This window comes from Stenotrophomonas cyclobalanopsidis, assembly GCF_008710035.1.
Taxonomy (GTDB): domain Bacteria; phylum Pseudomonadota; class Gammaproteobacteria; order Xanthomonadales; family Xanthomonadaceae; genus Stenotrophomonas; species Stenotrophomonas cyclobalanopsidis.
Window position 1 is genome coordinate 1 of sequence record NZ_VYKI01000002.1, and the last position, 57,210, is coordinate 57,210.

At 67.2% G+C, this 57,210-nt stretch carries 44 protein-coding genes, 12 tRNA genes and 1 pseudogene; 19 read left to right on the plus strand and 38 right to left on the minus strand.

Going from position 1 to position 57,210, the window contains the following annotated elements; all coding sequences use genetic code 11:
• Window positions 1-163 precede the first annotated feature (163 nt).
• Complete coding sequence (locus FJU31_RS01805; RefSeq protein WP_150453267.1) at window positions 164-2,119, minus strand: peptidyl-prolyl cis-trans isomerase; 1,956 nt, start codon at window positions 2,117-2,119, stop codon at window positions 164-166.
• A gap of 226 nt (window positions 2,120-2,345) precedes the next feature.
• Here FJU31_RS01805 and FJU31_RS01810 point away from each other — a divergent pair, with 226 nt between their 5' ends.
• From FJU31_RS01810 to FJU31_RS01825, 4 genes are read left to right on the plus strand one after another with little or no spacing between them, the layout of a single operon-like run.
• Window positions 2,346-3,308 (plus strand): NAD-dependent epimerase/dehydratase family protein, encoded by a 963-nt coding sequence (locus FJU31_RS01810; protein ID WP_246161187.1) that lies wholly within the window; start codon window positions 2,346-2,348, stop codon window positions 3,306-3,308.
• On the plus strand, window positions 3,290-4,474 hold the full coding sequence (locus FJU31_RS01815; protein WP_150453269.1) for a glycosyltransferase: 1,185 nt from the start codon (window positions 3,290-3,292) through the stop codon (window positions 4,472-4,474). Before FJU31_RS01810 ends, FJU31_RS01815 begins: the two co-directional genes overlap by 19 nt.
• Window positions 4,475-4,478: 4 nt before the next feature.
• Window positions 4,479-5,057, plus strand: coding sequence for a hypothetical protein (locus tag FJU31_RS01820; RefSeq protein ID WP_150453270.1), 579 nt, complete (start codon window positions 4,479-4,481; stop codon window positions 5,055-5,057).
• Window positions 5,054-6,289, plus strand: coding sequence for a glycosyltransferase (locus FJU31_RS01825; protein ID WP_150453271.1), 1,236 nt, complete (start codon window positions 5,054-5,056; stop codon window positions 6,287-6,289). Before FJU31_RS01820 ends, FJU31_RS01825 begins: the two co-directional genes overlap by 4 nt.
• Window positions 6,290-6,384: 95 nt before the next feature.
• Here FJU31_RS01825 and FJU31_RS01830 read toward each other — a convergent pair.
• The 19 genes from FJU31_RS01830 to FJU31_RS01920 form a co-directional block, all read right to left on the minus strand.
• A tRNA-Asp gene (locus FJU31_RS01830) sits at window positions 6,385-6,461 on the minus strand.
• A gap of 29 nt (window positions 6,462-6,490) precedes the next feature.
• Window positions 6,491-6,567: transfer RNA gene (locus FJU31_RS01835), tRNA-Asp, on the minus strand.
• A 31-nt stretch (window positions 6,568-6,598) separates the two neighbouring features.
• Window positions 6,599-6,675 (minus strand) — tRNA-Asp (locus tag FJU31_RS01840).
• An 81-nt stretch (window positions 6,676-6,756) separates the two neighbouring features.
• A tRNA-Asp gene (locus FJU31_RS01845) sits at window positions 6,757-6,833 on the minus strand.
• 79 nt (window positions 6,834-6,912) lie between these two features.
• Window positions 6,913-6,989, minus strand: a tRNA-Asp gene (locus FJU31_RS01850).
• Window positions 6,990-7,015: 26 nt separating this feature from the next.
• Window positions 7,016-7,090 (minus strand) — tRNA-Val (locus FJU31_RS01855).
• 11 nt (window positions 7,091-7,101) lie between these two features.
• Window positions 7,102-7,374 (minus strand): HU family DNA-binding protein, encoded by a 273-nt coding sequence (locus FJU31_RS01860; protein WP_004146343.1) that lies wholly within the window; start codon window positions 7,372-7,374, stop codon window positions 7,102-7,104.
• Window positions 7,375-7,593: 219 nt separating this feature from the next.
• Window positions 7,594-10,044 (minus strand): endopeptidase La, encoded by a 2,451-nt coding sequence (gene lon, locus FJU31_RS01865; protein ID WP_150453272.1) that lies wholly within the window; start codon window positions 10,042-10,044, stop codon window positions 7,594-7,596.
• Window positions 10,045-10,186: 142 nt separating this feature from the next.
• Window positions 10,187-11,476: an ATP-dependent Clp protease ATP-binding subunit ClpX gene (gene clpX, locus FJU31_RS01870; RefSeq protein ID WP_108758290.1), complete on the minus strand. Its 1,290-nt coding sequence runs from the start codon at window positions 11,474-11,476 to the stop codon at window positions 10,187-10,189.
• Window positions 11,477-11,603: 127 nt separating this feature from the next.
• Complete coding sequence (clpP, locus tag FJU31_RS01875; RefSeq protein WP_079220811.1) at window positions 11,604-12,230, minus strand: ATP-dependent Clp endopeptidase proteolytic subunit ClpP; 627 nt, start codon at window positions 12,228-12,230, stop codon at window positions 11,604-11,606.
• 75 nt (window positions 12,231-12,305) lie between these two features.
• Window positions 12,306-13,601, minus strand: coding sequence for a trigger factor (tig, locus tag FJU31_RS01880; RefSeq protein WP_150453273.1), 1,296 nt, complete (start codon window positions 13,599-13,601; stop codon window positions 12,306-12,308).
• A 189-nt stretch (window positions 13,602-13,790) separates the two neighbouring features.
• Window positions 13,791-13,875, minus strand: a tRNA-Leu gene (locus FJU31_RS01885).
• A gap of 404 nt (window positions 13,876-14,279) precedes the next feature.
• On the minus strand, window positions 14,280-14,582 hold the full coding sequence (locus tag FJU31_RS01890; RefSeq protein ID WP_150453274.1) for a hypothetical protein: 303 nt from the start codon (window positions 14,580-14,582) through the stop codon (window positions 14,280-14,282).
• A gap of 273 nt (window positions 14,583-14,855) precedes the next feature.
• Window positions 14,856-14,931 (minus strand) — tRNA-Lys (locus tag FJU31_RS01895).
• A 139-nt stretch (window positions 14,932-15,070) separates the two neighbouring features.
• Window positions 15,071-15,146, minus strand: a tRNA-Lys gene (locus tag FJU31_RS01900).
• 79 nt (window positions 15,147-15,225) lie between these two features.
• Window positions 15,226-15,302: transfer RNA gene (locus FJU31_RS01905), tRNA-His, on the minus strand.
• A gap of 186 nt (window positions 15,303-15,488) precedes the next feature.
• Complete coding sequence (locus FJU31_RS01910) at window positions 15,489-16,217, minus strand: hypothetical protein (protein ID WP_223176396.1); 729 nt, start codon at window positions 16,215-16,217, stop codon at window positions 15,489-15,491.
• Window positions 16,218-16,348: 131 nt separating this feature from the next.
• Window positions 16,349-16,425, minus strand: a tRNA-Arg gene (locus FJU31_RS01915).
• A gap of 37 nt (window positions 16,426-16,462) precedes the next feature.
• A tRNA-Pro gene (locus tag FJU31_RS01920) sits at window positions 16,463-16,539 on the minus strand.
• A gap of 179 nt (window positions 16,540-16,718) precedes the next feature.
• On the opposite strand from FJU31_RS01920, the gene FJU31_RS01925 reads away from it, so the two are divergent.
• Window positions 16,719-17,477, plus strand: coding sequence for a Bax inhibitor-1/YccA family protein (locus FJU31_RS01925; RefSeq protein ID WP_188115430.1), 759 nt, complete (start codon window positions 16,719-16,721; stop codon window positions 17,475-17,477).
• Window positions 17,478-17,612: 135 nt separating this feature from the next.
• On the plus strand, window positions 17,613-18,233 hold the full coding sequence (locus FJU31_RS01930) for a flavin reductase family protein (RefSeq protein ID WP_150453276.1): 621 nt from the start codon (window positions 17,613-17,615) through the stop codon (window positions 18,231-18,233).
• 3 nt (window positions 18,234-18,236) lie between these two features.
• Here the strand turns inward: FJU31_RS01930 and FJU31_RS01935 are convergent, their stop codons facing one another.
• The 6 genes from FJU31_RS01935 to grxC form a co-directional block, all read right to left on the minus strand.
• The gene (locus FJU31_RS01935; protein ID WP_150453277.1) at window positions 18,237-18,986 is read right to left on the minus strand and encodes a sulfite exporter TauE/SafE family protein; all 750 of its coding nucleotides are present in this window, start codon (window positions 18,984-18,986) and stop codon (window positions 18,237-18,239) included.
• A gap of 25 nt (window positions 18,987-19,011) precedes the next feature.
• Window positions 19,012-19,920: a LysR family transcriptional regulator gene (locus FJU31_RS01940; protein ID WP_150453278.1), complete on the minus strand. Its 909-nt coding sequence runs from the start codon at window positions 19,918-19,920 to the stop codon at window positions 19,012-19,014.
• A 52-nt stretch (window positions 19,921-19,972) separates the two neighbouring features.
• Window positions 19,973-20,716: a cysteine hydrolase family protein gene (locus FJU31_RS01945; RefSeq protein WP_150453279.1), complete on the minus strand. Its 744-nt coding sequence runs from the start codon at window positions 20,714-20,716 to the stop codon at window positions 19,973-19,975.
• Window positions 20,717-20,940: 224 nt separating this feature from the next.
• Window positions 20,941-21,945 (minus strand): isocitrate dehydrogenase, encoded by a 1,005-nt coding sequence (locus tag FJU31_RS01950; protein ID WP_150453280.1) that lies wholly within the window; start codon window positions 21,943-21,945, stop codon window positions 20,941-20,943.
• A gap of 315 nt (window positions 21,946-22,260) precedes the next feature.
• Window positions 22,261-22,653, minus strand: a complete 393-nt coding sequence (locus tag FJU31_RS01955; protein WP_150453281.1) for a carboxymuconolactone decarboxylase family protein — start codon at window positions 22,651-22,653, stop codon at window positions 22,261-22,263.
• Window positions 22,650-22,970 carry a glutaredoxin 3 gene (grxC, locus tag FJU31_RS01960; RefSeq protein WP_425473606.1) on the minus strand — a complete coding sequence of 107 codons (321 nt, stop codon included), beginning with the start codon at window positions 22,968-22,970 and terminating at the stop codon, window positions 22,650-22,652. Before grxC ends, FJU31_RS01955 begins: the two co-directional genes overlap by 4 nt.
• A 112-nt stretch (window positions 22,971-23,082) precedes the next feature.
• Here grxC and FJU31_RS01965 point away from each other — a divergent pair, with 112 nt between their 5' ends.
• From FJU31_RS01965 to lpxH, 10 genes are all read left to right on the plus strand, one after another.
• Window positions 23,083-24,729: a M48 family metalloprotease gene (locus FJU31_RS01965; protein ID WP_150453283.1), complete on the plus strand. Its 1,647-nt coding sequence runs from the start codon at window positions 23,083-23,085 to the stop codon at window positions 24,727-24,729.
• A gap of 116 nt (window positions 24,730-24,845) precedes the next feature.
• Window positions 24,846-25,535 carry a phosphate regulon transcriptional regulator PhoB gene (gene phoB / locus FJU31_RS01970; protein ID WP_108767888.1) on the plus strand — a complete coding sequence of 230 codons (690 nt, stop codon included), beginning with the start codon at window positions 24,846-24,848 and terminating at the stop codon, window positions 25,533-25,535.
• Window positions 25,536-25,640: 105 nt separating this feature from the next.
• A complete protein-coding gene (gene phoR, locus FJU31_RS01975) occupies window positions 25,641-26,972 on the plus strand; it encodes a phosphate regulon sensor histidine kinase PhoR (protein ID WP_150453284.1) in 1,332 nt (443 codons plus the stop codon).
• A 4-nt stretch (window positions 26,973-26,976) separates the two neighbouring features.
• Window positions 26,977-29,064, plus strand: coding sequence for a polyphosphate kinase 1 (gene ppk1 / locus FJU31_RS01980; RefSeq protein WP_150453285.1), 2,088 nt, complete (start codon window positions 26,977-26,979; stop codon window positions 29,062-29,064).
• Window positions 29,065-29,383: 319 nt separating this feature from the next.
• Window positions 29,384-30,910, plus strand: coding sequence for an exopolyphosphatase (ppx, locus tag FJU31_RS01985; RefSeq protein WP_150453286.1), 1,527 nt, complete (start codon window positions 29,384-29,386; stop codon window positions 30,908-30,910).
• Between the two features lie 353 nt (window positions 30,911-31,263).
• Window positions 31,264-34,170, plus strand: a complete 2,907-nt coding sequence (locus FJU31_RS01990) for a TonB-dependent receptor domain-containing protein (protein ID WP_150453287.1) — start codon at window positions 31,264-31,266, stop codon at window positions 34,168-34,170.
• A gap of 324 nt (window positions 34,171-34,494) precedes the next feature.
• Complete coding sequence (locus FJU31_RS01995; RefSeq protein WP_150453288.1) at window positions 34,495-37,416, plus strand: TonB-dependent receptor domain-containing protein; 2,922 nt, start codon at window positions 34,495-34,497, stop codon at window positions 37,414-37,416.
• A 123-nt stretch (window positions 37,417-37,539) separates the two neighbouring features.
• Window positions 37,540-38,685, plus strand: a complete 1,146-nt coding sequence (locus FJU31_RS02000) for a glycosyltransferase family 4 protein (protein WP_150453289.1) — start codon at window positions 37,540-37,542, stop codon at window positions 38,683-38,685.
• Window positions 38,666-39,205 carry a phosphatase PAP2 family protein gene (locus tag FJU31_RS02005; protein ID WP_150453290.1) on the plus strand — a complete coding sequence of 180 codons (540 nt, stop codon included), beginning with the start codon at window positions 38,666-38,668 and terminating at the stop codon, window positions 39,203-39,205. The genes FJU31_RS02000 and FJU31_RS02005 overlap by 20 nt, the downstream gene beginning before the upstream one ends.
• An 83-nt stretch (window positions 39,206-39,288) precedes the next feature.
• Window positions 39,289-40,035, plus strand: coding sequence for a UDP-2,3-diacylglucosamine diphosphatase (gene lpxH / locus FJU31_RS02010; protein WP_150453291.1), 747 nt, complete (start codon window positions 39,289-39,291; stop codon window positions 40,033-40,035).
• 94 nt (window positions 40,036-40,129) lie between these two features.
• Here the strand turns inward: lpxH and FJU31_RS02015 are convergent, their stop codons facing one another.
• On the minus strand, window positions 40,130-41,383 hold the full coding sequence (locus FJU31_RS02015; RefSeq protein ID WP_150453292.1) for a zinc-dependent metalloprotease: 1,254 nt from the start codon (window positions 41,381-41,383) through the stop codon (window positions 40,130-40,132).
• 220 nt (window positions 41,384-41,603) lie between these two features.
• Here FJU31_RS02015 and FJU31_RS02020 point away from each other — a divergent pair, with 220 nt between their 5' ends.
• Window positions 41,604-43,091 carry a DUF2235 domain-containing protein gene (locus FJU31_RS02020; protein WP_150453293.1) on the plus strand — a complete coding sequence of 496 codons (1,488 nt, stop codon included), beginning with the start codon at window positions 41,604-41,606 and terminating at the stop codon, window positions 43,089-43,091.
• A 43-nt stretch (window positions 43,092-43,134) separates the two neighbouring features.
• Here FJU31_RS02020 and FJU31_RS02025 read toward each other — a convergent pair whose 3' ends face one another.
• The 7 genes and pseudogenes from FJU31_RS02025 to FJU31_RS02055 form a co-directional block, all read right to left on the minus strand.
• Complete coding sequence (locus tag FJU31_RS02025) at window positions 43,135-43,959, minus strand: ferritin-like domain-containing protein (RefSeq protein ID WP_150453294.1); 825 nt, start codon at window positions 43,957-43,959, stop codon at window positions 43,135-43,137.
• A 10-nt stretch (window positions 43,960-43,969) separates the two neighbouring features.
• On the minus strand, window positions 43,970-45,436 hold the full coding sequence (gene purF, locus FJU31_RS02030; RefSeq protein ID WP_108767876.1) for an amidophosphoribosyltransferase: 1,467 nt from the start codon (window positions 45,434-45,436) through the stop codon (window positions 43,970-43,972).
• Between the two features lie 31 nt (window positions 45,437-45,467).
• Window positions 45,468-46,248 (minus strand): annotated as a pseudogene (locus FJU31_RS02035) (CvpA family protein).
• A gap of 46 nt (window positions 46,249-46,294) precedes the next feature.
• Window positions 46,295-47,326 carry an SPOR domain-containing protein gene (locus tag FJU31_RS02040; protein ID WP_150453295.1) on the minus strand — a complete coding sequence of 344 codons (1,032 nt, stop codon included), beginning with the start codon at window positions 47,324-47,326 and terminating at the stop codon, window positions 46,295-46,297.
• An 80-nt stretch (window positions 47,327-47,406) separates the two neighbouring features.
• Window positions 47,407-48,678, minus strand: coding sequence for a bifunctional tetrahydrofolate synthase/dihydrofolate synthase (gene folC / locus FJU31_RS02045; RefSeq protein WP_150453296.1), 1,272 nt, complete (start codon window positions 48,676-48,678; stop codon window positions 47,407-47,409).
• A gap of 35 nt (window positions 48,679-48,713) precedes the next feature.
• Window positions 48,714-49,358, minus strand: a complete 645-nt coding sequence (locus tag FJU31_RS02050; protein WP_150453297.1) for a histidine phosphatase family protein — start codon at window positions 49,356-49,358, stop codon at window positions 48,714-48,716.
• Window positions 49,359-49,557: 199 nt separating this feature from the next.
• Window positions 49,558-51,720, minus strand: coding sequence for a S46 family peptidase (locus FJU31_RS02055; protein WP_150453298.1), 2,163 nt, complete (start codon window positions 51,718-51,720; stop codon window positions 49,558-49,560).
• Between the two features lie 216 nt (window positions 51,721-51,936).
• Here FJU31_RS02055 and tdh point away from each other — a divergent pair, with 216 nt between their 5' ends.
• The gene (gene tdh, locus FJU31_RS02060; RefSeq protein WP_150453460.1) at window positions 51,937-52,959 is read left to right on the plus strand and encodes an L-threonine 3-dehydrogenase; all 1,023 of its coding nucleotides are present in this window, start codon (window positions 51,937-51,939) and stop codon (window positions 52,957-52,959) included.
• Between the two features lie 93 nt (window positions 52,960-53,052).
• Here the strand turns inward: tdh and FJU31_RS02065 are convergent, their stop codons facing one another.
• Window positions 53,053-53,748, minus strand: coding sequence for a TorF family putative porin (locus tag FJU31_RS02065; protein ID WP_150453299.1), 696 nt, complete (start codon window positions 53,746-53,748; stop codon window positions 53,053-53,055).
• Between the two features lie 195 nt (window positions 53,749-53,943).
• Between FJU31_RS02065 and kbl the strand changes: the two genes are divergently transcribed.
• Window positions 53,944-55,152, plus strand: a complete 1,209-nt coding sequence (gene kbl / locus FJU31_RS02070; RefSeq protein ID WP_150453300.1) for a glycine C-acetyltransferase — start codon at window positions 53,944-53,946, stop codon at window positions 55,150-55,152.
• A 106-nt stretch (window positions 55,153-55,258) separates the two neighbouring features.
• Here kbl and FJU31_RS02075 read toward each other — a convergent pair whose 3' ends face one another.
• The 3 genes from FJU31_RS02075 to FJU31_RS02085 all read right to left on the minus strand — a co-directional run bounded on the left by FJU31_RS02075 (window position 55,259) and on the right by FJU31_RS02085 (window position 57,023).
• Window positions 55,259-55,594 (minus strand): hypothetical protein, encoded by a 336-nt coding sequence (locus FJU31_RS02075; protein WP_150453301.1) that lies wholly within the window; start codon window positions 55,592-55,594, stop codon window positions 55,259-55,261.
• Window positions 55,595-55,680: 86 nt separating this feature from the next.
• Window positions 55,681-56,490 (minus strand): pseudouridine synthase, encoded by an 810-nt coding sequence (locus FJU31_RS02080; RefSeq protein ID WP_188115432.1) that lies wholly within the window; start codon window positions 56,488-56,490, stop codon window positions 55,681-55,683.
• 20 nt (window positions 56,491-56,510) lie between these two features.
• Window positions 56,511-57,023 (minus strand): hypothetical protein, encoded by a 513-nt coding sequence (locus FJU31_RS02085; RefSeq protein WP_108767867.1) that lies wholly within the window; start codon window positions 57,021-57,023, stop codon window positions 56,511-56,513.
• Window positions 57,024-57,210 lie beyond the last annotated feature (187 nt).

A 57,210-nucleotide genomic window follows, 5' to 3' on the forward strand; every position in this document is an offset into this window, starting at 1 on the left:
GGTCGGAGAAGTTGAACAGGTCACCAAGGTCGAGCAATTGCTGTTGGATGGGCACAAAAAATCCGATGCCAGAAGACTGGCATCGGATTCTGATTGGCCCGGCTGCTTAAGTGAACAGCATTACGGCATCGCCGGGCCTTCTGCGTCCTGCTCGCCTTCCAGCTTACAGATTGGCTTCGGTGGTCTGCACCACGAACTTCTTGCGCATCGCGTCGATGTAGGCCTTGGCTGCTGCCATGCCGTCGATCTGGCTCAACTGGTCCTTCAGCTGCTTCTGCTGTTCCGGCGTCACTTCCTTGATGTTGCCCGGGGTGACCTTGTTCACCACGAACACCAGTGCGTGGCCGTTGACGTCGACCTTGCCGTAGCTCGGCTTGCCTTCGGCCGGCACCGGGGCACTGAAGATGGCGCGGTTGATTTCCGGGGTCGGCACCGGCTGGCTGCGCGGCAGGCCCGGCATCGGGCTGACCTGCAGCTTGTCGCTGGCCACCAGCGACTGCAGGCTGGCACCGCCCTTCAGCTTGGCCAGCACGGCGTCAGCTGCCTTGTCGCTGGCCTGGCGCTGGCGGTCGGCACGGATCGCGGCGATGACCTGCTCACGGGCCTTGTCCAGCGGCAGCGCCTGTTCCGGGGTGTGCGCGGCCACACGGATCACGACACTGTGGTTGGTGCTGCCGCCCAGGGCGATTGGATCGCTGGCGGTACCGTCCTGCACCATCACGTCGGAGAACGCCGAGCGCAGCACGGCCGGATCAGCGGCGATACCGCTGGCGGTGGCGCGGGTGATCGGGCCCAGGGTCTGCACCGGCAGGTCGACCGACTTGGCTGCAGCAACGAGGTCGCTCGGGCTCTTGTTGATGGCATCGACCAGACGGCCGGCCAGATCGTTGAAGCCACGCTCGCCGTCGGCCTTCAGCTGTTCGGCGGCCAGCACGTCACGCACTTCCTCGAACGACTTGCCTTCGCCACCGCGCACGGCCGCGACCTTGATGATGTGGTAACCGAAGTCGGTCTTGACCGGACCGATCACGTCACCAGCCTTGGCAGCAAACAGTGCGTCCTCGAACGGCTTCACCATCGCGCCACGCTCGACCCAGCCCAGGTCACCGCCCTGGTCCTTGGAACCCGGGTCTTCCGAGTTGGCCTTGGCCAGCGCGGCGAAGTCGGCACCGGCGGCCTTGGCTTCGGTCGCCAGCTTGGCGGCCTTGGCTTCGGCACCGTCGCCGGTGATCAGGATGTGCGAGGCCTGGCGCTGTTCCGGTGTCGCGAACTTGGCCTTCTCTTCTTCATAGCGCTTGCGCAGGGTGGCCTCGTCGGCCGGCACTGGCGCCGGCAGGTTGGCACCGTTGAGTTCGACGTATTCCAGCGAGACCGATTCGGCCTGGCGGAAGTCCTTGCCGTGGCTGTCGTACCACTGCTTGATCTGCGCGTCGGTGACCGGCGCGGTATCGGCCGGCACTTCCGGCAGCGCGACCAGCTCTACGTCACGGGTCTCGCCCAGCAGCTTCAGCAGGCGCTCGGTCTCGGCCTGGGTGACGAAGCCCGAGTTCTGCAGGCCGGCCGGGATCACCGACTGCTGCAGGCTGGCACGCACTTCTTCCTGGAACTGCGACGGGGTACGCGGCGGATTGCCACCGCCCAGCGCCAACCGGTAGTTGTTCTCGTTGAATTTGCCATCGCTGCCGAGGAAGGCCGGGATGGTCATGATGTAGTCGCGCACGGCGCCGTCACCGACGACCACGCCGGCCTGTTCGCCCACCAGGCGCACGACCTGCTCGTCGATCAGCTGGTCAAGCACGGCCAGCTTGTTCTCCGTGCTCTCGAACGCGCGCGGGTCGAAGTTCTCGCCCTGCTGCTGGCGCTCACGCATGCGCTCCTGCTCGAAGCGGGTGCGGAAATCCTGCGCGCTGATCTCATGGTGCTGCCACAGCATGCGCACCGGCCACCACGACGGCGCCGAGCGCCACCAGGTCGGCGGTGCCGAAACCTTGGCCACGTTCTGTGCGCCGACACCACCGAGGTAGCTGTTGTCGATCACGAACAGGAACGGAATCATCAGCAGCCCCAGGATCACGGTGACGATCCAGCCTGAGGTCTTGTCGCGGAGTTTCTGCAGCATGGTGAGGAATCACATGGCCTGATTGGCGAGCCCGGCAGTGTAACCCGCTTCGCGGCCCGCACCAAAAACGGCCCGGAGGCAGGCGGGACAAGGATCTGCGCCGCATGCGCGGCATCCACGCCATGCCTGCGCTGGGCGCAGACGCGGCAGCCGGCGCATACTGGCCGGTCAGATGGGCGGCAGGCCTCGGCTGCAGCGCGTCACAGGCACAAGGAGGACCCCGTCCATGCGCATCCTGGTCACCGGCGCCTCCGGCTTCGTGGGGGGCGCCCTGCTGCGCCGCCTTGCCGACGTGCCAGGCGTGCAGGCCTTCGGTGTCGCCCGCCGCCCGCTCGCCCTGCCCAATTACGCCGCGCGCGACCTGTCGCAGCCGTTCGAACTGCCGTTCCGGCCCGATGTGGTGGTGCATGCCGCCGCCCGCGTAGCCCCATGGGGCAGCCCGGCGCAGTTCCGCCAGCAGAACGTGGACACCACCGCACAGGTGATCGAGTTCTGCCGCCGCGCCGGCCATCCGCGCCTGCTGCTGGTCTCCAGCACCGCGGTGTTCTACCAAGAGACGCACCAGCATGACCTGGACGAGGACAGCCCGATCGGTCCGGTCTTCCTGAATGAATACGCGCGCAGCAAGGCCGAGGCCGAGCGCCTGCTGGCCCGCTACGACGGCCCGTCCTGCATCCTGCGCCCACGCGCGGTGTTCGGCCCCGGTGACACCGTACTGCTGCCGCGCCTGCTGGCGGCCGCGCGCCGCGGCGGCGTGCCGCTGCTGGTCAGCCCCGGTGGTCCGCCACGGATGGACCTGATCCACATCGACACGTTGGTGGAGTACCTGCTGCGCGCCGCGCAGGCCCCGCGGCTCGGCCCGGCCTACAACCTGACCAATGCCGCCCCGGTGGACCTGCACGCCCTGCTGCAGCGTTTGCTGGCCGCCCTGCAGCTGCCAGCCCCACGCCGCCGCGTGCCGACCGGGCTGGCCCTGCGCGCAGCCAGCGTGATCGAAGCCGGCTGGCGTGTCCTGCGCCTGCGCAGCGAACCACCAGTCACCCGCTTCGGCGTGGCCGCCTTCGCCTATTCAAAAACCTTCAATCCGCAGCGCATGCTGGCCGACCTGGGACCACCACGGGTTTCGCTGGAGGACGCTATCGAGCGCTTCATCAGCGAACAGCGTGCGCAATGGGAGGCCTTAGCCTGAACGGGATAATCCTGACCAGCCTGCTGCTGGCGGCCCTGTACCTGCTGCTGATGGGCCTGAAGTCCGCCGGCGCCCTGCGCATCCTCGGCCAGCGTCCGCCCCGGCAGCAGGCGCCCGCCGGCTACGACGGCCGCGGCGTGGCCATCCTGCAGCCCATCCTCGGCGGCGACCCGCTGCTGGCGCAGGTGCTGCAGCACAATCTGCAGACGCTGCCCGGCGCGCATTTCCACTGGTTGCTGGATGAGGCCGACGCCATCGGACGGGCGACTGCGGACGCGCTGTACGCGGCACACCCCGGCCACCAGATCACTCGCCTGATTTATCCGGCTGCACCGGAAGGGACCAACCCGAAGACCTTCAAGCTGGACGCGGTGCTGCCCCAGGTGCGCGAACCGATGCTGCTGGTGCTGGACGACGATGCACGCCTGTCGGCGGCAGCGCTGGCGCAGCTGGTCGATGAACTGGGCGCGGCCGACGCCGATCTGGTCACCGCCCTGCCCTGCTCCCGCGACGACGGCGCGCGCGGCGCACGGCTGATGGCGCAGTTCGTCAACAACAATGCGGTGCTGACCTACCTCGGCCTGCTGCCGTGGCTGCCGCCGCTGTCGATCAACGGCATGTGCTACGCGCTGCGCAGCGAACGCCTGCGTGAGCTGGGCGGATTCACCCCGCTGCTGCGGATGCTGGCCGACGACTTGGCGCTGGCCCGCGCGCTGCGCCGACAGGGGGCGCGCCTGTTCCAGTCCACCGCGCCCGTGGAAGTGCAGACGCATGTGCCGACGCTGCAGCGCTACCGCCAGCAGATGCACCGCTGGATGTTGTTTGCGGTGCTGCTGCTGCGCGATGAATCACCGCGTCTGCGCCTGTTGATCGGCGTGCTGCATGGTCTGCCGCCGCTGCTGCTGTGGGCGTTGCTGGTGCTGGCCGTGCTACCGCCGATCGGGCCTCCGGCGCTCGTTGCCGCGCTGGTGCTGGTGCTGCGCGCAGGCCTGCTGCTGCACCTGCAACGCCGCGCCGGCGTCCGCGCCCGACATCGTCCGCTGGCCTCGCTGCTGGCCGAACTGCTGCAGCCCCTGCATCTACTGCATGCGGCCTGCGTGCGGCGCATCCGCTGGCGCACCCGGCTTTACCTGGTGCGGGCCAATGATGATTTCCAGGGCGGCTGAGCCGATGCCCACGCCCGCACCGCAACTGCAATTGGCCTTCCTCACCGGGCAGAGCGATCCGGCGCGCTGTGCGCTGAGCCCGCTGCAACGCGCGTTCGGCGATGCCCTGCTGGCACCGGGCCGGGTGCTGTATCCCTGCAATTTCCCTTACGACGCCGCCACGCCCGAGCACAGGCCCGCCGCGCGGCTGGCGGCCAGCTGGCACAACAGCCGCCACTACCTGCGCTCGCGCCAGCAGGGTTTTGCCGCAACGCACGCGCCGGCACTGGCCCAGCTGCTGGACGCCGCACCGCACACCCTGCTGCTGGTGGGCAGCTGCGGCCTGGAACTGCTGGCCAACCTGGCCCTGCCGCCGGCCCTGGCGCAGCGCTGCAGCGTGCTGGCCTACGGGCCGGTCGCACGCCGCGCACCCGCGGTCGCCCACCTGCAGATCCTGGTGGGCCGCCAGGACTGGATCTCGCGGCTGGGCTGGCGCGGTGCACGGCAGTGGGTCGACAGCGGCCACCTGGACTATCTGCAGCAGCCGGACGTGCTGGCCATCGCCCGCGACCTGGCCGCGCGCCTGCAGCAGGAACACGCATGAAGATCGAACTGCTCGCCCCGCCCTACAGCGGCCACCTGCACCCGATCCTCGCCATCGCCCGCCAGCTGCAGCCGCAGCATGACGTGACCGTACTGAGCACGCCCGGCGCACAGGCGGCGATCTCGGCCAGCGGGCTCAACGGTGGCGTGCTGCTGTCGGCGGACCAGGAAGCAGCGCTGTGGCAGATCGCCAACCCGCCGAAGCCGGTCAAGGCCAACCCGCTGCGACTGCACGCGCAATTGACCCAGGCGCTGCGGCTGATGGAGCAGATGCGGCAGGCGCTGCAGCAGCGCTGGCAGCACGCGCGCCCGGATCTGGCCATCGTCGATTTCACCCTGCCGCCGGCGGGCCTGCTGGCGGCCGAGCTCGGCATCCGCTGGTGGACCAGCCTGCCCTCGCCCTGCGTGCTGGACTGCGTGGATGGCCCGCCGCCGTATCTGGGCGGCCAGGGCCCGGCGCGCACGGGCTGGCAGGCGCTGCAGCACGCAGGCGGCCGACAGTTGACCCGGCTGTTCAAACGCGGGGTGCACGCCTGGCAGCGCTCGGCGATGCAGCGGCTGGGCGTGCCGTCGATCTATCGCAGCGATGGCAGCGAACGCGTGTATTCCGATGAATGCATTCTCGCCCTGGGCGTGCCGGAGTTGGAATTCCCGCGCACCTGGCCACGCGCGCTGCAGTTCATCGGGCCGATGCTGCACACCCCGGCCAGCACGCACGCGGCGCCGCCGTTCGTGGATGGCGCGCGGCACCTGCTGGTCACCGCCGGCACCCACCAGGACTGGATCAAGCCGCGCCTGGCCGAGGCGGCAGCGACGCTGGCGGCGCTGCACCCGCAGTGGCAGATCCACGTCAGCGACGGCCACCAGCATGAAACAAGCGATGCATTGCAGCCGCTGCCGAACCTGCACCGGCTGCCATTCGTCGATTACGCACGCCACCTGCACCGCTATGACTGCGTGCTGCACCACGGTGGCGCCGGCGTGATGTACCACGCACTGCGCGCCGGCGTGCCATCCCTGGTCCATCCGCTGGATTACGACCAGTTCGACCACGCTGCGCGATTGCAGGACGCAGGCGCAGGGCTGTGGCTGCGCGATCTGGACCAGCTGCCGGCGCTGTTCGCACGCGCGCTGCAGCCAGATGCGTTCCCGGGCCTGGCCGCGCTGCAGGCGGCCGTGCAGCGGCATCTCGCGGTGGAAGCGGTGCTCGACCGCGTCGAGTCGCTGCGGTAGCGCCGGGCCATGCCCGGCGTAGATCGACCCCGAAAAAGCAAAATGCCCGCAGGTCCAGGACCGACGGGCATCTTCGTTGACACTTCAAACTCTGCTGGCGGAGCGGACGGGACTCGAACCCGCGACCTCCGGCGTGACAGGCCAGCATTCTAACCAGCTGAACTACCGCTCCACATGGGCAGAACTTGTCGGGATCCGGGATGGCGGAGCGGACGGGACTCGAACCCGCGACCTCCGGCGTGACAGGCCAGCATTCTAACCAGCTGAACTACCGCTCCACAGCACTTCCAGATACCCCTGCTTGCAACTTGGCGGAGCGGACGGGACTCGAACCCGCGACCTCCGGCGTGACAGGCCAGCATTCTAACCAGCTGAACTACCGCTCCACGTTTGCTGCAAACCTTTCTGTCTCCCCCGGCAGAGGCCGGTTGAAACAAGGCGCCCGGTTGCCCGGAAGCCCTTGAAACTGGCGGAGCGGACGGGACTCGAACCCGCGACCTCCGGCGTGACAGGCCAGCATTCTAACCAGCTGAACTACCGCTCCAGTTGTGTTGCTGTTTTCCCGCAGGGCGAACCCTTGAAGAAAACAAAGCCCCCAGTCGCCCAGGGGCCTCGCATCAAAGTGGCGGAGCGGACGGGACTCGAACCCGCGACCTCCGGCGTGACAGGCCAGCATTCTAACCAGCTGAACTACCGCTCCACACTTGAACTTTTACTGCGGTGCTGTGGTGGGTGCTGAGGGTTTCGAACCCCCGACCCTCTCCGTGTAAAGGAGACGCTCTACCGCTGAGCTAAGCACCCCAGCTAGCCGCTTAGTTTACAGCATCCTTCAGGGCCTTACCAGCCTTGAACGACGGATTCTTCGAAGCAGCGATCTTGATGGTGTCGCCGGTCTTCGGGTTGCGGCCGGTGCGGGCAGCACGGTCGCGGACCTGGAAGGTACCGAAGCCAACCAGGGTGACCGCATCGCCGTCCTTCAGCGCCTTGGTGACGGCAGCAACGACGGCATCGACAGCGCGGCTGGACTCGGCCTTGGTCAGGTCGGCGGCTTCAGCAACGGCATCGATCAATTCGGTCTTGTTCATTCTGTACAACTCCTTTGGCGGTGGGTTCCGCTTATTCGACAGGGAAGCAACCGCACGCGATGCGCACACGGCCGCCATGTGGAAACTGTTCGCCGAATTCAGTGATCGCCACACTGCGATCACTCATTCGCGGGTGCTGCTTTTATACCAGCGCCCCTACCCCCACGCAAGGTGGAAAGCCAGCAACGACGCGGGTTTCGGGCATTTCGACCGCGCGCGTCAATGCTTGACGCGCGCGTTTCCACTCGGTTTGGCCTTGCTGCGCACCGTGACGCGCTGCGCACTCTTGCGCGCCTTCTTCGGTGCCAGCGGACGCTCCAACGCCAGGTCCAGCACCTCCTCGATGTACTTTACCGGCACGATCTGCAGATCGCGGGTGACATTGACCGGGATGTCGGCCAGGTCCTTGCGGTTCTCCTCGGGGATGATGACCGTGCGGATACCGCCACGCAGTGCCGCCAGCAGCTTTTCCTTCAGGCCACCGATGGCGGTGACGCGACCGCGCAGCGTGATCTCACCGGTCATCGCCACGTCCGCACGCACCGGCACCTTGCTCAGCATCGAAACCAGCGAGGTGACCATCGCCGCGCCGGCGCTGGGGCCGTCCTTCGGCGTGGCGCCATCGGGCACGTGCACGTGCACGTCGTGCTTCTGCAGGAAGTCCGCATCGATGCCGAAACCGACGGCGCGCGAACGCACCACCGACAGCGCTGCCGATGCCGATTCCTTCATCACGTTGCCGAGCTGGCCGGTCAGGATCAGCTGGCCCTTGCCCGGCACCAGAGTCGATTCGATCTGCAGCAGATCGCCGCCCACTTCGGTCCAGGCCAGGCCGGTGACCAGGCCGATTTCGTTGGCTTCCTCGGCGCGGCCGAAATCGAAGCGACGCACGCCCAGGTACTTGTCCAGGTTCTTGCTGGTGACGCTGACCAGGGCCTTGGACTTCTTCGCGCCCTTCTTCGCCTTCACCGGCTGCGGGCCGGCCAGCGCGATTTCCTTCACCACCTTGCGGCAGATCTTGGCGATCTCGCGTTCCAGGTTGCGCACGCCGGATTCGCGCGTGTAGTAGCGCACGATGTCCTGGATGGCATCGCTGCCGATTTCCAGTTCTTCCGGCTTCAGGCCATTGGCCTTGATCTGCTTCGGCGACAGGTAACGGGTGGCGATGTTGAGCTTCTCATCCTCGGTGTAGCCGGGGATGCGGATCACTTCCATGCGGTCCAGCAGCGGGCCCGGGATGTTGAGCGAGTTGGAGGTCGCCACGAACATCACTTCGGACAGGTCCAGGTCCACTTCCAGGTAGTGGTCGTTGAACGCGTTGTTCTGCTCCGGGTCGAGCACTTCCAGCAGCGCCGAGGACGGATCGCCACGGAAGTCCATCGACATCTTGTCGATCTCATCGAGCACGAACAGCGCGTTCCTGCTGCCGACCTTGTTGAGGTTCTGCACGATGCGGCCCGGCATCGAACCGACGTAGGTACGGCGGTGGCCACGGATCTCGGCCTCGTCGCGCACGCCGCCCAGCGACATGCGCACGAACTTGCGGTTGGTGGCCTTGGCGATGGACTGACCCAGCGAAGTCTTGCCCACGCCCGGCGGACCGACCAGGCACAGGATCGGGCCCTTCATCTGCTTCACGCGCGACTGCACCGCCAGGTATTCCAGGATGCGGTCCTTGACCTTGTCCAGGCCGTAGTGGTCGGCGTCCAGGGTGTCCTGCGCGGCCTTCAGGTCCTTGCGCACCTTGGTGCGCTTCTTCCACGGCACGCCCAGCAGCCACTCCAGGTAGTTGCGCACGACGGCCGCTTCGGCGGACATCGGCGACATCTGCTTGAGCTTGTTCAGCTCGTTGCGCGCCTTGGTTTCCACCGGCTTGGGCATGCCGGCTTCGGCGATCTTGCGGGCCAGCTCTTCCAGCTCGCCCGGCGCGTCGTCGAGGTCACCCAGTTCTTTCTGGATGGCCTTCATCTGTTCGTTGAGGTAGTACTCGCGCTGGCTCTTTTCCATCTGCGACTTCACGCGGCCGCGGATGCGCTTTTCCATCTGCTGCACGTCGATCTCGCCGTCGACCAGGCCGACCAGCATCTCCAGGCGTTCGCCCACGGCCAGCGTTTCCAGCAGGCGCTGCTTGTCGGCCAGGCGCACGCTGATGTGCGCGGCGATGGTGTCGGCCAGGCGTGCCGGCTCGTCGATGCCGGCCAGGGTCTGCAGCAGCTCCGGCGGCAGCTTGCGGTTGGTCTTGACGTACTGCTCGAACAGCGACATCAGCGAGCGGGCGATGGCCTCGATCTCGCGCGGTTCACGCGGATCGGCCGCGTCGATCTCCACGGCCTGGCCGTGCAGCGAGCCATCACGCTCGTCGACGTGGGTGATCTGCACGCGCGACAGGCCTTCGACCAGCACCTTGATGGTGCCGTCGGGCAGCTTCAGCAGCTGCAGCACCTGCGCCAGCGTACCGACCTGATAGAGGTCGGCCGCCTGCGGGTCGTCGGTCTCGGCCGACTTCTGCGCAAGCAGCAGGATGCGCTTGTCTGCCTCCATTGCCTGTTCGAGCGCGTGCATGGACTTGTCACGGCCGACGAACAGCGGGATGACCATGTGCGGGAACACCACTACGTCGCGCAGCGGCAGGACCGGCAGGTCGAGGGTTTCACTTGGGGAACGGGCCATGGGGGCTCCAGGGAAGGGGAAAACCGTCTCCGGGAGGGCATCTTCCGGAGACAAAAAAAGCCGATGGCCCCGTTATGGGGCCATCGGCTTTCAGATGCAAGGCGTTCGTTGAAAATCCTTTCAAATCAAAAAGTTGAAAGGATCACTCGGCGCCTGCGGCCTTCTGTTCAGGGGCCGCCGGGGTCTGGTAGATCAGATACGGCTCGGACTTGTGCTCGATCACCGATTCATCCACGACCACCTTGCTGACGTTTTCCTGCGAGGGAAGGTCGTACATGGTGTCCAGCAGGACCGATTCGACGATGGTGCGCAGGCCACGGGCGCCGGTCTTGCGCTTGAGCGCCTTCCTGGCAATGGCCGACAGCGCGTCCGGACGGAACTCAAGCTCGACGTTCTCCATCTCGAACAGCTTCTTGAACTGCTTGGTGATGGCGTTCTTCGGCTCGGTCAGGATCTTGATCAGTGCAGGCTCGTCCAGCTCCTCCAGGGTCGCCACCACCGGCAGGCGGCCAACGAACTCGGGGATCAGGCCGAACTTGATCAGGTCTTCCGGCTCGACTTCAGCCAGCACCTTGCCCACTTCCACCTTGCGCTCGGCACTCTTCACCTTGGCGCCGAAGCCGATGCCGCCGGCGTCGTTGGAACGCTGCTGGATCACCTTGTCCAGGCCGGCAAACGCACCGCCACAGATGAACAGGATGTTCTTGGTGTCCACCTGCAGGAATTCCTGCTGCGGATGCTTGCGCCCGCCCTGCGGCGGCACGCTCGCCACGGTGCCTTCGATCAGCTTCAGCAGGGCCTGCTGGACGCCTTCGCCGGACACGTCACGGGTGATCGACGGGTTCTCGCTCTTGCGCGAGATCTTGTCGATTTCATCGATGTAGACGATGCCCTGCTGTGCCTTCTCAACGTCGTAGTCGCACTTCTGCAGCAGCTTCTGGATGATGTTTTCCACGTCCTCGCCCACGTAACCGGCTTCGGTCAGCGTGGTGGCGTCGGCCATGGTGAACGGCACGTTGAGCAGGCGGGCCAGGGTTTCGGCCAGCAGCGTCTTGCCCGAACCGGTCGGGCCGACCAGCAGGATGTTCGACTTGGCCAGTTCGACCTCGTCGTTTTTCTGCCGGCTCTCGATGCGCTTGTAGTGGTTGTAGACGGCCACGGCCAGGGTGCGCTTGGCCCGGTTCTGGCCAATCACGTACTGGTCGAGCACCTCGAGGATCTCGCGCGGCTTGGGCAGCGAACTGCGCGCCGACTGCGCCTTTTCCTCGAGTTCTTCACGGATGATGTCGTTGCACAGCTCCACGCATTCATCGCAGATGAACACGCTCGGACCCGCAATGAGCTTGCGCACTTCATGCTGGCTCTTTCCGCAGAAAGAGCAGTAGAGGATCTTGCCGGTGTCCGTGGAACGACCTTGGCGGTCTTCGCTCATGCTTCGCTTACCCAGTTACCCCACCCGCTGAACGGGGGTTCGATTCGAGAATAGCACAGGGCCGGAGGGACGACAGTCCCGACCCGACCCTGCAGGAACGGGGCCTCCCTGGCCCCGTGCAGGCCGATCAACCGGCCTGGATCGACTCTTCCGGACGACGCTCCAGCACCTGGTCGACCAGGCCATAGGCCACCGAGTCGACCGCGCTCTTGAAGTTGTCGCGCTCGGTGTCGCGGGCGATCGTTTCCAGCGACTGGCCGGTGTGCTTGGCCAGCACTTCGTTCAGGCGCGAACGCAGGGTCAGGATTTCACGGGCATGGATGTCGATGTCCGTGGCCTGGCCCTGGAAGCCGCCCAGCGGCTGGTGGATCATCACGCGCGAGTTCGGCAGCGCATAACGCTTGCCGGCAGCGCCGGAGGCCAGCAGCAGGGCGCCCATCGAGGCGGCCTGGCCGACGCAGATGGTGCTCACGTCCGGCTTGATGTACTGCATGGTGTCGTAGATCGCCATGCCGGCGGTGACCACGCCACCCGGCGAGTTGATGTAGATGCTGATGTCCTTTTCCGGGTTTTCCGCTTCCAGGAACAGCAGCTGCGCCACCACCACGTTGGCCATGTGATCATCGATCGGGCCCACGAGGAAGATCAGGCGCTCCTTCAACAGGCGCGAATAGATATCGTAGGCACGCTCGCCGCGGCTGGTCTGCTCGACCACCATGGGAACCATGTTCAGGGCTTTGGTCCGGTTGTCCATTTCGTGAGGTACCTGTCTTGGGGGAAACACCCCCGCGCCGGTGCAGGCGCGGGGTATGGGGAGATCCGCCCCTTGTTACTGGCGGATCGCGTCCTGGAACGACAGCTTTTCTTCGGTGTGCTGGGCACGCTCGGCGATCCAGTCGATCACCTGCTCTTCCATCACACGGTTCTGCAGACCAGACATCAGCTGGGGGTCGTTGCGGTACATCTCAATGACCTGCTCCGGCTCTTCGTAGGTCGAAGCGATCAGACGCATCGTTTCATTCAGGCGCTTGGCTTCCAGGCGCAGGTCGTTGGTGCGGGCGACTTCGCCCACCACCAGGCCGACCAGCACGCGCTTGGCGGCCGCTTCCTTGAAGCCTTCGTGGGCATCGGCCGGGATCTCACCGACGTTCTGGCCGTTGCGGCGGGCCTGCTCGACCTGCTGGCCCAGCATGGCGCGGGCTTCGTTCTCGACCAGGCGCGGCGGCATTTCCACCGACGAATAGGCGGCGATCAGCTGCTCGCCCACTTCGCGGCGCAGGCGGTTCATCAGGGCGCCCTTCAGCTCGCGCTCCAGGTTGGCGCGGATGTCGCTGCGGAACTGCTCGACGTCGCCGCCCTTCACGCCGAAGCTCTTGATGAAGGCTTCATCAACGGCCGGCACGACCGGCTCGGACACCTCGACGACCTTGACGGTGACCTGCACGGTCTTGCCGGCCAGCACCGGCACGCGCCAGTCAGCCGGGAACTCGACGTCCAGGGTCTTTTCTTCACCCTTGGCCAGGCCGACCAGGCCCTTTTCAATGGTTTCGAACATCATGCCCTGGCCGAGCACGATCGAACCCTTCTCGGCGCCTTCGGCCGGCAGGCGCTCGTCGCCGGCCTGCGACCAGGTTTCCAGCGCGACCAGGTCGCCGTCCTGCGCGCCACGGGTGACCGGGGCCCAGGTACGACGCTGGTTCTGCAGGTTCTCGATCATCTGGTCGATGTCGGCGTCGGTGATTTCAGCGGTGTGGCGCACCACGGTCAGCTTGCTGACGTCGATGTCGCCGAAGTCCGGCACCACCTCCACGGTGGCGACAAAAGAGAATTCACCCTCTTCGCCCTTGTCGATGCGCGGGCTGCCGACGATGCGCAGGTCGTGCTCACGCACGGCGGCATCGAAGGTTTCGCGCAGCAGGCCGTCCAGCGCCTCGCCACGGACCTGCGCACCGAAGCGCTGCTCGATCACCTTGGCCGGCACCTTGCCCGGGCGGAAGCCCTTGATGCGGGTGGTACGGGCGATTTCGCCCAGGCGGCCGTTGATGTGGCTCTGCAGACGGTCTTCCGGCAGCGAGAAGCTCAGGCGGCGTTCCAGGGTGCCGATGGTTTCGATCGAAGCTTGCATGTTGACTCCTGCCACCGGTGGCCCACGCCCCCGGCTCGATGATTGGGATGAAACGGTTGTAAGGACGCGACGTCTGGGACGCGCCTGCTTGCCGCAGCCCTTTAGTTTCGCCCAATTCGGCCTGCACTGCCAGCGCGTGGCGGTCAAGGGTCCGTCGGCGGCCCGATCAGGGCGGAGACAGGCCGGCACTGGTGCGAAAGGGGGGACTCGAACCCCCACGCCTTGCGACACTGGAACCTAAATCCAGGGCGTCTACCAATTCCGCCACTTTCGCGTGGCCGGCACAGGGGTTCATTGTCGCAGGCGGGGCTGGAAAGCGAAAGGCATGACAACCCTGAATGCGAAGTCCACGGGCTTCGCGCAGACTCGCCGGATCGCGCTGGCCGAATGTCCCGGTGGAGCACATCAGAACTGCCCCGACCTCCCCGCGCACCTGGAACGTCTGCTGGAAGGCCGCCGCCTGGCTGGTGGGCCTGGGCGCAACCGGTCACTTCCTGTGGGTTACCGCGCAGCGCTACGCGCGGGTGACGCCGGAGGCCTACGGCATGTTCTGGACCAGCCTGCTGCTGAGCTGGGCGCTGCCACTGCTGGCCGACGAAAGCGGACGATGCCTGCGCCCCCTTTTGCACGTCGCCCACAAGGGCCCGGATGGCGTGAACCACGCCGGGCCCGGCAGGCTCAGTGCGCGGGTTCGGCCGGCTGCGCGGGCTCGGCCGCCGATGGCGGATCGGATGCATCGACCTTGCGCAGCTGCACCGAAGACCCATCGTCCGCGCGGGTGATCTCGACCGCCTCGGTCGTTCCACCGCTCTCCGAGGGCATGGCCGGTTGCGCTGCCACACTGGGCGTATCGGCATCACGCGGCACGGTCTGCGCGTGGTCGTCGCTGGTTGCAGGCGGCTCAGCAGGCTTGCAACCCACCAATGCGAGCAGCAGCACGCCGGACACGATCAGCCCTGCATTCCTGTTCGTTGCAATCATCAAGATTCACTCCACATGCAAGCGCCTCTGGCGCGGAGCATCCATTGGGAGTGATGCGAAGCGCGAACGGTGAGATGCAGCGCACAGCATTGAAAACACTGATGACGCATGTAACCCAGTTTTAAGCATCGCTTCAGTAGATCCGCGCCATGCGTGGATATGACGCGCCGATTGATCGGTAGATCCACGCCATGCGTGGATGCGTCCCGATCACGCGAACCGCCCGATCGCAGGCAAGAAAAAAGCCACTTGGCGGACCAAGTGGCTTTCGTCTGGTGGGCTGTCAAGGATTCGAACCTTGGACCTATTGATTAAGAGTCAACTGCTCTACCAACTGAGCTAACAGCCCGAAATCGGGGCGCGAATTATGACCCCATCCGCCTGGGGGATGCAAGCACTTCGTTCGACTATCGTCGACGTCGGCGCTGCTCCGGGTACCGCACTAGCTGAAGAAAAAAGCCACCTGGCATACCAGGTGGCTTCCGTCTTGGTGGGCTGTCAAGGATTCGAACCTTGGACCTATTGATTAAGAGTCAACTGCTCTACCAACTGAGCTAACAGCCCGTGAAACTCAGACGCACATTGTAGCGTGCATTCTGTTTATTGCAATACCGTGTCGGCGTTGCCGATGCGGTTGAAACAGTGGGGTGGCTGAGGGGATTCGAACCCCCGACCACCGGAATCACAATCCGGTACTCTAACCAACTGAGCTACAGCCACCACTGAACCGTTTGCTTCATCGCCGATCTTCTGGCGCTGGAGCCTTGATGCGTTGCCTAGAGTGGCGGAAGCAGAAGTTCCGTCCCCCGAAGCGAGTCCGGCATTTTCCGGGAGTCGCGCGGGAATTGCAAGCCCTTCTTCACAATGATGTGCAGGGGCCTACCAAGGGCCGACAGCGCCCTCTACTCAGGGATCGCTGGCCGAGATGACCCGGGTCGTTTCGCCTGCTTCATCCAGGAACGCCAGCGTCGCCTCGCCCTTCGGCGTCACCTGCAACTGCAGCCGCGGATTGCCCCTGGCGTCCAGCAACTGCAGCATCGCATTGCGCGCATCAGACCTGCCGAGGAACACGCGACGGGTGATCGCCTCTTCGCCGGCCTTGGCCAACCGCTCATCGTCGGCCGAGAAGATCGGCCGCTTCAGGCCATCGGCCACGTCATTGAACATCAAGCCTGCGATATTTCCATCGGGGCCATCCAGACCCAGCAACTGCAGCTGCTGGTCCTGCTGGTACCGATCAAAGGTGAGGCTCATCCCGCTGTCCGGGCGCCCATCTTTGCCCAGCGCGCCATTGAAGATCAGGCCACCATTCTCGGTGCCCTCGTCATTCAGGAACAGCATGCCGGCCATGGGCCGCTTGTGTGCGGTGATCTCCTCGCCCTTCATGAAGCCACCCGGGAAACGCGTGCGGTTGGACACAACCAGGCGCAGGGTGCCGTCGGGCTCCCGGATGTTGATGCGCTGCGCGTCGATGACATCGAACGATGCATCGCGATGGGCACTGGCGCCCATCAGCAGACCGGCCAGCGCCAGCAGGGTGACACCGCCGCAGTACAGCGAAAGCCGCCGCTGGCTGGCGCGCAGGCGCTGCACTTCCGCAACGAGGTCCTTGTCCTGGACTGCCTGCTCCGTCATGCGTCTCACTCCTTTGATGGGGCAGGAAAAGCGGACAACGCGCTGCCCCGGACGACCTTGTCCGAGCAATGACTGTAAAGGGTGGGCGTGAAGGGCCGCATGCGCCGGAAGTCAGGGAAGCTTTCCAGCAATGGCGCGCCCGACAGGAATCGAACCTGTAACCGCCGGCTTAGAAGGCCGGTGCTCTATCCAGTTGAGCTACGGGCGCCCGAACCGGAACGGCGTCCAATCCGACGTAGTGGGATTGGTCGGGGTAGAGGGATTCGAACCCCCGACATCCTGCTCCCAAAGCAGGCGCGCTACCAGACTGCGCTATACCCCGGTGTTGCAATCCCCTCGGGCAAGGCCCGGGGAGCTGGTCATTGTGAACAAGCGCAGCGCAGCCTGTCAACGCGGCCGCCCGGCGGCGCCGCGCTGCCACACTACCGTGCGCCGCCATCGGCTATGCTCGCTGTAATCGGCCGGATGGCCGTAACCACCTCATTCGCACGGAGATTTCGCATGCGCAGCGGCAACCCGGCTCTTTCCGAGTCGACTTTCCTCGACCTGGCCAGCGGATCGGTGGTGACCCACCCCGACCAGGCGATGACCCTCAACGGCACCGTCAACAAGACCGGCATCCTGTTGCTGCTGACCGTGCTGACCGCCGCCTTCGCCTGGAACCAGTCGATCAACGACTACGGCCAGGTGATGGCCAGCGCCAAGCTCTATGCCATGGGCGGCGCGATCGGCGGCCTGGTGCTGGCGCTGATCACCATCTTCAGGAAGGAATGGTCGCCGGTCACCGCGCCGATGTACGCGCTGGTGGAAGGTCTGTTCCTGGGCGCCATCTCGGCCGTGTTCAACATGAAGTTCCCGGGCATCGTATTCCAGGCAGTGCTGCTGACCTTCGGCACCCTGTTCGCCCTGCTGTTCGCCTACCGCAGCGGCCTGATCAAGGCCACCGAGAACTTCAAGCTGGGCGTGGTCGCCGCCACCGGCGGCATCGCCCTGCTCTACCTGGCCTCGTTCGTGCTGGGCTTCTTCAACATCAACGTGCCGGTGATCCATGACGCCAGCTGGCTGGGCATCGCCTTCAGCCTGTTCGTGGTGGTGGTGGCCGCGCTGAACCTGGTGCTGGATTTCGACTTCATCGAAACCGGCGTCGCCCAGCGCGCGCCGAAGTACATGGAGTGGTATGGCGCATTCGGCCTGATGGTGACCCTGGTCTGGCTGTACGTGGAATTCCTGCGACTGCTGTCGAAGATCCAGCAGCGCTGAGCCCGATCAAGCTGCAAACGACAAGCCGCGATCCGCGAGGGTCGCGGCTTTTTCGTGGGTCTCACCTGTCCGACTGGCGGATAATCGGGAGCAACATCCAGTCGAGCAAGCTCGACTCTACGGAACCCTTACGCCATGTCCGACACCTTCCACAGCTACCGCCCCGCCGACGGCCACCGCCTGCCACACGACCCGTTCAACGCCATCATCGGCCCGCGCCCGATCGGCTGGATCTCCAGCTGCGCCGCCGGCGGCACCCTGAACCTGGCCCCGTACAGCTTCTTCAACGCCTTCAACTACACCCCGCCGATCATCGGCTTCTCCAGCCAGGGGCGGAAAGACTCGCTGCACAACATCGAGGCTACCGGCGAATTCGTCTGGAACCTGGCCACCTTCGACCTGGCCGAGGCGATGAACGAAAGCTGCCGCGCGGTCGCGCCGGAGGTCGATGAGTTCAGCCTTGCCGGACTGACGCCGCTGGCGTCCACCCAAGTGCGCCCGCCGCGCGTTGCACAGAGCCCGGTCAGCATGGAATGCCGCTGCACCCAGATCGTGCGCCTGCGCGATGCCGCCGGCCAGGACACCAACGGCTGGCTGGTGCTGGGCGAGGTGGTGGCGGTGCATATCGATGCGCGGCTGCTGGTCAATGGCATTTACGGCACCGTCGCCGCCGATCCGATCCTGCGCGGTGGCGGCCCGGCCGACTATTTCCGGGTCAGCGCCGAACAGCGCTTCAGCATGTTCCGCCCGGCCTGAGCCTCAACGCGACAGCAGCACCGGCAGCGCCGAGCACAGCAGGGCGATGCCGGACGCGGTCAGCAGGCCCAGCACGATCTGCCGGAAGCGCGCCTCGCTGATGCCGATGTACAGGCGCGCACCCAGCAGCGTCGGCACCAGCATGGCTGGGGCCACGATGACGAAGTACGGCAGCATCTGCCGGGTGATCATGCCGTTGCCGACATAGGTGGCCATGGTCACCGCCAGCATGGCCAGGTTGAAGTTCTGGATGACCGCGCGCTGCTCGTCCTTGGCGAAACCGCGCAACGTGCTCCACAGCGTCGGCACCGGCCCGGCGAAGCCACCGATGCCACTGAGCACGCCGCCGGCCATGCCGGCCACGGCGTCGCCGATGCGGCCACCCACCGTGATCGGCGGCAGCCTGCGCACCATCAGCATCACCGGGCACCACACCGCCAGAAACCCACCCAGCAAGGCCTTGAACCAGGCCATGTCCAGCTGCGGCAGCACCATCACGCCCAGCGGAATGCCGGCCAGCCCACCCAGCACGAACGGCAGCAGCAGGCGCAGGTTGAAGCCGCGGCGCACGGTGAACACCGCCAGCAGCTGGCCGGTCAGCGCACCGAACACCGACAGCGCAGCGGCCAGCCGCGGGTCCAGCCCCCAGGCCCAGAAGGACATCGCCACCATGCCGAACGCGAACCCGGAAAGGCCCTGCACGAAGCCAGCGACGATCGCACCGACCGCCACCAGCAGATAGACCGGATCCATCACGCTCCTCGTTGCCGTGGCGTGGCTAGCCTGCCCCGCCCGTCCAGCCAGCGTAGTGCGTGGCCAGGTAATCGACCAGCGCGCGCACCTTCGGCGCCAGGGCACGCGCGTGCGGGTACAGCGCGAAGTAACGGCGCTGGCCGGCATTCCAGGCCGGCAGCACGTGGATCAGGCGACCGCTGCGCAGGTCTTCCTGCACGGTCAACGCAGTAAACAGACTGATGCCCATGCCCGCCATCACCGCCGCATGCAGCGCGGGCGTGGCATCCACGCGCAGGCGCTGGCCGGCGTCAACGCTGGCAGTTGCGCCACGCGGGCCATGCAGCTGCCACGGCGCAGTGGCTGCGGTGGGACTGAAGCCCAGCAAGGTGTGCTGCTGCAGGTCGGTCACCTGCCGCGGCAGGCCGTGCCGGGCCAGATAGGCAGGGGCGGCGACCAGGATGCGCGGGCAGCTGGCCAGCTCGCGCGCCACCAGCTGGCTGTCCGGTAGCGACGGCGCAATGCGCAGGGCCAGATCGAAGCCACCGCCAACGACATCAACCAGCTGGTCGTCGGCCGACAGGTCCAGCGCCACCTGCGGGTAGCGGGCGAGGAAACCGGGCAGCCAGTGCGGCAGCTCCTGGCTGGCCACCACCTGCGGCACGCTGATGCGCAGGCGCCCGCTGGGCTGGGCCTGGCCGGCGCGTGCGCGGTTATCGGCGGCCTCCAGGCGATCCAGCAGAGCCACGGCCTCGCGGTAGTAATCGCGCCCGGCCTCGGTCAGCGACAGGCGCCGGCTGTTGCGGTCGAGCAGGCGCACCTGCAGGTGTTCTTCCAGTTGCCGCAGCTGCCGCGACATCGCCGAATGGGTGGTGCCCAAGCGCTCGGCGGCGGCGGTGAAACTGCCCGCTTCGACGATGGCGCGCAGCGCGCGCAGGGCGGCGAAGTGATCCATCGAAGGCAGCTCCCGGAAGCGGAGCCCGCGATCTGCGGGCCCCGCCAGCTTATCAAGCGCCGTCGCCGGCCTTGCGCACCGGCAGCGCCAGCAGCGCCTCGGTGCTGACCACTTCACCGAAGGCGTCCTCGATCTGTGCCAGCGAGGCTTCGTGCAGCGCGCGGTGACCGATGCGCTGGCCGCCGGCCAGGTCCAGGTCGCGGCTGGCGGTGGCATCGCCGGCCACGATCACCCGGTAACCGCGCGGCGCCGCAGCGGCATCGCGCGCAGCCCCCACCACGCAGGCATGGGTCTGCAGGCCGGTGACGATCAAGGTATCGATGCCGGCGTCTTTCAGCACCGTGTCGAGCACGGCGGCCGAAGCACCGGCAAACACGCTGACGTTGTCCTTCTGCACCACCGTCTCGCCCTGGCGCGGCTGCAGGTCGCGATGGAAGGCGGCATTGACGCTGCCCTGCGCGAACAGCGGCGCGCCTGCCGGCAGCACGTGCTGCACGTGGATCACCCGGATGCCATGGGCATCGGCGAACTGCACCACGCGCTTGGCCTGGCGCAGCGAAGCCACGCCATCGGGAATGACCATGCGGCCACCGGCGAAGCCCGGCGCGGCACTGGCGTCGAAGTACTCGTTCTGGAAATCGATGACCAGCACGGCGGTCTTCGCGGCATCCAGTGCGGTGACCGACGGCGCACCGGCCATGTGGCGGATGGTGGGATGGGCCGGCTCGGCAGCGGCGACCGGCGCGGCGGCGGCCATGCCGATCAGGCTGGCCAGGCCGAAGGCGGAAAGGTTCATGGGGCGACTCCTGTGCGGTGGGAAGTGGGCACAGGATGCGGAGCGGATGGCGCAAGAACCAGCGGATACGGGCCACTTTATGTGTGCTTTTGGCCAACTTTAGTGTCGAGCCATGCTCGACTGCTCCTGCGTAGTCGAGCATGGCTCGACTCTACAAAGGGCCGTAAACGCAACGGGGCGCCCGAAGGCACCCCGCTGTGGATCAACCGAGGTTGGCCAGCCGCTTACAGGCGGCTGGCGATGGCCTGGGCGAAGCTCATGGTGGTACCGGTGCCGCCGAGGTCGCCGGTCAGCGAATCCTTGGCTTCCATGGTGGCCACGATGGCCTTGCGCAGGCGCTCGGCGTTTTCCGGCTGGCCGACATGGTCCAGCATCTGTGCAGCTGCCAGCAGCAGCGCGCACGGGTTGGCCTTGCCCTGGCCGGCGATGTCCGGCGCGGTGCCGTGCACGGCTTCGAAGATCGCCGCGTCCTTGCCGATGTTGGCACCCGGGGCCAGGCCCAGGCCGCCGACGAGGCCGGCGCACAGGTCGGAGATGATGTCGCCGAACAGGTTGGTGGTGACGATCACGTCGAACTGTTCCGGACGCATCACCAGCTGCATGCAGCAGTTGTCGACGATCATTTCCTGGAACTCGATGTCCGGGTACTGCGCCGCCACTTCACGGGCGACGTTCAGGAACAGGCCCGAGGTCGACTTGATGATGTTGGCCTTGTGCACGGCGGTGACCTTCTTGCGGCCGACGCTGCGGGCCAGCTCGAAGGCGTAGCGCACGATGCGCTCGGAGCCCTTGCGGGTGATGCGGGTGCCGGAGAAGGCGGTCTCGCCGTCAGCCGAGACTTCCTGGCCTTCGGCCAGGTACGCACCTTCGGTGTTCTCACGAACGGTGATCAGGTCGACCTTGTCGAAGCGCGACTTGGTGTTCGGGAAGGTGTGGGCCGGACGCACGTTGGCGTACAGGTCGAAGTGGCGGCGCAGGCTGACGTTGATCGAGGTGAAGCCACCACCGACCGGGGTGGTCAGCGGGCTCTTCAGCGCGACCTTGTTGCGCGCGATCGATTCCAGGGTCACCGCCGGCATCAGGTCGCCGTGCTTTTCCAGGGCCGCCAGGCCGGCGTCCGCATCTTCGTACTCCAGGCCAGCGTTGAGCTGGTCGAGGACGAACAGGGTGGCGTCCATGATTTCCGGGCCGATGCCGTCGCCGCGGATGACCGTAATTTTCTGCGTCATTGATCGATGTTCCGAACAGGGGGGAATACGCCGTCCGGACGTGCCCGGAAACGCCGGCGCTAAGGAAGTTTCACCCGCAATTATGCCTGAGCCGGGGCCGAGGTCCCAAATAGACCATGGTCCCACTCCCCGGCTCAGGCAGAATTGCCCGCGCATTTCTCCTTATCCCCGCGCCTGTCGGCGCGCCCCCTTGAACAACAAGGGGGCTCCTGGGCGGTTGGATCGCGGGAAAGACCCCGGCGCGCGTCCGGTAGCGCCGGGCCATGCCCGGCGGGAGGGACTGCCGCTATTCGCCGGGCATGGCTCGGCGCTACCTCAGTGCTCGTGCGCTTCCGGGGCGGCGGCGCCGCCTTCGAGCTGGTCGAGGAAGTCGACCGCGCGGCGCAGGTGCGGGATCACGATGGAACCGCCGACCACCAGGCCGACCGAGAAGGTCTCGAAGAACTCCTCGCGGGTCACGCCGGCTTCCTTGCACTGGGCCACGTGGTAGCTGATGCAGTCGTCGCAGCGCAGCACCATCGAGGCCACCAGGCCCAGCAGTTCCTTGGTCTTCACGTCCAGCGCGCCGGCCTGGTAGGTCTGCGTGTCCAGCGCGAAGAAGCGCCGCACCACCTGGTTCGGCTCGCCCAGGATGCGTTCGTTCATGCGCCTGCGGAACGCAGTGAATTCGGCAATGCGGTCCCTGCTGCCGTCGTCGGCCGCGCTCATGCCTGGCCCTGCCCGGCCAGCAGCGGCTCGAGCTTGCCTTCGCGATGCAGGGCCATCATGTCGTCGTAGCCGCCGACATGGACGTCACCAACGAAGATCTGCGGCACGCTGGTGCGGCGGGTCAGGGACATCATCTTCTCGCGCTCGACCGGGTCAAGGTCGATGCGGACCTCGGTCCACTGCTGGCCCTTGCTCTTGAGGAAGTTCTTGGCCGCCACGCAGTACGGGCAGACGGCGGTGGAATAGATGGTGATGGCGGGCGAGGCGCCAGCGGACTGGTCTGTCACGGGAAACTCCACGATGGATCGACGGTCCATATATGGTACCGGTGTGCTGGAATTTCCACGCCACGACCGCAACACTGTGGATTAACGAATGGTTGCCCCCTGCCCTGCCACGCTTGGCGCGCCCCGCCCGAGGACCTCCCGCTTGCGAGCCCTGCTGCTGACTACCGCCGTCACCCTGGCCCTGGCCATGCCGCTGGCCCAGGCCCAGGAGAAGCTGCCGGACATCGGGTCGTCGGCCGGCGAACTGCTGACCCCGGCCCGGCAGGCCGAGTACGGCGCGATGATGCTGCGCGAGCTGCGCAACTACGGGTACCTGCTGGACGATCCGCTGGTCAACGACTGGCTGCAGACCATGGGCACCCGCCTGGGTTCCAACAGCGACCAGCCCCGCCAGCCCTATACGTTCTTCATCATGAAGGACCGCCAGATCAACGCCTTCGCGACCCTGGGCGGCTATATCGGGGTCAACGCCGGCCTGGTGCTGACCGCCGAGCGCGAGGACGAGGTGGCAGCGGTGCTGTCCCATGAAATCGCCCACGTCACCCAGCAGCACGTGCTGCGCGGGGTCGAGCGCGCCCAGCGCGACCAGATCCCGATCCTGCTGGGCATGCTGGCGGCAGTGGTCGCCGCCCAGGCCAGCAACAGCTCGTCCTCCGGCAACGCGACCATGGCCGCGATCAGCTCGGGCATGGGCCTGATGCAGCAGCGGCAGATCAATTACACCCGCTCCAACGAATCGGAGGCCGACCGGCTGGGCATCCGCACCCTGTCCCGCAGCGGCTACGACGTGGACGCCATGGCCGGCTTCTTCGAGCGGATGTCGGCCGCCATGCGTGGCAACGACGGCGGCTACCAGGCCCCCGACTTCCTGCAGACCCACCCGGTCAACACCACCCGCATCAGCGAGGCCAAGGCCCGCGCCCAGCAGATGAAGAAGGACACGGTGCTGCTGACCACCAGCACCCCCAGCGGCGAGCGCAAGGAGCGGGTCAACCCGGCCGACCCCAGCCTGGGCGAGCCGCTGCTGCGCGGCAGCAACCCACTGCTGCCCAGCAGCGTGCTGCGCCTGCCGATCGGCCAGCTCAGCCGCGGTGCCAGCGGCGACTTCGACTGGGCCCGCGAGCGCCTGCGGGTGCTCAGCGCCGACACCACGCCGGACCTGGAACGCGAGTACGCCGACCTGGCCCGGCGCCAGAAGGACGGCCTGACCGACGCCCAGCGCTATGGCCAGGCCCTGGCTGCCATGCGCGGCGGCCGCGCCGGCGCCAACCAGGCCCGGCAGGCCCTGGCCAGCCTGCTGCAGACCCATCCGGACAGCCTGTTCGTGGCCCTGGCCCTGGGCGAGGCGGAATCCCGTGCCGGCCAGCCGGTCCAGGCCAGCGCACGCTTCGAACAGCTGCTGCGCGAACACCCCAACAGCCGCCCGGTGGCGCTGACCTACGCCGAAATCCTGAATGAGCAGGGCGGACGCGAGGCCGGCCAGCGCGCCCAGGCGATGCTGCGGCCCTTGCTGTCGCAAAGCGGTAACGATCCGGTTTTCCAGCAGCGCTACGCCCGTGCCAGCGAACTGGCCGGGGACAGCGTGCGGGCCAGCGAGGCCTATGCCGAGGCAGCCTTCCTCGGCGGCCGCCCGGAGCAGGCGCTGATGCAGCTGCAGGCGCTCAAGCGCAACCCCGAGCTGGACTATGTCGGCCGTGCGCGGGTGGATGCGCGCATCGAGACCATCACCCCCACCGTGCTGGAGCTGCGCCGCCAGGGCGTGCAGGACCCGGAGCTGGACCGGCGCTGAGCGCCGCATGACCGGGGGATGGCAATCCTCGCCGATCCCGGCCGGGCAGTCACAAACATGTCATCAAACCGTAGTCTACTGGCACCACTCCAGTAACCGAGCCCTACGGTGTCCTCGTGCAGAAACGCATCCTGATCGTCGATGACGAGCCCGCGATCCGCGAAATGGTCGCCTTCGCCCTCCGCAAGGGCGATTACGAACCCGTCCACGCCGGCGATGCCCGCGAGGCCCAGACCGCGATCGCCGACCGCGTCCCCGACCTGATCCTGCTGGACTGGATGCTGCCCGGCACCAGTGGCCTGGACCTGGCCCGTCGCTGGCGCAAGGAAACCCTGACCCGCGAAGTGCCGATCATCATGCTGACCGCGCGCGGCGAAGAGAACGATCGCGTCGGCGGCCTCGAAGCCGGTGTCGACGACTACGTAGTCAAGCCGTTCTCGGCCCGCGAACTGCTGGCCCGCATCCGCGCGGTCATGCGCCGCGCCCGTGACGACGACGAAGACGGCAGCGTGGCCGTCGGCCCGATCCGCATCGACGGCGCCGCCCACCGCGTGTTCGCCAACGAACAGCCGGTGCCGATCGGCCCGACCGAATACCGCCTGCTGCACTTCTTCATGACCCACCCCGAGCGCGTCTACACCCGCGCCCAGCTGCTGGACCATGTGTGGGGCGGCAGCGTGTACGTGGAAGAACGCACCATCGACGTGCACATCCGCCGCCTGCGCAAGACGCTGGAACCGTTCAATGCCGAGAACATGGTGCAGACCGTGCGCGGCGCCGGTTACCGCTTCTCCAACGCGACCTGAGCCTCGTCGTGCCGGCACCGCGCACCCGCGGGGTGCCGGTGTCGGCAACTCTGCTATAACCCTCGATTCACCGCGTGAACCGCCGCCTCCAACGACGAGACCGCAATGCCCCGCCACATCCGCTCCGCCTGGTTTAAGACGCTGGCCTCCGTGGCAGCGGTATTGGTGCTGGCCGGCGTGGTCGGGTGGTTCAGTGGGCATCTGTGGCTGTGCATCGCGCTGGCCGCACTGGCCACGCTGACCTGGCATTACTGGCGCCTGCGCCGCGTGCTGCGCCGGCTGACCGCGCGCCAGCGCTGGGACACCGCCGAGGAAGGCACAGGCGTGTGGAACGAGCTGGACCGCCTGCTGTACCGCAACCAGGTGGAAATGCGCGTGCGCAAGCGCCGCCTGCTGGACATGCTGCGCAGCTATCGCGCCGCCGCTGCCGCCCTGCCCGATGCGGTGGTGGTGCTGGACCGCAACAGCCAGCGCGTGCAGTGGTTCAACGAAGCGGCCACCGCCCTGCTCGGCCTGCACCACCCCGGTGACCTCGGCGAAGCCCTGGTCGAACGCCTGCAGCCGATGCCGCTGGCGCACTGGCTGGCCGGCGGCCGCAATGCCGAACCGATCCTCGACGCGCCCTCGCCGGTGGACCCCGCGATCCGCCTCAACCTGCGCCTGATTCCCTATTCCTCGGACTACTGGCTGCTGATCGCCCGCGACGTCACCAAGCTGCTGCGCCTGGAACAGGTGCGCCGCGATTTCGTCGCCAACGTGTCGCACGAACTGCGCACGCCGCTGACCGTGGTGCACGGCTACCTGGACATGATGGATCCGGAAGACTTCCCCGGCACCGGTCCGATGCTGGAAGAAATGCGCAAGCAGAGCCAGCGCATGGCCCAGCTGGTGGAAGACCTGCTGACCCTGTCGCGGCTGGAATCGCAGGAACACAGCGAAGCGGAGACCGTGGCCATGCAGCCGATGCTGGCCACCCTGCGCCGCGAAGCGGAGGCGCACAGCCAGGGCCGCCACCAGATCAGCATCGACGACCTGGCCGGCGTGGACCTGCTGGGCTCGACCAAGGAACTGCACAGCGCGTTCTCCAACCTGGTCACCAACGCCGTGCGCTACACCCCGGCCGATGGCCGCATCGCGGTGGAGTTCCGCCGCGAGGGCGATGGCGCCGTGCTGGCCGTGCGTGACAGCGGCTACGGCATCCCCGCCACCCACCTGCCGCGCCTGACCGAACGTTTCTACCGGGTGTCCAGCAGCCGCTCGCGCGAGAGCGGTGGCACCGGCCTGGGCCTGTCCATCGTCAAGCACATCCTCGGCCTGCACCACGCACGGCTGGAGATCGAAAGCGAAGTGGGCAAGGGCTCGGTGTTCTCCTGTCATTTCGATGCCGACCACGTGCGCCCGCGCGAGTCCGCCCCCCTGACCTCCATCGAAGAATGAAGCCATGAGCAGCCTCGGATCCCTCCCCCTCCCCGTGAGCCCGGACAACGATCCACTGCGTGACCCGGCGCTCTACATCAACCGCGAACTGTCCCAGCTGGATTTCAACTTCCGGGTGCTGGCACAGGCGATGGACCCGCAGGTACCGCTACTGGAGCGCCTGCGCTTCATGTGCATCTCCTGCACCAACCTGGACGAATTCTTCGAAATCCGCGCCGCGGCCGTGCGCCACGCGCAGGAATTCGGCCTGCCGCCGGCCCCGGACGGCATGAGCCCGCAGGCCATCCTCAACGCCATCCATGACCGCGCCGCCGAGCTGGTGGACCAGCAGTACCGCTGCTGGAACGAGACGCTGCGCCCGGCGCTGGCCGAGGCCGGCATCGGCGTGCTCGGCCGTCACTCGTGGAACCACCGGCAGAAGCGCTGGCTGCGTGCATATTTCCGCAACGAGATCATGCCGGTGCTGTCGCCGCTGGGCCTGGACCCGGTGCATCCGTTCCCGAAGATCCTCAACAAGTCGCTGAACATCGTCGTCGTGCTGAAAGGCACCGATGCGTTCGGCCGCGCCGGCCACCTGGCCATCGTGCGCGCACCGCGTTCGCTGCCGCGCATCATCCAGCTGCCGGAAAGCCTGGGCGGCGGGCAGAACTTCGTGTTCCTGTCCTCGGTGCTGTCGGCCTTCGTCGACGAGCTGTTCCCGGGCCTGGAAGTCCAGGGTGCCTACCAGTTCCGCGTCACCCGCAATTCCGAGCTGGTGGTGGACGAGGAAGAAGTGGAGAACCTGGCGCTGGCCCTGCGCGATGAACTGGTCGACCGCGGCTACCGCCCGGCGGTGCGCCTGGAGATCGCCGAGGACACGCCGAAGGACATCGTGCGCACCCTGCTGCAGAACTTCGGCCTGACCGAAAACGCGGTGTACCGCATCGATGGCCCGGTCAATCTCAACCGCATCATCCAGCTGTACGACCTGGTGCCGCAGCCGGACCTGAAGTACCCGCCGATGAATCCGCGCACCCTGCGCGACAGCGACGGCATCTTCGAGATCGCCCGGCGCCAGGACCTGCTGCTGCACCATCCGTTTGATGCCTTCACCGCCGTGCTGGACATGATCAAGCAGGCTGCGGTGGATCCGAACGTGCTGGCGATCAAGCAGACCCTGTACCGCACCGGCAAGGATTCGCTGATCGTCGATGCGCTGATCCAGGCCGCCCGCAACGGCAAGGACGTGACGGTGGTGGTCGAGCTGCGCGCGCGCTTCGACGAAGAAGCCAACCTGGGGCTGGCCGACCGCCTGCAGGAGGCCGGCGTGCAGGTGGTGTACGGCGTGGTCGGCTTCAAGACCCACGCCAAGATGCTGCTGATCGTACGCCGCGAAGGCCGCAAGCTGCGCCGCTACGTACACCTGGGCACCGGCAACTACCACAGCGGTACCGCCCGCGCGTACACCGACATCAGCCTGATCACCGCCGATGCGGACATCGGCAATGACGTGCACCTGTTGTTCCAGCAGCTGTCCGGGCTGGCTTCGAAGATGAAACTGAAGCGCCTGCTGCAGTCGCCCTTCACCCTGCACACCGGCATCCTCGGCCGCATCGAGCGTGAGACGCGCATCGCCGCGGCCGGCCGTCCGGCGCGCATCATTGCCAAGATGAACGCATTGAACGAACCGCAGGTGGTGCGCGCGTTGTACGCGGCCTCGCAGGCCGGCGTGCAGATCGACCTGATCATCCGCGGCGCCTGCACCCTGCGCCCGGGCGTGCAGGGCGTGTCGGACAACATCCGCGTACGCTCGATCGTCGGCCGCTTCCTGGAACACAGCCGCGTCTACTGGTTCGGCAACGACGGCGCACCGGAGCTGTACTGCGCCAGCGCCGACTGGCTGGAACGCAACCTGCTGCGCCGGGTGGAGACCTGCTTCCCGATCCTCGACCCGGACCTGGCCAAGCGCGTGTACCGCGAAGTGCTGCAGAACTACCTGGACGACAACCTCAACGCCTGGGAACTGGATGCCGACGGCATCTACCACAAGCGCACCCCGGCCCACGACGAAGCACCGCATTCGGCGCAGATGGCGTTGATGCAGGGTCTGTAAGCTTCCCGGTGGTCAAACAGTGCCGACCAACGGTCGGCACACACCAACAGCAGCAGGCTCCAGGAGCCGCGGGAAACTGTCGAAGGCGGGGTGGGTCCGATGGCAGGGGTGTGAGCCGCATGGATGCGGCGACCAAGCCCCCAATGACGGGTACACGGCGTCCCCTGACATCGGACCCGCCCCGCCATCCCACGGATAGCCCGATTTTGACGTTGCCCTGGCCTCTGCAGGTGCAGGGCGCAGCCCTGCCGCACTTCCCCTGCAAAATGTGAAGGCCGCGCGGTGACGAGCACACCGCCGCTTCGGCTAACATTCGCCCATGCCGCATACCACCACGACTCCGCCCGCATTGCAGGATGGCGACCTGCTGGCCGCCATCGACCTTGGCTCCAACAGCTTCCACATGGTCATCGCGCGCTACACGCTCGGCCAGCTGCGCGTCATCGACCGGCTGCGCGAAACGGTACGCATGGCCGATGGCCTGGATGGCAAGGGCGGCCTTTCCACCGCCGCACGGCAGCGCGCGCTGGAATGCCTGGCCCGCTTCGGCCAGCGCATCCGCAACGTGCCCCCGCACCGCGTGCGCGCCCTGGCCACCAACACCGTGCGCCAGCTGCGCTCGCCGCAGTCGTTCCTGGTGCCAGCCGAAACCGCGCTCGGTCATGCCATCGAAGTGGTCAGCGGCCGCGAAGAAGCGCGCCTGATCTACCTCGGCGTGGCCCATGCACAGCCGCCCAAGGCCGACCAGCGCCGCCTGGTGATCGACATCGGCGGCGGTTCCACCGAATTCATCATCGGCAAGGGCATGCAGACCCTCGAGCGCGAGAGCCTCCAGGCCGGCTGCATCGCCAGCACCCGTCGCTTCTTCCCTGGCGGCAAGCTCAGCCGCAAGCGCTGGAAAGACGCGCTGGCCGAGATCGGCCGTGAGTTCCAGCCGTTCGCCAGCAAGTACCGCGCACTTGGCTGGCACGAAGCACTCGGCTCGTCGGGGACGCACAAGGCGATCAGCGAAATCTGCGCCACGATGAAGCTGAGCAAGGGCGCGATCACCGCCGAAGCCCTGCCGCAGCTGCGCGACGAACTGCTGAAGGCCAAGAAGATCGACGATATCGTGCTGCCCGGGCTGTCCGCCGACCGCCGGCCGATCATCGCCGGCGGCATCCTGGTGCTGGAAGCCGCCTTCCAGGCGCTGGGCCTGGAGAAGCTGCTGGTCAGCAAGGCCGCCATGCGCGAAGGCATCCTCTACGACATCGTCGGCCGTGCCGGCGAGAACGACCCGCGCGACCAATCGGTAGCGGCGCTGACCCAGCGCTATGGCATCGACACCGTGCAGGCCGACCGCGTGCAGGACACCGCCCTATCGCTGCTGGAGCAGGTGCAGGAGCGCTGGAAGCTGGACGCCGACGACGCCCGCATGCTCGGCTGGGCCGCGCGCCTGCACGAGCTGGGCCTGATGATCGCCCACAGCGGTTACCACGTGCACGGCAGCTACGTGCTGGAGAATTCCGACATTGCCGGCTTCTCGCGGCAGGAACAGCAGATGCTGGCCGCCCTGGTGCGCAGCCACCGGCGCAGCGTCGGCAAATCCGCCTTCGACGCCCTGCCCGAGCGCCTGCTGCTGACCGCGCGCCGCCTGACCGCCCTGCTGCGGCTGGCCGTGCTGCTCAACCGCGCCCACGAAGACGCGCCGCTGCCGAAGCTGGAACTGACCGCCGACGAGACCCGCCTGTCGCTGATCGTGCCGCAGGCCTTCATCGACCCGCGGCCGCTGCTGCGCGCCGACCTGATCGGCGAGACCGAGGGCCTGGCCGGGCTGGGCATCCAGTTCCGCCCCTTCGTGGCCTGATCCCGGCGGCCTGGCATCGCCAGCCGCCGGGCTCCATCCCCGACCTGACGACGGCCCCACACGGGGCCGTTTTCACGTGCGCGTTTGCGCATTCTTGAAACTGAATGGGCGTTCAGGCTACCGGACTGTGCCGAATCTGGCGACAGCACCGTGACCCTAAGGCCTTGCTTTTATTAAATTTAGATGAAGTTGGCGCGACATATTTTGACACATTTCGTCTTGACCCCTTTACATCTGGTTAACGAACGAGAATAAATCGAAGTCACCGGCTCAGTCTCTGTTGACCGAGCCGGCATTTGCTGGGGTCCCTTTGGCCCTGCACCCGCAGCTTCTGAGAGAGAGAGAGAGACGCGATGACTTCACGCACCACCGTGCTCGGCAAGGCGATCCGCCAGGCCCTGATCGTCGGCACCGCAACCATTGCGCTGCCCGCATTTGCCCAGGACGGCGCCCCCACCACCCTCGACCGCATCGAAATCACCGGCTCGCGCATCCGTCAGGTCGACGTGGAGAGCGCCAACCCGGTGCTGGCGATCTCGCGCACCGACATCGAACGCCAGGGCTTCGCCTCGGTGTCCGACATCCTGCAGAACGTCACCGCGATGGGCAGCCCGACCATCAGCCGCGCCAACGTGCTGACCGCCGGTGAGAACGCCGGTGGTACCTACATCGACATGCGCAACCTGGGTACCCAGCGCACCCTGGTGCTGGTGAACGGCAAGCGCTTGGGCATGAGCACCTCCGGCTACCAGGACATCTCGACCCTGCCGGTGTCGGCCGTCGAGCGCATCGAAGTGCTGAAGGACGGCGCCTCGGCCATCTACGGCTCCGACGCCATGGCCGGCGTGGTCAACATCATCACCCGCCATGACGTGACCGGCGTGACCGCCAATGTCTACCACGGCCAGTACAGCCAGGGCGACGGCGGCCGTGACCGCATCGACGTGGTCGCCGGCTGGTCCAACGACCGCGGCTCGATCACCCTCTCGGCCGAACACGCCGAAGAAAAGGCCGTGTGGGCCAAGGACCGCGGGTTCAGCGCCTTCGGCAACACCGACCGCCATCCGACCGAAGCCTGGACCACGGTCAGCCAGTACGGCCAGATCACCGGCCTGAAGGGCCCGGGCTGCGCCACCGCCAGCTGCGGCTACTCGCTCAACCGCGGCAGCGATCCGCTGAACCCGGCCAACTACCACATCACCAATCCGAATGCCCCGAACGGCGATGTCAGCAACACCAACGAGCAGATGCACCTGAACTATCCGCTGAAGCGGGATTCGGTGTTCGTCGATGGCCGCCTGAACATCACCGACGCGATCCACTTCAGCACGCAGCTGGGCTACAACAAGCGTGACTCGAGCCGCCAGATCGCCGGTTACCCGCTGCAGTCGTCCACCGCCGGCATCGGCGCGATGTCGGTCAACAGCTACTTCAACCCGTTCGGCAGCCAGCACGGTTACGCCACCCCGACCGCCGTGGCCTGGAACCACCGCACCTGGGAAGTGCCGCGCGTCAGCGACAGCTCGCTGAAGACCTACCGTGCCGTGGCCGCCTTCGGTGGTTCGTTCGATATCGGTGAGCGCTTCTTCGACTGGGAAGTGGGCTACCAGTACAACAAGAACGAGCTGCGCCAGCACGCCACCGGCAACCTGCACAAGGAACGCGTGAAGAACGCGGTCGGCCCGTCGTACTACAACGCCGCTACCGGCAAGGTCGAGTGCGGCACCGCTGCGGCGCCGATCGCCAACTGCATGGTCTGGAATCCGCTGATCGCCGCCGGCGTGGTCGATCCGTACGGCCTGACCGGCAACCAGGCGCTGCTCGACTACCTGATGCCGGCCGAGGATTCCTCCGGCAAGACCGTCGGCAAGAACTTCTTCGCGTCCCTCGCGGGCAGCATCGTGACCCTGCCGGCCGGTGACCTGGGCTTTGCATTCGGCTTGGAAAACCGCAAGGAAACCGGTGAGTTCATTCCCGATGCCCTGGCCCAGACCGGCGCCACCACCAACCTGGCCTCGGGCCCGACCGGTGGCGGCTACCGCGTCAACGAAGCCTACCTGGAGTTGAACGCGCCGCTGCTGGCCGACCTGCCGGGTGCGAAGGAGCTGACGCTGAACGCAGCGACCCGCTTCTCCGACTACGACACCTTCGGCAACACGCTGAACAGCAAGTTCGGCTTCAAGTGGAAGCCGCTGGACCAGCTGCTGGTCCGTGGTACCTGGGCCGAAGGCTTCCGCGCGCCGACCATCAATGACCTGTACGGTGGCGGCTCGGAAACCTTCACCACCGGCTACGCCGATCCCTGCGACACCGTGTACGGCGCTTCGCGCACCAGCGCCGAAGTGCGTGCCCGCTGCGCCCGCGACATCGCCGATGCCAACAACTACCGCCAGCTGAAGCAGGGCCTGGTGCCGATCACCAGCAGCACCGACCAGACCCCGGTGCCGTTCACCAGCGGCTCCAACCCGCTGCTGCAGCCGGAAACCTCCAAGAGCAAGACGCTGGGCCTGGTGTGGAGCCCGAGCTTCATCCCGAACTTCAACGCCTCGCTGGACTGGTGGAAGATCCGCATCGACAACACCATCGTTGCCGACAGCCCGAACCAGATCCTGATCGACTGCTATGAGCAGGGCGTGACCTCGCGCTGCGCACAGTTCACCCGTGATCCGGTCAACGGCATCGTCAACAAGCTGACCTACGGCAACCGCAACGCCGGCTTCCTGGAAACCGAAGGTTACGACATGGACGTGGCCTATCGCTGGGATACCGATTCGTACGGCAAGTTCAGCAGCGCCTGGTCGACCACCTACGTCAGCTCGAACATCTTCCGTTCGACCAACGACACCAGCGTGGTGCCGACCCCGACCAACGGCATCGGCAGCGGCTTCCGCGTGCGCTCCAACCTGACCGTGGGCTGGGACCTGGGCAACTTCGGCGTCACCTGGACCGCGCGTTACTACTCCGGCGTCAAGGAACAGTGCCTGAGCCTCAGCGCGCATCCGGACGAGTGCTCCGATCCGGGCGTGCGCGCACCGTGGTACGCCGGTACCCGCAACTACAACGAACGTGGTTCGGTGACCTTCCACGACGTGCAGTTCCGTTACAGCCTGCCGTGGGATGCCACCGTGTCGGTCGGCGCCAACAACGTGTTCGAGAAGTACGGCCCGGTGATGTACACCAAGCCGAACTCGGTGTTCTCGTACTACGGTGGCTACGACATCGGCCGCTTCGTCTACATGAAGTACCAGCAGCGCTTCTGATCCATCGCGCCGCCGCAACACCACGACCACGGCCCTTCGGGGCCGTGGTTTTTTTTGTCGCCAATGAACTGCTCTGCGCTGCACTGGCGAGGCCGCATCGTGTTCTTCCCGGGCCTGTCTTTCTGCGTCGCAGCGCGCGCAAGGTATTGAACGTGCACAGGTAACGCGGAACACGACAGCCTCGGTGCGGTCAGTGGTCGCTTTCCGCCTTTACGGAATTTGAACCCTGCGCGTTAGTGGGATGCCGTCGCGACGCAGGTCGTGGCGGCCGGACAGGCCCGCGTTTCGGGTGTCCGCTTCCACACATAGAGAGAGAGAGACCGCATGACGCCAAGCACCTCCCCGCTGGGTTGGGCGATCCGCTGTGCGCTGGCCACGGCCGGCACCGCCGCCGCCCTGCCCGCACTGGCCCAGGATTCCGCCGCCCCGACCACGCTGGACCGCATCGAGATCACCGGTTCGCGCATCCGCCAGGTTGACCTGGAGACCGCGCAACCGGTTCTGTCGATCAGCCGCGCCGACATCGAACGCCAGGGCTTCAATTCGGTGGCTGACATCCTGCAGAACCTGACCGCGATGGGCAGCCCGGCACTGAGCCGTTCCAGCCCGTTGTCATCAGGCGAAGCGTCCGGCGGCAGCTACGTCGACATGCGCAACCTCGGCGCGCAGCGAACGCTGGTGCTGGTCAACGGCAAGCGCCTGGGCATGACCACCGGCGGCTACCAGGACATCTCCAGCCTGCCGGTGTCGGCCATCGAACGCATGGAAGTGCTGAAGGACGGCGCCTCGGCCATCTACGGCTCCGATGCCATGGCCGGCGTGGTCAACATCATCACCCGCCGCGATGTGAGCGTTACCACCGTCAATGTCTACCAGGGCCAGTACAGCCAGGGCGATGGTGACCGCACGCAGTACGACGTGGTGACCGGCTGGTCCAATGACCGCGCCTCGATCACCCTCGCCGCCGAGCACGTCGAAGAGAAAGGCGTGTGGGCCCGCGATCGCTGGTTCAGCCGCTTCCCCAACACCACCCGCCACCCCAACGACGACTGGACCCCGGTCGGACAGTGGGGCCGCATCGTCGGCTTCAACGGCCCGGGCTGTGGCAGCCGCAGCGGCTGCACCTATTCGCTGGACCGCGGCGGCAACCCGATCGACGGCAGCAGCTTCCACCTTTTCGACCCGACCCCGTTCACCGGCGATGTCAGCAATGCCGCCGAGCAGATGCACCTGCTCACGCCGCTGAAGCGTGATTCGGTGTTCGTCGATGCCCGTGCGCACCTCAGCGACAACGTGCGTTTCAACACGCAGCTGGCCTACAACAAGCGTACCGCCACGCGGCAGATTGCCGGCTACCCGTTCCAGTCACAGCGCGAAGGCATCACCCCGCTGTCCAAGGACAGCTGGTTCAACCCGTTCGGCAACCACCATGGTTACGCCACGCCCACCGATGTGCATTGGGACCGCCGCGCCTGGGAAGTGCCGCGAATGACGACCAGCGAGCTGACCACCTGGCAGGGCGTGGCTGCCTTCGAGGGCAACTTCGAATTCGGCGGGCGGGATTTCGATTGGGAAGCCGGTTACCAGTACAACCGCAGCGAACTGATCCAGCGCTCGAAGGGTGATCTGCACAAGCAGCGCGTGGCCGATGCGACCGGCCCATCGTGGCTGAACCCAGCGACCGGCAAGGTCGAATGCGGCGTGCCGGGGGCATCGATTACCGGCTGCATTCCGTGGAATCCGCTGGTGCCGGCGGGCCGCGACGATCCCAACAGCCTGGCCGGCAACCCCGCGCTGCGCGACTGGCTGTTCCCCGAGGAAACCAGCCGCGGCCGCACCACCAGCCGCAACCTGTTCGCCAACATCAGCGGCAGCGTAGCCACGCTGCCGGCTGGCGAACTGGGCTTCGCCCTGGGCGCTGAAAGCCGACGCGAAGGAGGCCGCTTCATTCCCGACCCGCTGGCGCAGAGCGGTGCAACCACCAACCTGGCCGCCGGCCCCACCGGTGGCGGCTACCGGGTGGACGAGGCCTACCTGGAGCTGAGCGTGCCGGTGCTGCGTGACCTGCCTGCGGCGCGCGAGCTCACCCTGAGTGCCGCCACCCGCTACTCGGATTACAGCACCTTCGGCGATACCCTCAACAGCAAGTTCGGCTTCACCTGGAAACCGATCGACCAGCTGCTGCTGCGCGGCACCTGGGCACAGGGCTTCCGCTCACCGACCATCGCCAACCTGTACGGCGGCGGCTCGCAGACCTTCACCACCGGCTTCCGCGATCCCTGCGACAGCGTTGTCGGTGCCTCAGCCACCAGCCCGGCGGTGCGCGCACGCTGCGCCGCCGACATCGCCAATGCCGACACCTACCGGCAGCTGCGCCAGGGCAACGTGCCGATCGTCGGCAGCAGCGGCCAGACGCCGGTGCCGTTCAACAACGGCTCCAACCCCAACCTGCAGCCGGAAACCGCCACCAGCCGCACCCTGGGCGTGGTCTGGAGCCCGACCTTCGCAACCGGTCTCAATGTCGCGTTGGACTGGTGGAAGATCCGCATCGACAACACCATCGTGCCCGACCACCCCAACGACATCCTGCGCGACTGCTATGAACTGGGCATCGCCGAGCGCTGCGCCGGCTTCACCCGCGACCCGGTGCTGGGCATCGTCGACTCGCTCCACTATGGCACCCGCAACAGCGGCTTCCGCGAAACCGAAGGCTACGATCTTGAGCTGAGCCACCGCTGGGACACCGACTGGGGCACCCTGCGCACCGACTGGAAGACCACCTACATCGTGTCGTCGCTGGAGCGCACCACCAACGAAGCCGATGTGGCGCCGACCCCCGGTAACGGTCTGGCTGGCGCTGGTGGCATCGGCTTCCGTACCCGCTCCAACCTGTCGCTGGACTGGCAGCGTGGCAACTTCGGCGTCAACTGGGGCATGCGCTACTACTCGGCCGTGAAGGAGCAGTGCCTGGATGCGACCGAACGGCCGGACGAGTGTTCGCACCCAGGCCAGCGCGCGCCCTGGTATGCCGGCGAACGCGATTACAACCGCCGCGGCTCGACCACCTTCCACGACCTGCAGTTCCGCTACACCCTGCCTTGGGACGGCACCGTATCGCTGGGTGCCAACAACGTGTTCGGCCGCTACGGGCCGATCATGTATACCCAGCCCAGCGCCAACTTCTCCTACTACGGTGGCTACGACATCGGCCGCTTCATCTACATGAAGTACCAGCAACGCTTCTGATCCACGGCACGGCCCTTCGGGGCCGTGCTTCGGCGGCCGGCGCGGCCGTCATCCGACGGTCGCAATGTGGTCACGACCACTACATGGGCAGGGCCGAGCATGCCGGAAAACCGGAGGCTCGCCATGCGCCATGCCATTGTCACCGAGACCTATCCGCCGGAAGTCAACGGCGTCGCGCTCACCGTGCAGGGCCTGGAGCAGGGCCTGCGCGCATCCGGGCATGAGGTCGACCTGATCCGTCCACGACAGGCCAGTGAAGCACTGGACTCGGCGCCCGGCACGCTGCTGGTGCCGGGCGCCGCCCTGCCCCGCTACCCCGGCCTGCGCTTCGGCCTGCCCGCGCCGATCCGGCTCGGCCGGCACTGGCAGCAGCAGCGTCCCGATGCGGTCTACATCGCCACCGAAGGCCCGCTGGGCTGGTCGGCGCTGCGCACCGCCCGCCGCCTTGGCATCCCGGTGGCGACCGGCTTCCACACCCGCTTCGACGAATACCTGCCCGACTACGGCGTGGCCTGGCTGCAGACGGCGGCGATGCGCTGGATGCGCCGCTTCCACAACCAGGCCGATGCCACCCTGGTGCCGACCCGCGAACTGCAGCAGTTCCTCACCGACCAGGGCTTCGAGCGGGTGCGCCTGCTGGCCCGCGCCGTCGACAGCCAGCAGTTCGAACCCAGCCGGCGCCACCCGGCACTGCGCGAGGAATGGGGCGTCGATGGCAACGGCCTGGTCGCCATCTACGTCGGCCGCATCGCCGCCGAGAAGAACCTCGGCCTGGCGGTGAAGGCCTTCCGCCGCCTGCAGCAGGTGCGGCCGAAAGCGCGCTTCGTGTTCGTCGGCGACGGCCCGGCGCGCGATAAGCTGGCGCACGAGAATCCAGACTTCATCTTCTGCGGCATCCAGCGCGGCGACGCCCTGGCCCGCCACTTCGCCAGCGGCGACCTGTTCCTGTTCCCCAGCCGCAGCGAGACGTTCGGCAACGTGACCCTGGAAAGCATGGCCTGCGGCCTGGCCACGGTGGCCTTCGATTACGGCGCCGCGCGTGAGTACCTGCGCAACGGTGAAAACGGCGCGGCCGTGGATACCGACGAGGCGTTCGTCAAGGCGGCCGTGCAGCTGGCCAGCGACGATGCGCTGCGCCGCGAACTGGGCAGCAACGCCGCCCGCGCGATGAAACGCCTGCACCCGCAGCAGGTGGTGGCCGAATTCGAGACGCTGCTGGCCGAACTGGCCCAGGCACGGAGGACCGGACATGCGTACAACGCCGCTTGAAGGACTGGCCGGCCGCGAAGCGCGGCTGTGCCGCCGGGCCAACCACTACTGCCGGCGCCGCCGCGTGCGCCGCCTGTTTGCGGTCATCAGCCGGCTGGGTGATGGCGTGTTCTGGTACGTGCTGATGGGCGCGCTGGTAGTGGTCGATGGTTTCGACGGCCTGCGCGCGTCGGTGCACATGGCCGCCACCGGCCTGGCCGCGCTGCTGCTGTACAAGGGCCTGAAGCGCTGGACCCGGCGCCCGCGCCCGTACGCGGCCGACCTGCGCATCCGCGCCTGGGTGGCCCCGCTGGACGAGTTCAGCTTCCCCTCCGGGCACACCCTGCACGCGGTGTCGTTCACCATCGTGGCGCTGGCCTACTACCCGTGGCTGGCGCCCTTGCTGGTGCCCTTCGCCTTCGGCGTGGGCCTGTCGCGCGTGGTGCTGGGCCTGCACTACCCCAGCGACGTGCTGGCCGCCACCGGCATCGCCGCGCTGCTGGCCGCGGCCAGCCTTGCCTGGCTGCCGCTGCCGGTGTAGTTCCGCTGGATCCGCCGGGCATGGCCCGGTGCTACCGGCAGCGCCTGGCCATGCCCGGCGAGCCGATGCCCTAGAATGCACGCATGACGACGCTGTTCATTTCCGATCTGCACCTGGACCCCAGCCGTCCAGCCATCACCGACCTGTTCCTGCGCTTCCTGCGCGAGGACGCGCCCGGCGCGGACGCGCTGTACATCCTGGGCGACCTGTTCGAAGCCTGGATCGGCGATGACACGCCTTCGCCAGCCGCCGATGCGGTGGCCGATGCGGTGAAGGTGCTGACCGACAGCGGCGTGGCGGTGTTCTTCATGCGTGGCAACCGCGATTTCCTGCTGGGCGAGGACTACGCCCGCCGCGCCGGCCTGCGCATCCTGCCCGACCCGTGCGTGATCGAGCTGTACGGCCGTGCGGTGATGCTGCAGCACGGCGACCTGCTGTGCACCGATGACATCCCCTACCAGCAGTTCCGTGCGCAGACCCGCGACCCGGTGTTCCAGGCGCAGTTCCTGTCGCAGCCACTGGCCGCGCGCATCGCCTTCGCGCAGAAGGCGCGCGATGCCAGCCAGGCACGCCAGTCGGAAATGAAGCAGGGTGACCGCGCGCAGTTCGAGACGGTCACCGACGTGGCCCCGGCCGAAGTCGAGGCGACCTTCGTGCGCCATGGCGTGGACACGATGATCCACGGCCACACCCACCGCCCGGCCATCCACACGCTGCAGGCCGGCGGCCGCAGCTGCACCCGCATCGTGCTGGGCGACTGGTACGAACAGGGTTCGGTCCTGCGCGTGGATGCCGACGGCTGGCGCCTGGATTCGCTCAAGCGCGAATGACGGATTGGCGGGTGCCCACCAAGGTTGGCATCTACCAGACCGCGCAGGCCGGTAGACGCCGCCCCTGGTCGGCGGGTGCCATCTGGTAATCGCCTCAGCGGAAGCCGGCCACCGTCTGCTTGGTGGTGACCAGTACGCGCTGGTTGTCGGCCGAACTGGCAATGCCCATCGGAATGCCGTTGTAGCTGATGTTCGGGTTGGACCAATAGTTCAGGCGCGGGCAGCCACGGGTGCAGTCATAGGCCATGATCGTGCGCCAGCCGGTACCGCTGGCCGGCTCGTAACGGTAGCCATGGCCGAACGCATACGGCGAGGTGCTCGGATCGTTGGCGGTGTCATGCCGGGCACTCTGCAGGTGGCCGATCTCGTGCGCGAACGAGTAGTAGCCCGTCGCGCAGTCCCAGTACACCGCCGCGAACGCCGTCGCCGCCGTTGAACCAATGCCCGAGGCCAGGCCGCAGTAGCTGGTGTTGTTGATCAGCAGCACGCCGACATCCGCCGTGGTGGAGTTGCGGCTGGCATGGATGCTGTCCATGTAGCCGTCGCTGGTGTTGCGGAAGCGGGTGAGGTCGGTGGTGAAGTTGCCCGACTCGGTGTAGCTGGTGGTTTCATAACCGGCCAGCTGCATGGTGATGCCGACGTTGCTGTTGGCATAGCCCTGGTTGGATTCGGCCACTGCCAGCTGCACCAACGACTGCATGTTGCCGCCGTAGGCCGCCACCGCCGCATTGGTGGCCACCACCAGCACGCGGATGGTGGCCGGCGTGCCCGACGAGGCCTGGGCGATGCCGAGGCGTTCACTGTCCCCCATCGGAATCTTCGGCAGCTGGTTGTAGTCGGCCGGATGATCGGCCGGCATCCGGGTTTCATCCACCGCCACCAGGATGTGGCGGTCGCCCAGTGGACGCAGGCGGTACAGCTTGCCGTCCTTGCGGATCGAGCCGGTGAGGGTGTTGCCCGAGCGAACCACGATCAGCGAATTGCCCGGATCGTCCTGGCCATTGGAGGTGGCTTTCTGCAGGCGGTCCGAGGGGATGCGGATCTGGCCATACCAGACGCTGCCGCCATCGGGCAGCGCTTCGACCCTGCTGCGGGTCGCCTGCACCTTCTGCCCCAGCAGCTCGAATTCCAGCTGCGGCTGCGCGGTGGCGGCCGCATCGATGCGCACTTCCTGCACCGTGGCGGTGGACGGCGTGGACAGCAGCCGGGCCAGCGCGGGATCACTGCCGGCCGAAGCGCGGCTGAGGATGGTCACCGGTTCAAACAACGGCGCAGCACTGGCCGCCGCCGCCACCGAAAGGCCCAACAACACGCCAACCGCCGTTCTACCCATCGATCTGGACATCATTCTGGTCGCTCCTGAAGTGAGGTGGACAGCCTTGATGCATCACGACCCGGTTTGCCGGGTCTGGCCATTCGGCGCGTCCGGCGCATGTGAATTCAATAGAAGATCCACGTGGGAATCCGGATCTGTGACGGAGCGCAGCAGCGTTCAGTCAGGTAAAAAGCGGCAGTACACTTCCCCAACACACAGCTTTCGCGCCACCGTGACGCGGCCACGACGGGAAATGCACATGGCACCAGGCCAGCACCAGGCAGACACCGGCGCCGATCCCGGCGCGCTTCGCATCGGCATCCTGCACATCGGCTTGTTCTTCGACGGCACCCGCAACAACGCGCACAACCTCGCACGCGGGCGCCCGCAGGCCCCGCAGCCGCGCCCTGCCCTGCTGCGTGCCGACGACGATTCGACCTACCAGAGCCGGCTGACCAGCAGCTACGACAACGGCACCACCAACATCACGAGGCTGTACCAGCTGTACCCGGACAGCCGGCGCACGCCCGGGGTTGGCGCATCGCTGGCGATCTACATCGAAGGCGTGGGCACCCGCGACGATGCCGAGGACGACCTGATCGGGCTGGCGTTCGGCGTGGGCGCCAGCGGCGTGCGCGCCAAGGTCCAGCGCGCGTTGCAGGTCCTGCTGCCGGCTGCCCTGGCCGCACTCGCTGCCGGGCAGCACACCCCGCTGCACGGCGTGCAGGTGGATCTGTTCGGTTACTCGCGTGGCGCAGCGGCGGCGCGCGATGTCGCCAACCAGCTGCGCGGCTGGGACGGCGCGCGCTGGCGTCAGCTGCTGCTGCAGGCGGGCCTGCCGTGCGCGGTGGATTTCGCGGTGCAGCGCCCGGCGCTGCGCTTCATCGGCCTGTTCGACACGGTGGTGGCGGTCAGCGGCGGCCGCGCCGACGAGCCGCCGCAGCTGGCCCTGCCTGCGGGGATCGCCGGCCGCGTGGTGCAGCTGGTGGCCCGCGATGAACACCGCCAGCACTACCCGCTGACCACGGTGGCACCGGCGCATGCCGAGATCGTGCTGCCCGGCGTGCATGCCAACATCGGCGGCGGCTACGACCAGGCCGAGGAAGGTCCGAAGCTGCTGAGCCGTCCGCGCCGGCAGCAGCTGCGCCGCCCGCCGGTGCCCGACTACCAGACGCCTTCACTGGCGCAGCTGCAGGCGACCACGGTGTACGCCGAAGCACAGGCCGATGCCGAGCGCTGGCGGCAGCAGCTGGGCGTGGATGAGAAGGAGGTGTGGGTGGATGTCTGGCACCAGTGGCAGCAGCATCGCCCTGCCGGCAGCCGCAGCGTGCTGCTGGCCCCGGTGCTGTACGTGACCGCAGCGGTGGTGCTGCGCCGGCCCATCGACTGGCGTTACCAGCTGATCGCCCTGCAGGTGATGCAGCGGCAGGCCCGCGACGCCGGCGTGCAGTGGACCGCCGAGGCCGCCGACGTGGCGGACTGGGCGCTGCCCACCGCACTGCAGCCGATCGCACGGCGCCTGCTGGACGGCCAGGCACTGACCCCTACGCAGGAAGCACTGCTGCGCCGCCGCTACCTGATGCAGTCAGCGCACTGGAACTTCGATGCCCTGGGCGACACCGCGCTGACCTATGCCGCCGATGCCGGGGTGAGCGAGTTGCCGTATCGACCCGGGCCGGGGTTGTTCTACATCAACCGGCCCACGGTGGATGGCAAGCGCGTGGTCCTGCCCAACGCATGAAGCGGATCCACGCATCGCGTGGATCTACTGGTGCGTGGATGGATCAGCCGGCCTGTTCGATCAGGTTGGCCAGTTCGTCGGCATCGAACCCGGCCAGCAGGCGGGCTTCGAGGTTGAACGGGCCGTGCAGGTAACCGCCGGCGTATTCCAGCAGCAGTTCCTTGAAGCGTGCGCGCGGTTCGACACCAGCGCGTTCGCAATACCACCGGTACCAGCGCGAACCGGCGGCGACATGCGCCACTTCCTCGCGCAGGATCACTTCCAGCACATCGGCAGTTTCAGCGTCGCCGACATTGCGCAGCTTCTCGATCATGCCCGGCGTCACGTCCAGCCCGCGGGCTTCCAGCACGCGCGGCACCAGTGCCATGCGCGCCAGGCCATCGTGCGCGGTCTTCTCGCACATTTCCCACAGGCCGTTGTGCGCGGGGAAATCGGCGTACTCGTGGCCATGCACCTGCAGCCGCTCGCGCAGCAGCAGGAAGTGCCGCGACTCGTCATCGGCACAACTGACCCAGTCGGCATGGAACGCCGCCGGCAGGCCACGGAAGCGATACACCGCATCCCAGGCCAGGTCGATCGCGTTCAGTTCGATATGGGCGATGGCGTGGATGAAGGCAGCGCGGCCTTCGACCCCGCCCAGCCCGCGCCGCGGGACCTGCCGCGGGTGCACCAGCACCAGCTGCGCGGGGCGGCCGGGCATGCGGATCGCGTCGGGCGGCGGCGCGTCGGCGGCCACCTTCAGGCGGCCAGCACGGAACGCGGCCGCATAGGCCTGGGTCAGCGCGACCTTGCGCAGCGGGTCGGCTTCGGCAAGGCACTGCTGCGCAGCGCGCAGCAGGTCGCCACCGACGTCGGGGACATCCACCACGGCCTGGGCCTCAGGCGCGGCGCTTGTGCTTGGCGTCGTCCGAACGCAGCTGCTGGATGCGCTCGAAGTAGCCCGGCTCGATGCCCGTCGGGTAATGGCCGTTGAAGCACGACGAATCGAAGCTGCGCAGCGCCGTGTTGCCTTCGCTCACCGCCGCTTCCATGTCCTCGATGTCCTGGTAGATCAGCCAGTCGCAGCCCAGGTGGGCTTCGATCTCTTCCACCGTGCGGTTGTGCGCGACCAGTTCCTCGGCCGCCGGCATGTCGATGCCGTAGATGTTCGGGAAACGCACCGGCGGCGCGGCGCTGGCCAGGTAGACCTTGCGCGCGCCCGCGTCACGGGCCATCTGCACGATCTGCTGGCTGGTGGTGCCGCGCACGATCGAATCATCCACCAGCAGCACCACGCGGTTGCGGAACTCCAGGTGGATCGGATTGAGCTTGCGGCGCACCGACTTCACCCGCTCACCCTGGCCCGGCATGATGAAGGTGCGGCCGATGTAGCGGTTCTTGATGAAGCCTTCGCGGTACTTCACGCCGAGCACGTTGGAGATTTCCAGCGCGGCGTCGCGCGAGGTGTCCGGGATCGGGATGATCGTGTCGATGTCGTGGTCCGGGCGCAGGCGCAGGATCTTCTCGCCCAGCTTGATGCCCATGCGCATGCGCGCCTTGTGCACCGACACGTTGTCGATCATCGAATCGGGACGTGCGAAGTACACGTACTCGAAAATGCACGGGGTGTGCTCGGCCGGCTCGGCGCAGATCTCCGAGAACAGCTCGCCACGCGCGGTGATCACCAGCGCTTCACCCGGCTGCACGTCGCGCACGCGCTGGAAGCCCAGCACGTCGAGCGCGGCCGATTCGGAGGCCACGATGTACTCGTCGCCTTCGGCGTGGCTGCGCTTGCCCAGCACCAGCGGACGGATGCCATGCGGATCGCGGAAGGCGACCAGGCCCAGGCCCAGCACCACGCTGACCACCGCATAGCCGCCCTTGCAGCGGCGGTGCACGCCGGCGACGGCGCGGATGGCCGCTTCCGGGCTGAGCTGGCGCTGCTGCTCCAGTTCGTAGGCGAACACGTTCAGCAGCACTTCGCTGTCCGAATCGGTGTTGACGTTGCGGCGGTCCTGCTCGAACACCTGGCGACGCAGGTCTTCGGTGTTGATCAGGTTGCCGTTGTGGGCCAGCGCGATGCCGTACGGCGAATTGACGTAGAACGGCTGCGCCTCGTCCATGCCTTCCGAACCGGCGGTCGGGTAACGCACGTGGGCGATGCCGATGTTGCCTTCCAGGGTGGACATGGTGCGGGCGTCGAACACGTCGCGGACCAGGCCGGTGGCCTTCTGTACCCGCAGGCGGCTGCCGCTGGCGGTGGCGATGCCTGCCGCGTCCTGGCCGCGATGCTGGAGGACGGTCAAGCCGTCATACAACTGCCCGGCGACGTTCTGGTTGCCGACGATTCCGACGATGCCACACATGGTGCGAGGTCTCCGCTGGGCATGCGCCCAGTTACAGGGAAGGTGGCCATGCCTGGCCTTCAGTGATCGCCGCGCCTGCGGTCGACGTTGGCCGGATCGTCCGGCTCGATGTTGCCTGGCAGTGCTGGGGCATCCGGGCGCACTTCGGCCGGATCATGTTCGCTGCCCTGTTCCGCTTTCGCAGGCCGCAGCCATCCGCTGCCCGCCACTACCTGGTTGAGGATGCCATTATCGCCTGTCGCGCCCGGCTTGCCCAACCCGGCGCCCGCGTTCCTGCCCATTTCCATCAACGCAGATGGGGACAAAGTGTCCACTGGCAAGGCCTTGGGCAGCAGATCGGTGCCCGGTACCTCCCAGTGCGGCAGCTTGCTGTCCATCCAGGCCACGGCCGGGTTCAGCACCGGGCGCAGGCTGGAGTTGCGCCAGGACGGCTCGACGGTCAACGGGGTGAAGCTGCCCAGCAGCAACAGGATGGCCGCGATCAGCCCGCCCCGCACGGTACCCAGCACGCCGCCCAGCAGGCGGTCCAGGCTGCCCAGCATGTTGCGGTGGACGATGTGCTTGATGACCATGCCGATGACCGCGACCACCAGCATCACGCCGATGCCGACGCCCAGGTAGCCACCGACGAAGTGCTCGCCGCCCGGCGCGGCCGGGGCCGACCACCAGCGCGCGGCATCACTGCCGAAGGCAAAGGCCGCCCAGGCGGCGACCAGCCATGAGACGGTGCCGATGACGATGCTCACGAAGCCGCGCAGCAAGCCGAGCAGGGCCGAGGCGGCAATCACGAACAGCAGCACCACGTCGATCATGGCGCCCCGCTCCTTCGGCGGCGCTGGCAACGGGGCTGCAGGCAGGTCATGGGTGTGGTCGCACCATGCCGGCCACGCCGACCTTGGCGGCGACCTGCGCCTTCAGCTGTTCGGCGTCGGCGCGGTTGGCCACCGGCCCGACCCGCACGCGGTGCAGGGTGCCCTTTTCGGTGCGGACCTGCTCGACGAAGGCGCTGAAACCGGCGGCGCGGACCTTGTCGCGCAGCGCGTTGGCATCGTTGGCCTGACCGAACGCCCCCAGCTGCACGGCGAAGCCGACGCTGCTGGCAGCCGGGGCGGCCGGCGTGGCCGGGGCCTCGGGCTTGCTGGGCGTCGCTTCCGGCTTCGGCTGCGGCTTGGCCGGTTCCGGCTTGGGCTGCGGCTTGGGCGCTTCCGGCTTCGGGGCCGGCGGCGTCGCTGCGGTCGGGGTACTGGCCGGCAGGCTCTCGCTGCGCACCGGGTTGGCGCCCGTCTGCGATGGCGCAGCAACCGGAGTGCTGGCACTGGGTGCAGCCGGGGTGGCTGCCACGGCCGCGGACGGCGCGGTGCTGGCGTCCAGGGTGATCACTTCGGCCTTGACGTCGCCGCGGACCTTCACGGCCTGCAGGCGCGCGGCTTCGGCCTGCGCGCGGTCGGCATACGGCCCCACGCGCACGCGCCAGGCCGGGCGGCCATTGATCGATGCGGTTTCGGTGAAGCCCGGCAGCTGCGAACGCTTCAGGTAGGCGATGACCGCATCGGCATCGGCCTGGCTGCCGTAGGCACCGAAGGTGACCGCGTAGTTGCCGGCAGCGACGGCCGGCGAGGTATCGACGGTGGGCGGAGTGGCCGGCGCGGCAGCCTCCTCGACCGGCTTGGCCTGGCCGCTCTGCAGGCCGGTGGCGCCACCGGCCGGGGCGACCAGCGGCAGCTCACGGGTTTCGAACTGGCCGTCGCCCGGCGCTTCGGGCGCGGCGATCGGCACATTGGCCACGCCACTGTCCGGGGCAGGCCCCTTGACCAGCATCGGCAGGAAAATCACGGCCAAGGCCACCAGGACGATGGCACCAATCAGACGCTGTTTCAGGGGCGTATCCACGTGAGGCTGGCGACAGGGGCGGAGATGGTTCGATTATACGGGTGCCGGGACCATCGGCGTCGGCGCTGGCTGAACGCGGATCAGGAACGGTCCTGCAGCCACTGCAGCGCGGCGGCAGCGGTGTGGAACGAGCCGAACACCAGCACCCGGTCACCGCGCGCGGCCTGGGCCAGCACCTGCTGCAGCGCCTGCTCGACGCTGTCGGCCAGTGCGGCGGTGGCGGCCGGCGTATCGGCCAGGCGCGCCTGCAGCTGCTGCGCGGTCTGCCCACGCGGCCCTTCAAGGCCGGCCAGGGTCCACTGCGCGACGCTGTCCCGCAGCGCCTGCACCACGCCTACGGCATCCTTGTCCTGCAGCGCCGCATACACCGCCAGGGTGCGGCCGGGCGCCACTTCGGCGTTCAGCGCGCGCGCCAGCTGGCCTGCAGCCTGCGGGTTGTGGCCGACGTCCACGCGGATCTGCACGCCGTCGCGCTCGAAGGCCTGCATGCGGCCGGCGATGCGCGCGGCAGCGATGCCCGCGGCCCAGGCGGCACGCGGCACCGGCTTGTCCAGCGCGCGCAGCGCGGCAATGGCGGCACCGGCATTGGCCAGCTGGATCGGGCCGGCCAGGGCCGGGGTCGGCAGCTCCATGCGCAGGCCGACATCGCGCCAGCGCCAGCGCTGGGCGTCGATCGGCTCGTAGAAATAATCACTGCCACCGCGGATGGCATTGGCGCCCACCCGATAGGCGCGTGCCAGCACGCTGGACGGCGGGTCGGTCTCGCCCAGGATCACCGGCTTCCAGCCGCGGATGATGCCGGCCTTCTCGGCGCCGATCGCCTCGCGGTCCTCGCCCAGCCACTCGGCATGGTCGATGTCCACGGTGGTGATGACCGAGACGTCGGCATCGATGATGTTGACCGCATCCAGGCGGCCGCCCAGGCCTACTTCGAGCACGGCCAGGTCCAGCCCGGCGTCGGCGAACAGCTGCAGCGCGGCCAGCGTGCCGTACTCGAAATAGGTCAGGGTGATGTCACCGCGCGCCGCTTCCACCGTGTTGAACGCTGCGACGAGCGCGGCGTCGTCCACGTCCTGGCCATCGATGCGCACCCGCTCGTTGTAGCGCAGCAGGTGCGGCGAGGTGTACGCGCCGACCTTCCAGCCGGCGGCACGGCCGATGGCCTCGATGAAAGCAACCGTGGAGCCCTTGCCGTTGGTGCCACCGACCACGATGGTGTGCCCGGCCGGCGCGCCCAGGCCCATCGCGGTGGCCACCGCGCGCACGCGCTCCAGGCCCATGTCGATGGTCGCCGGGTGCTGGCGTTCAATGTAGTCCAGCCAGTCGGCCAGGGTGGTCGGGGTGTTCGTCACGGCAGGGGTTCCAGCAGAAGCAGGTGGTTCGGGAATCAGAGGGCGCGGTGCTTGGCTTCGCCGAAGAACGGCGTGTGGTGGGCGCAGTCGTTCAGGCGGACCACTTCCAGGCTGTCCAGGTCGGCGCCTTCGAGCAGGTTCAGGGTGGTCGGCGCCTGGCGGAAGGTCCACAGGCGGGAAATCGGCAGGCCGAGCACCTTGCACAGGATCACCCGGTTGACCGCGTCATGGGCGACCACCAGCAGGGTGTCGTGCTCGCCGAGGCCTTCGGCGGCACGGGCCAGGCCACGCCAGCTGCGCTCGAGCACCAGGCGCAGCGATTCGCCGCCGGGCATCAGCACGGTATCGGGTTCCTCGCGCCAGGCCTTCAGGCGCGACGGGTCTTTTTCGTTGATCTCGCTGGCCAGCAGGCCTTCCCACTCACCGTGGGCGATTTCCTGCAGGTCCGGTTCGGTCTGCAGCATGGCGGCGCGGTCGGCACCGAGGGCGAGCTGGGCGGTCAGCCGGGCGCGCGCGAGCGGCGAGGCCACCGCACGGGTGATGTCCACTGGAGCGAGACGGGCGCCCAAGGCCTGGGCCTGGGCTTCGCCGATGGGCGAAAGCGGGATGTCGATCTGGCCCTGGTAGCGGCCTTCGGCGTTCCACGGCGTTTCGCCGTGACGGGCAAGCAGGATGCGCATGCGAACAAGGGGTCCTGGGGGGAGGAAGAGTCCGCGTTCGTTCACATCCTGTGAAGTCTGCGGAACAGGGATGATACCTGTTCGGGGGACCGGGCCGGTCGGGGCATTAAAAAACCCCGCGACCGAGGTCGCGGGGTTTGGGGGTTGCGGGCGGATTCCGCCGGGCATGGCCCGGCGCTACCGCGATCAAAGCCGGCCGTTATTTGGCCAGGTTCAGTTCCTTCAGCAGCTGCGGCGCCGGCGCCACTTCCTGCATGATCCACTGCATGTAGCGGCTGTCCACGGCGATCATGCGGGTCATCACCGGGTCGAACACCCAGTTGGAGCTGACCGATTCCCAGTTGCCGTCAAAGGCCAGGCCGACCAGCTTGCCGTGCGCGTCCAGCACCGGCGAACCGGAGTTGCCACCGGTGATGTCCAGGTTGGACAGGAAGTTCACCGGCACCGAACCGATGCGCTTGTCTTCCAGGCCACCGTAACGCTTGGCCTTGACCGCATCGAGCAGCGCCTTCGGCGAATCGAACGGGTCTTCGCCGGTTTCCTTGGCGGCCACGCCTTCCAGGGTGGTGAACGGGGTGTACTGCACGCCGTCCTTGCCATAGCCCATGACGTTGCCGAAGGTGATGCGCAGCGACAGGTTGGCGTCCGGGTAGACGAACTCGCCCTGGCTCTTCTTGTAGTCGGCCACGGCCTGCAGGTACAGCGGACGCGCGGTCAGCGATTCGCCTTCGCGGATCTTGCGCTGTTCTTCCTGCTTCAGCAGCGCCGGCATGACGGCCACGGCGTACTGGATGGCCGGATCGGTGCTGGCTTCGAAGGCGGCGCGGTCGGCGCTGAACCACTTCAGGCGCGTATCGAGGCTGCCCAGCTGGGTGCCTGACAGCTTGCCAACCATCGACTTCACGGCGGCCTCGTCGCTGCCGCCCAGCCACGTGTTCAGCACGTCGTTGTCACGCTGCGCGGCCGGCAGGGCCACGTACTGGTCCAGCCAGTAGGTCTGCAGCTGCTGGTCCATCTTCGCCACGTAGCGGCGGTCCATCTGCTTCAGGCCACCTTCGATGGTGGTCAGGTCGCGCTGCTGGTAGCCGGCTTCGCGCTCGGCGTCCGGCTTGGTGCGCTCGATCGACAGGCGGTACAGGGTGATGGCGGCGCTGACGGCCGAGGTGTTGTTGAACTGCGATACGAACAGGTCGCGCTCACGCGTGGCCTTGCTGGTGTCCAGGTGCTTGAGCAGCTGCGCGTGCGCGGCCAGGGCCGGCTTGCCGGCGGCGCCCTGCTTCTTCAGCCAGGCCAGCACGGCGGCTTCTTCGGCCTGCTTCTGGCCGGCCGCGTCGATGCGCTTGAAGCCTTCCAGCTGGCCCAGGTAGTTCTTGGCCACGTTGTTCATGCTGGCGGCGGTGGCGGCGTACTTCACCTTCACGTCCGGGTCGGCCTTGCCGGCCTCGTCGATCATCTTCAGCGCCGCGTTGTAGTGGCGGGCGATGGTCGGGTAGGTGAAGCTGGCGGTCTCGTTGAACTCACCGGCCAGGGCGTAGCGGTTGGTGCGGCCCGGGTAGCCGGCCACCATCACGAAGTCGTCGGCGCCCAGCGGCTGGTCGGCGAACTTCAGGAAGTGCTTGGGCTGGTACGGCACGTTGTCGGCCGAGAATGCCGCAGGCTTGCCGTCCTTGCCGACGTAGGCGCGGTAGAACGAGAAATCGCCGGTGTGGCGCGGCCACATCCAGTTGTCGATGTCGCCGCCGAACTTGCCGACGCTGCCCGGAGGCGCGTAGACCAGGCGCACGTCCTTGATTTCCATGTTGCGGAACAGGCGGTAGGTGTTGCCGCCGCTGAACGAGTAGAGGCGGCAGCGGAAGCCGGCGTCGGCCTCACAGGCGGCGACCTGGGCCTTGTCGAAGGCATCCAGGGCACGGCTGCGGGCCAGCGGATCCTTGCCGGCGGCAGCGATGGCGGCCTTGGCCTGGGCGGTGACGTCGGTGATCTGGTCGAGCACGAAGACGCGGGCGTTCGGGCCGGCGCTCAGTTCGTCGCTGAGCTTGGGCGCGTTGAAGCCGTCCTTGATCAGGTTCTTCTGCGCGGTCGAATTGAGCTGGATGGCGCCGTAGGCACAGTGGTGGTTGGTGACTACCAGGCCCTGCGGGGACACGAAGCTGGCGGTGCAGCCGCCGAGCGCGACCACCGCGCCCATCGGGTCGCCGGTCAGGTCGGCCAGCTGTTCAGGGGACAGCTTCAGGCCGGCCTTTTGCAGCGGGCCGGCGATTTCCGGCAGCTGCTGCGGCACCCACATGCCTTCGGCGGCATGGGCGACTTGGACCAGCCCGAGGCTGGCGACGACGGAGAATGCAAGCAGGTTCGAGCGCATCGAGCGGCCCCTGGTGAAAGAACCGCCGAGTGTAGCCCAGCCCCCTGCCCCGCCCCGATCCCCGGAAGTCATGGCCCGACCCACTGCCCTCCGCCGGGCATGGCCCGGCGCTACCGGGAGCGCCAAAGCACCCGCAGCGCAACATGGGGAATCCGCGTGGGCCTCTATAATCCGCGTTTTCCCCCTGATGAGTTCCACCCGATGGCGCAGCAAACGATGAAGGCCCTGGTCAAGCGCGAAGCAGCCAAGGGCATCTGGCTCGAAGAGGTTCCGGTGCCGACGCCGGGCCCGAACGAGGTACTGATCAAACTGGAAAAGACCGCCATCTGCGGCACCGACCTGCACATCTACCTGTGGGACGAGTGGAGCCAGCGCACCATCAAGCCGGGCCTGACCATCGGCCACGAGTTCGTCGGCCGCGTCGCCGGACTCGGCTCGGCCGTCACCGGCTACGAGATCGGCCAGCGCGTGTCGGCCGAAGGCCACATCGTCTGCGGCCACTGCCGCAACTGCCGCGGCGGCCGCCCGCACCTGTGCCCGAACACCGTCGGCATCGGCGTCAACGTCAACGGCGCCTTCGCCGAATACATGGTGATGCCGGCCAGCAACCTGTGGCCGATCCCCGACCAGATCCCGTCCGAGCTGGCCGCCTTCTTCGACCCGTACGGCAATGCCGCGCACTGCGCGCTGGAATTCGACGTCATCGGCGAGGACGTGCTGATCACCGGCGCAGGCCCGATCGGCATCATCGCCGCCGGTATCTGCAAGCACATCGGTGCGCGCAACGTGGTGGTCACCGACGTCAACGACTTCCGCCTGAAGCTGGCGGCAGACATGGGTGCCACCCGCGTGGTCAACGTCGCCAACCAGTCGCTGAAGGAGGTGATGAAGGAACTGCACATGGAGGGCTTCGACGTGGGCCTGGAAATGAGCGGCAACCCGCGCGCGTTCAACGACATGCTCGACTGCATGTACCACGGCGGCAAGATCGCCATGCTCGGCATCATGCCCAAGGGCGCCGGCTGCGACTGGGACAAGATCATCTTCAAGGGCCTGACCGTGCAGGGCATCTACGGCCGCAAGATGTACGAGACCTGGTACAAGATGACCCAGCTGGTGCTGTCCGGCTTCCCGCTGGGCAAGGTGATGACCCACCAGCTGCCGATCGATGATTTCCAGAAGGGCTTCGACCTGATGGAAGAAGGCAAGGCCGGCAAGGTCGTGCTCAGCTGGAACTGAACGGCATACGGTAGCGCCGGGCCATGCCCGGCGTTGCTGGAAAGAAAAAGGCGCCCATCGGGCGCCTTTTTCGTGGACAGCAGCAGTGTCGGATCACTTGCCGATCGCGACGGTCAGCACGACGCGGTTGTCGGCGAGCTTGCCGTTGTTGTCGCGGCCTGCGCCATCGGTGCCGTGGTAGGCCACGCCCAGGTTGAACATGCCGAACTGGCGGGACACGCCGACGTTGAAATCGGTGTAATCCTTGCCGTAGGCCGATTCAAGCGTGGTGCGGCCGACGTTGGCGCTCAGCGTGAAGTCCTGCGGCAGTCCCCACTCCCCGCCGACGGCGTAATACCAGCTCTTGGTATCGGAACCGGACAGGTCGTTGGTGTAGGCCACGGTGAGCTTGTACTGCTCGGCAAACGTGGTGGTGGTGATCAGCTCGTTGTAGTTCAGTTCGCTGGCACCGGGGTAGGTGTAGCGGTTGAGCAGCACGTCGAAGTTGACCTTGTCGCTGACGTCGATGCCGTAGCCGATCAGGTAGTCCAGCTCGACGCTCGGGTCGCCCGGCCCGAAATCGACACCCGATCCCCACACGCCTGCGTAAAGGCCAACCGGGCTGGTATAGGTGAAGCCGGCCTGCAGGGTGGGATCTTCGTCGGTCTGGGAGACGCCACGGAACACGTAGTCGGACACGCCGGTCACGTTCCAGCTGTACGGCGATGCGGCCTTATCCTGGGCACTGGCGGCGAAGGGGGCGAGACAGAGGGCGGCGGCGAGGGCGAGGCAGCTGCGGGCAGGCTTCATGTGCATCTCCGGTGGGCGGTGCGGGGGAAGGCGGGTGGCGCGGCCGGCGGAGTCGCTACCGGTTCACGGTTTTTTAACCTGTTTGATATTGCGATGCAACATGTGCCGGCCATGGCGATGGACCGCTGCAGGCGGCTGCCGGCCATCGTTGCCCGGTAGAATCAGCGGTTTCCCGTGCTGAGCCGTGCCCACGCCATGACCGAGACCTCCTCTGCCCTGACCCGCCACTACGCCGAGGAACTGGACGCCATCCGCGCCCAGGGCCTGTTCAAGTCCGAGCGGATCATCACCAGCCCGCAGTCGGCCGAGATCACCCTCGACGATGGCCGCACCGTGCTCAACTTCTGCGCCAACAACTACCTGGGCCTGGCCGACCACCCGGACCTGATCCAGGCGGCCAAGGACGCCCTGGACAGCCACGGCTTCGGCATGGCCTCGGTGCGCTTCATCTGCGGCACCCAGGACCTGCACAAGCAGCTGGAAAAGCAGATCGCCGACTTCTTCGGCAAGCAGGACACCATCCTGTACGCGGCCTGCTTTGACGCCAACGGCGGCCTGTTCGAGCCGCTGCTCGGCGAGAACGACGCGATCATTTCCGACGCGCTGAACCACGCCTCGATCATCGACGGCGTGCGCCTGTGCAAGGCCAAGCGCTTCCGCTACGCCAACTGCGATATGGCCGACCTGGAAGCGCAGCTGCAGGCCGCCGATGCCGCCGGCTGCAAGACCAAGCTGATCACCACCGATGGCGTGTTCTCGATGGACGGCTTCATCGCCCCGCTGGATGAGATCACCGCGCTGGCGAAGAAGTACAACGCGCTGGTGCACATCGACGAATGCCATGCCACCGGCTTCCTCGGTGCCAGCGGCCGCGGCTCGGCTGAAGTGAAGGGCGTGCTGGAGAAGATCGACATCATCACCGGCACCCTGGGCAAGGCCATGGGCGGCGCGCTGGGCGGCTTCACCTGCGCCAGCGCCGAGGTGATCGAGCTGCTGCGCCAGCGCTCGCGCCCGTACCTGTTCTCCAACTCGCTGCCGCCGCACGTGGTCGCCGCCGGCATCAAGGCCTTCGAGATGCTGGCCGCCGCTGACGACCTGCGCGACACGCTGGCGCAGAACACCGCCTACTTCCGCGAGAAGATGACCGCTGCAGGTTTCGACGTGAAGCCGGGCGTGCACCCGATCAGCCCTGTGATGCTGTACGACGCACCGCTGGCGCAGAAGTTCGCCGAGCGTCTGCTGGAAGAAGGCATCTACGCGATCGGCTTCTTCTTCCCGGTGGTGCCCAAGGGCCAGGCGCGCATCCGTACCCAGATCAGCGCCGCGCACACGCGTGAGCACTTGGACCGCGCCATCGATGCGTTCACCCGCATCGGCCTGGAACTGGGCGTGATCAAGGGCTGATGACGCACCGGGGTCGGATCCCTTTCCGAAGGAAAGGGCTCTGACCCCAGCACCCAAAGCGTGCCGACCAAGGTCGGCACCTACCAGGGGCGCAGCGCAACGCGCGTCACTTCTTCTTTTTCTTCTTGTCCTTGGGCTCGTCCTTGCTGGCCACCACCACCGGCTTGGCGGCGGCGTCCTGCGCGTTGCCCTTGGCCACGCGGATGCCGTTGGCCTTCATCCAGGCATCGAACTCGTCGGCGGTCATCTTGTGGTCGCCGTCGCTCATCATGAAGCGGTAACTGCCGCGGCCGTCCAGTTCCGGGGTCTTCACTTCCACCACCGGCGTTTCCACCGGGGTTTCTGCCTTGGCCACTTTCTTGTGGCCGCCGCAGGCGGTCAACAGTGCGAGCGGCAGCAGCAGGCCGGCGCAGCGCAGGGTTCGGTCGAGGGTCGGGTACATGGGCACGCTCCGTTCAAATGAATCGAAAGCCAGGCGCCCCCTGCGCCTGGAACGGTGGCCGGCAGCTGCCAGCCGTGGGCCGGACTTCAGCCCGGTGCAGCGGCCCCCAGCCGCTGCTGGTCGCTGACCTCCAGCACCCGCCACTGGCCCTTGCCGAGATCGCCGAGCACCAGCCCGCCGATCGCAACCCGGACCAGGCGCAGCACCTGCAGGTCGAAGGCCGCCAACAGGCGGCGGATATGGCGGTTGCGCCCCTCTTCGAGGACGACCTCCAGCCATGCGGTCTTGTCGCCGCTGCGCAGCACGCGCACGGCCCGGGCGACCAGGAACTCGCCCTCGTCGTCGATGCCGGCCTGCAGCGCGGCCAGCGTGGCCTCGTCCGGCAGGCGGTCGATCTGTACGTGGTAGGTCTTGTCCGGGCCGCTCTGCGGATCGGTCAGGCGCGCGGCCCACTGCGGGTCGTTGCTGAACAGCAGCATGCCTTCGCTGGCCCTGTCCAGCCGCCCGACCGGCGCGATCCACGGCAGGCCGGCGCCATCGAAGCAGCGGTAGACGGTGTCGCGGCCACGCTCATCCTGCGCGGTGGTCACCACCCCGCGCGGCTTGTTGAGCATCAGGTACAGGCGCTGCGGCGCGCCCAGCGGCTGGCCGTCCACGTCGATGGGCGGTGCCGGCTGCGCAATCGGGAACTCGGGATCGCGGACGATGCGTCCGGACACCCGCACGCGACCGTCGGCGATCCAGCGCGCGGCTTCGGTACGCGAACAGACACCCGCCTTGGACAGCACGCGCGCCAGGCCATGGCGGACACCGGCGGGTGTGGCAGCAGGCTTCGCACGCCCACGCGGCGCGTGGGAGCGGGCGGCGGGGGTGGCAGGAGGGCGGCGTGTACGCAAGCCTCTGCTCCCCGCGCGCCTTACTTCTTCTCGCCCGGCTTGGTCTCAGCCGGTGCTTCGGTGGTGGCCGGGGCAGCGGCAGCGGCCGGCGCCGGACGCGCCTTGACCACGCGCACGCCACGCGCCTTCATCCAGGCGTCGAACTCTTCGGCGGTCATGCGCTTGCCGTTCTGGCTCATGTCAAAGCGCCACGGCGTGTTGTCGAACTCGGTCTGCGGCTTGTAGGCCGCCGGATCGTTCGGCTTCACCGCCGGTGCGCTGGGGATGGCCTTGGCGATGTTCTGGCAGCCATCGATGCGCAGGCGCTGCAGCACCTGGTCCAGCGACTGCGAGGGGTCGTAGCTGCTGCCCAGCACGCCGCTGGACATGCCCAGCTGGGTGCCGCGGATGTACAGCTCATCGGCCACCGGCGCGATGGCCGTGGCCGGCAGGGGCAGCGGCGAGGCGCTGGTGTTGACCGAGCAATCAACCGCCGCGTGGGCGACGGGAACCAGGGCCAGCGCCAGGACGGCGGCCGATGCAGAGCGCAGCATGAGGGGCATCCACGAAAGGAAGTGACGCGGCGAGTTTAGCAATGCCGCGACAGCTTTCAAGCGCCACTTTCAATGAATACGGCAACTCATTGGTTTTGCGGGCAAAATGCCGACGAACGGTCGTGCAGAGACGTGACGGCGGCGTTTCCTGGCACCACAAACAACAAAACCCGGCCGAAGCCGGGTC

What these genes read in the sequence shown, in the direction of transcription:
- FJU31_RS01805 (WP_150453267.1), bottom strand. Translation starts at nt 2,119, where the DNA reads ATGCTGCAGAAACTCCGCGACAAGACCTCAGGCTGGATCGTCACCGTG.
- FJU31_RS01810 (WP_246161187.1), top strand. Translation starts at nt 2,346, where the DNA reads ATGCGCATCCTGGTCACCGGCGCCTCCGGCTTCGTGGGGGGCGCCCTG.
- FJU31_RS01815 (WP_150453269.1), top strand. Translation starts at nt 3,290, where the DNA reads ATGGGAGGCCTTAGCCTGAACGGGATAATCCTGACCAGCCTGCTGCTG.
- FJU31_RS01820 (WP_150453270.1), top strand. Translation starts at nt 4,479, where the DNA reads ATGCCCACGCCCGCACCGCAACTGCAATTGGCCTTCCTCACCGGGCAG.
- FJU31_RS01825 (WP_150453271.1), top strand. Translation starts at nt 5,054, where the DNA reads ATGAAGATCGAACTGCTCGCCCCGCCCTACAGCGGCCACCTGCACCCG.
- FJU31_RS01860 (WP_004146343.1), bottom strand. Translation starts at nt 7,374, where the DNA reads ATGAACAAGACCGAATTGATCGATGCCGTTGCTGAAGCCGCCGACCTG.
- lon (WP_150453272.1), bottom strand. Translation starts at nt 10,044, where the DNA reads ATGGCCCGTTCCCCAAGTGAAACCCTCGACCTGCCGGTCCTGCCGCTG.
- clpX (WP_108758290.1), bottom strand. Translation starts at nt 11,476, where the DNA reads ATGAGCGAAGACCGCCAAGGTCGTTCCACGGACACCGGCAAGATCCTC.
- clpP (WP_079220811.1), bottom strand. Translation starts at nt 12,230, where the DNA reads ATGGACAACCGGACCAAAGCCCTGAACATGGTTCCCATGGTGGTCGAG.
- tig (WP_150453273.1), bottom strand. Translation starts at nt 13,601, where the DNA reads ATGCAAGCTTCGATCGAAACCATCGGCACCCTGGAACGCCGCCTGAGC.
- FJU31_RS01890 (WP_150453274.1), bottom strand. Translation starts at nt 14,582, where the DNA reads ATGATTGCAACGAACAGGAATGCAGGGCTGATCGTGTCCGGCGTGCTG.
- FJU31_RS01910 (WP_223176396.1), bottom strand. Translation starts at nt 16,217, where the DNA reads ATGACGGAGCAGGCAGTCCAGGACAAGGACCTCGTTGCGGAAGTGCAG.
- FJU31_RS01925 (WP_188115430.1), top strand. Translation starts at nt 16,719, where the DNA reads ATGCGCAGCGGCAACCCGGCTCTTTCCGAGTCGACTTTCCTCGACCTG.
- FJU31_RS01930 (WP_150453276.1), top strand. Translation starts at nt 17,613, where the DNA reads ATGTCCGACACCTTCCACAGCTACCGCCCCGCCGACGGCCACCGCCTG.
- FJU31_RS01935 (WP_150453277.1), bottom strand. Translation starts at nt 18,986, where the DNA reads ATGGATCCGGTCTATCTGCTGGTGGCGGTCGGTGCGATCGTCGCTGGC.
- FJU31_RS01940 (WP_150453278.1), bottom strand. Translation starts at nt 19,920, where the DNA reads ATGGATCACTTCGCCGCCCTGCGCGCGCTGCGCGCCATCGTCGAAGCG.
- FJU31_RS01945 (WP_150453279.1), bottom strand. Translation starts at nt 20,716, where the DNA reads ATGAACCTTTCCGCCTTCGGCCTGGCCAGCCTGATCGGCATGGCCGCC.
- FJU31_RS01950 (WP_150453280.1), bottom strand. Translation starts at nt 21,945, where the DNA reads ATGACGCAGAAAATTACGGTCATCCGCGGCGACGGCATCGGCCCGGAA.
- FJU31_RS01955 (WP_150453281.1), bottom strand. Translation starts at nt 22,653, where the DNA reads ATGAGCGCGGCCGACGACGGCAGCAGGGACCGCATTGCCGAATTCACT.
- grxC (WP_425473606.1), bottom strand. Translation starts at nt 22,970, where the DNA reads ATGGACCGTCGATCCATCGTGGAGTTTCCCGTGACAGACCAGTCCGCT.
- phoR (WP_150453284.1), top strand. Translation starts at nt 25,641, where the DNA reads ATGCCCCGCCACATCCGCTCCGCCTGGTTTAAGACGCTGGCCTCCGTG.
- ppk1 (WP_150453285.1), top strand. Translation starts at nt 26,977, where the DNA reads ATGAGCAGCCTCGGATCCCTCCCCCTCCCCGTGAGCCCGGACAACGAT.
- ppx (WP_150453286.1), top strand. Translation starts at nt 29,384, where the DNA reads ATGCCGCATACCACCACGACTCCGCCCGCATTGCAGGATGGCGACCTG.
- FJU31_RS01990 (WP_150453287.1), top strand. Translation starts at nt 31,264, where the DNA reads ATGACTTCACGCACCACCGTGCTCGGCAAGGCGATCCGCCAGGCCCTG.
- FJU31_RS01995 (WP_150453288.1), top strand. Translation starts at nt 34,495, where the DNA reads ATGACGCCAAGCACCTCCCCGCTGGGTTGGGCGATCCGCTGTGCGCTG.
- FJU31_RS02000 (WP_150453289.1), top strand. Translation starts at nt 37,540, where the DNA reads ATGCGCCATGCCATTGTCACCGAGACCTATCCGCCGGAAGTCAACGGC.
- FJU31_RS02005 (WP_150453290.1), top strand. Translation starts at nt 38,666, where the DNA reads ATGCGTACAACGCCGCTTGAAGGACTGGCCGGCCGCGAAGCGCGGCTG.
- lpxH (WP_150453291.1), top strand. Translation starts at nt 39,289, where the DNA reads ATGACGACGCTGTTCATTTCCGATCTGCACCTGGACCCCAGCCGTCCA.
- FJU31_RS02015 (WP_150453292.1), bottom strand. Translation starts at nt 41,383, where the DNA reads ATGATGTCCAGATCGATGGGTAGAACGGCGGTTGGCGTGTTGTTGGGC.
- FJU31_RS02020 (WP_150453293.1), top strand. Translation starts at nt 41,604, where the DNA reads ATGCACATGGCACCAGGCCAGCACCAGGCAGACACCGGCGCCGATCCC.
- purF (WP_108767876.1), bottom strand. Translation starts at nt 45,436, where the DNA reads ATGTGTGGCATCGTCGGAATCGTCGGCAACCAGAACGTCGCCGGGCAG.
- FJU31_RS02050 (WP_150453297.1), bottom strand. Translation starts at nt 49,358, where the DNA reads ATGCGCATCCTGCTTGCCCGTCACGGCGAAACGCCGTGGAACGCCGAA.
- FJU31_RS02055 (WP_150453298.1), bottom strand. Translation starts at nt 51,720, where the DNA reads ATGCGCTCGAACCTGCTTGCATTCTCCGTCGTCGCCAGCCTCGGGCTG.
- tdh (WP_150453460.1), top strand. Translation starts at nt 51,937, where the DNA reads ATGAAGGCCCTGGTCAAGCGCGAAGCAGCCAAGGGCATCTGGCTCGAA.
- FJU31_RS02065 (WP_150453299.1), bottom strand. Translation starts at nt 53,748, where the DNA reads ATGAAGCCTGCCCGCAGCTGCCTCGCCCTCGCCGCCGCCCTCTGTCTC.
- kbl (WP_150453300.1), top strand. Translation starts at nt 53,944, where the DNA reads ATGACCGAGACCTCCTCTGCCCTGACCCGCCACTACGCCGAGGAACTG.
- FJU31_RS02075 (WP_150453301.1), bottom strand. Translation starts at nt 55,594, where the DNA reads ATGTACCCGACCCTCGACCGAACCCTGCGCTGCGCCGGCCTGCTGCTG.
- FJU31_RS02085 (WP_108767867.1), bottom strand. Translation starts at nt 57,023, where the DNA reads ATGCTGCGCTCTGCATCGGCCGCCGTCCTGGCGCTGGCCCTGGTTCCC.